Below are 56006 nucleotides of genomic sequence, written 5' to 3'. Positions count from 1 at the left end.
TTAGAAATTTGGTCTAAGCGGTTAAACTCTGTAACCATGCCCCCTGTGGCTGCGTAATAACCATTAGTCATGAAAAACTCCTAGTTGGACTTTGTGCTATTATACCCTAGAAAGATTAAGCTTAAGGACTTTGGTGGATCTAGCGCATTTTCAAGCCTTGTTCGACTCGTGGGGGTATTTCTTTCTCTTTGTGTATTCTTTGGGGAGTGGGTATGTGGGGCTTGTGTTGGCGGCGATTTTGAGCGCAACCGGGCATATGGACATTACAAAAACCATGCTCGTGGCAGGGCTGGGTAATTTTGTCGGCAGTTGTTTATTGGTGTGGCTGGGGCGGACACAGAAAAAAGAAATGCGTAGCTACCTACACAAACACCGCCGTAAGCTCGCTTTAGTGCATATATGGATCCACAAATACGGGGCTTGGCTGATTTTCTTCAACAAATACATTTATGGGGTGAAAACTCTAGTCCCCCTAGCCATAGGGCTTAGCAAGTTTTCTTTTAAGCAGTTTGTGGGGCTTAACGCGCTCTCTTGTGCGCTGTGGGCGTTGAGCCTAGGCGAGATCACTTTCCATGCCAGCGCGTGGGTGCGCCGCTCTTTAGATGAGGGCAACGCTTATCCCTATCTCTTGCCCGTGCTTTTCATCATAAGCCTAGTCGGGCTGTGGCTGTGGATTAGCAAAATCAGCCAAAAAACCAAAAAAGATTAGTGGGTGGTTGGTTTTAATGCGCTAAGTTTGGGGGGTTATTTGATAAAGGAGTTTGCGATGGAGAAAAAAACTAGGCTTTTGGCATTGGCATTAGTGTTAGTTTTTAGTGTGGGTTGCGCCCATAAAACGGCTTGTGCCACAAAGCCTAAGCCCGTTGTTAAAGGGCTTGCCCAAGAAGCCCCCAGCGAGCAATGCCCCGACAATGGCGAACCTAAGCAGATTGAATAACGCTTGTCCCAAGCTGTGGCTTCTTGCTTAAAAAATCGTGGTGAAGTTGAGAAAAAATTGGGGGTGCTTGTAGTTCTCTAGGATTTCGAGGTTTTCCCCATTGTCTAGGGGGATACTCTGGGCTTTTTGGATGATAGGGATACGCACGCCCATGCTCCACTTGTAGCGATCGACACGCATTTGTAAGCCAGCTACAGCATCCACATTAAAACCGGTGCGCATTTGGGCTTTGTCGTGTAGAAAATGCGCCCCGTAAATGTTGAAAGTCCCGAGTAAGCCCCCAAACATGCCGTATGCGCGGATTCTTGCCGATCCAAACCGCCTTTTGCTGATCTTGGTGTAAAAGTTGCTGAGTAAATTTGCCCCAAAACCCAGAGTGTAGCGGTTTAAATCGGTGAGGTCAGAGTTTCTAATGAAGCGTGCCATGTAAGCGTAGCGGTAAGCCAAGTAGCCGTAGTAGGCGATCCCCAAAAAGGGGCTGAAATACTTTTGATAGCCCCCACTCACATGCATTCCCAGTCTTAGAGAGCTAGATGATCTAAAATTAGAAGTGGAAAAGGAGATTAGGGGGATTGTGGGTTTTTTAAGTTGGGGCAGGGGGGTGGCATTGGTGCTAATCAGCGGTGCGCTAGGGGAAGTGGGGGTGGGGACTTGGGGCTGGAAAGTGGGGTTAGGGACAGAAAAGGCTTGGGGGGGCTTGTAATTTTTGTAGGCTTTGGTGGCATTGATGGCGTTTTGTATGGCGGTATTGACGGGGCCTAGGGCGGTGCTGATGGCTTGCTCAATACTTGTTGCAGTGCTTTTGCCAAAGCCAAAGTAACCCACAAGGATCGACCGAGCCCAGCTACTGTATCCGCACATTGTGTAGGGCTTGCCCGTATTGGTGTTGATTTGGGGGAAATTCGCTCCAGCAAATTGGGAGCTCCAGCAGTCTTTGACATTTTTGGAGGCATCAGGCACATCGGAAGTAGGGGACCCGTTGGGCACAATGCTCATGATCCACACGGGGTTATCTTGGAAAGTAGAAATCATGTTTTTGGCGGCTTGTTGGTAGCCCTGCACTAACTGCTTGGCATCGCTCAAGTTGCCTGTGTCCAAATACCCTTCAAGTTTGGTATAAACTTCCGAGTTGGCAAAATTGCCATTAAAGCTTACACTCCCCACATAGCCATTCATAAAATTAAAAAATTTGGTCATATCGTTTTGCATTGTTTGCAAGGAGGGGGTATTGCCACAATTATGCCATGACGCTCCGCCCACCCCATTGCCCGGGGCGCAATTTGAGTTCATGATAGCGGGAATCTTGGCTTGCATTTCTTGGACATTAAAAAGGGTGTTCCACATGTTGTAAAGGTTCAGCCCCAAAGCTTTGAATTGGGGGGGGAGTTTTGCTGCACCAATACCGACAAGGCTACAATTGCTCGCCTGAAAGCCCGTATAGGAGCTATTAGGATCAGAGTCTACAATTTGCTTTAACACGCAGTTCCAAGAATTATTGACAAAGTTATCATAAGTCGTCCCTTTGTAGGTGTAAGAGCCTTCAGAGGCGTTGTCTATCCCATAGAGTTTTCCATTGGCATAATTCACCCATGCATTGTGAAAAGCATTGCTAATAATTAGAGAAAGCCCCATCACATTGTTAAGGGCTTGGGTGATGTCTTGGGTTTTGGCTTGTAAAAGCATTTTCATTTCCTCAACCCCCTTTTGGGCGATTTCTTGGTTAGCGTTGTTAATCGCTTGGGCGTTTTCGCTCACGACCTTAATGCTTTTATCCAGCTGTGCACCTAGAGATTGGAGGGCTTGAATCGTCTGTGAGGGCGTGAAATCAGTGATTTTTGTGGGGAAATTCTTGGGGAAAGTGTAATCTAAATCCTTAGGGCTTAAGCCCGTGCAAGTGGGGCTGTTTGCCCCCATCACTTTAGCGCACTCAATACCCAATGCTTTAAAAGTTTGTTGGATTTGGGTGTTATAGGTATTGAAATTGTGGATCGCCTTTTGGAGGATGGCTTGATTTTGGGCAGTGTAGGAGCTCACTTTGGCTTCGTAGACTTTCAATTTGGCTTGGGCTTCTTGGATAATTTGTTGGTTTTGGCTCTCATAAGAGGAAATCATCCCATTTAAATAATCTTGGTAGGTCTGCAAGCTCGTATTGAGGTTAGACATCAAGTCTTTAGAGTTGGGGTTTTTAGCCAAATCATTGATTTGGGCGACCAGGTGGTTGAGCGCAGAAGAGGTCGGGTCAGTCCCCAAGAGCTGTTGGACGATGCCTTGCAGGGTGTTAATGGTCTGGTTGCGATTGCTCTTGAGCTGACTTAGGGCATTTTCAAAGGCACTTTGCTCGAGTTTGTATGTTTGCTCCTCTTTGGTGCTTGTAGCTAGGTTGCTCACGCTTTCCATCACATCTCCCCCTCCTGCGTCCATCCCAAAGGATAAAAAATTCCCATCTAAATAGGACGCAAGAGAGTGCGCCTCAAGGATAGAAAGGCACAAAATCATGCAGAAACAAAAAAGGGCACATCTTGTCAGCATCGGTTTGCATATGGCTCCAAGAATGTCAAAAGATCCGTATAAAATTCATGAAAAGCTCCGAACTTTGGTAATTATTCCCAATCTCCAAAGACCTAACGGGGGAGCTGCTTGGGACACGCACCAACCTTGTTTGGTTGGCAAGGGGGACATGGACACCAAAGGTCAATTTAAATTTATCAAAGCGCATGCTGACCCCAAAGACGGCATCGATGTTGGCGTTGTTGCGCACATAGGAAGCACTCATGCCTGAAAAACGCACACTCCAAATATTTGCTATCGCTAACAAGCCCCCAAAAACCCCGTAGTTATAAACTTTGAGTCGCCGCCCCTTTCTTTTGAATTTGCTGTAAATGTTGATTAAGAGATTAGCCCCCACGCCTAAGCTATAGCGGTTTGCACTGGCTGCATTCTCAAAGGCATGGGCAAATTGATCCATATAGAGGTAGCGGTATCCAAAGTAACCATAATAAGACACCCCCACAAAGGGGTTAAAATATTTTTGATCCCCTCCTTGCAGTTGGAAGCCAAATTGCGTAGAGTGTGAAGATAAATTACTAGAAGTGCCTGTAAAATCCCCATTTTGGAGGACATAGCCCCGACCCACCCCCATGCCAACCGCGACAAAAGGTCCATTAAAGGCTGAAAAGGGGTGGGCGCACAAAGTCCCTAGCGAAAAAGAGAGGATGAGAGCTAAATGTCTTACCACAACCAAGGATGTGCGTGCCAAAAGATATTTATTTTTTTTTTTTTTTGTAGTCGTGCTGGTTCTCAGATAAGATAAAAAAGCATTGCCTGACTTGTCAGTCTTTGTGGGGTAAAACATGTTGGGTGCGTAAAAATGTGCGGGCGGGAAGTTTTGCCGGAAGTTTTATGGGATTAGTGTTCCCGCTATGCACGCTCTCTAGTTCTTGCCCGTTTTCTAAAGCGATTTTATACAGACAAAGGTAGTGTTTGCCCTCAAAGCTATAGAGTTTACCTAGCTCATTGGCTACGGGCTCTAAATGCGCTCCATAGGGCAAGACCACTTCATAGGGTTCATTGGGGCGGGTGGTGAATTTGCATAAAAAATGCCAACCATCTTCTAGCACCTCCCCGCTCACTTGAAAATCCCCCTCGCTGATCGCGGTTTTAAAATTTTGGGTGTCTAGGCGTTGGTGGGGGCGTTTGATTAAATACCCCTCGCTAAAGCCCCGATTTTTGAGAGTGGCTAGCTCGGCTTGGTAGAGGGCGGGGCGGTGTTGGTTGCGATAGTAGTCGTCTATGGCAGTGCGGTAGGTTTTTGTGGTGATGGCAGCGTAGTAGCTAGACTTCGTGCGCCCCTCAATTTTGAAAGCATCGATCGCCTTAGTGTCTAAAATCGCGCCAATGTGGCTAGCTAGGTTTAAATCCTTGGCGTTTAAAATGTGCGTGCCGATACCCTCCTCCTCCTCAAGGCGCATTAAAACGCCCGTGTCGGGGTTTTTAATGTAATACTCGTAGTCAAAACGGCAATCGTTGGCACAACTACCTCGATTTGGCACACGCCCGTGTTGCAAAGCCGAGATCAAACACCGCCCAGAAAAGGCAAAGCACATGCTCCCATGCACAAAAATTTCAAGCTCCAAATCGGGGAGGTGTTTTTTAATCTCCACCGCGTCATTGAGGCTCATCTCCCGTGCCGCTACAATGCGCTTCACGCCCATTTCGTAGTAAGCCTCAGCGTCCAAAACATTCATCACATTGGCTTGGGTGGATAAATGGATGGGGATATGGGGGGTGAGTTTTTGCGCCAGCCTTAGCACCCCGGGGGTGGCGATGATGAGCGCATCGACCTTGCAATCGGCAAGTTTTAGCAGTTGCTCCTCTAAAAGTTTAATTTGGGCGTTAAAAGGAAAGCCATTTAAAGTGGCGTAAAATTTCTTGCCCTTTGCGTGGGTGTAGCGCACGCCCTCTTTAAAACTCTCCAAATCAAACGCCTTAGACGCGCGGTTTCTCAAAGAAAACTGCCCCAAGCCCGCATAAACCGCATCCGCCCCATAATCTAGGGCGATTTTAAGCTTTGTGAGATTGCCCGCAGGGGCGAGTAATTCGACCAAAGCTATTTTTTACCAAAGGCGGCGATCAACGCCTCAATGTCGCTCTCACTCGCCGCGCTCTCGTTGTCATCGCCGATGATGTAAGAGGCGGAGCTGACCCGTTTAGAATCGGCGATACTGCCCTCAAATAGGGCGTTCATGTACTGCGTCAAAGCGCGCATGACATTGATGACCCGCTCGATTTTTTGGCGGTGGATGTCTTGAAATTGCATGATGTCCATGGCTTGCATGGAGCTGTCTGAACAACCTTCGGCTTTTTCTTGTATAGAATTGATGCCTTGTAAAATCTCATTTGTTTCATCTAGGGAAGTTTGGAAAGTTTGGATTAGAGGAAAGTTTTCAGCTAAAGTTTCAAAGATTTCTAAATGCTTTTGTAGGGGATCTTTCATTTTCTTTAAAACTTTTAAAATCCCATCTGCGCTCATGTTGATGTAGTCGAGCTGGTCGAAAACTTGGGTGGCTTTGACCTCAGAGTCGCGGGTAACATCATCTAGCTGGTGCACGACTTTGTGCTCTTCAGTGGGGGGTGGGGGGGGCCACTCTTCAGAGTCGATCTTACCGTATTTCTCGGCGGTTTTTTTATCCACTTTCATGTAGTGGCTTCCCGCCTCCTGGTCTTTTTTGTCTTCATCGCCCTCTTCAATCTCGTCCGCCTTCTCCAATTCCTCAAGGGTGGCCACTTCCAAACCGCCCCCACTCATCAAGGCATCCAACTCTTCTTGGGTCATCTATCCTCCTTAGATAATGCGGCGATTATAATTTATTTTGCTTTGTAGAATGCTTTAAGGAATTTGCGCCTTACGCACTAGGACATCTTGCATGATTTGATCCAGATCCCCATCCAAAACCGCCTCCACTTGGCTATAGGCGATCCCACTCCTTGCATCCTTGATTTGTTGGTAGGGCGCTAAAACATAGCTTCTAATTTGGTGTCCCCAACCGATTTCGCTCTTTTCTTTTTGGTTGCTTTGTTCTTGTTGCTTGCGTAACTCGAGCTCGTAGAGTTTGGATTTCAACATTTTTAATGCCATTGCCTTGTTTTTGTGTTGACTGCGATCGTTTTGGCATTGCACTACAATTCCCGTAGCGTGGTGGGTGATGCGCACAGCCGACTCGGTTTTGTTGACATGTTGTCCGCCCGCTCCGCTCGCGCGGTAGGTGTCCATCTCAAAGTCTTTCTCCTCAATGACAATATTGATCTCATCATCCACTTCGGGGCTCACCTGAACGCTCGCAAAGCTCGTATGCCTCTTGCCATTAGCATTAAAGGGGGACATGCGCACGAGGCGGTGTATGCCATTTTCATTTTTCATATAGCCATAGACATTGACTCCTTTAATGCTAAAAGCCACCCCCTTAATGCCCGCTTCCTCGCCCTCTTGATAGTCTAAAAGCTCCACCTTAAAGCCCCGTCTCTCCGCCCAGCGTAAATACATGCGATAGAGCATGCTCGCCCAGTCTTGGCTCTCTGTCCCCCCAGCTCCCGGTTGGATGCTCACCAAAGCGTCTAGGGCATCGTTTGGATCGCTTAGCATGACTTCCACTTCCATGCTTTGGATACAACTTGCTAATTTGGGGGCTTCGTCAAACAGCTGTCCTAAAGCGTGGGTGTCCTCTTGGGTTAGCTCAAAGAGTTCATAGGTTTCATCTAGAGCTTGTTTGGTCTTGTAGTAGGCGGATAATAGGCGTTCTACACGCATTTTTTCTTTGTTTTTGTGTGTGGCGGTGGTCTTATCCTGCCAAAAGTCGGGGTGGGCTTGCTCTTGGATCAATCTTTCTAATTGTGCCTGCAACTCTTGGGGCTTGATGATTTGGGCGATGTTATGGCATTTGCCCTGCAAGTCCTTAAGTAATTCGCTGTATTCGTAAGCATCCATTATGTTTCCATAGGTTAGTTGTGAGTGGGTATTATACAATGGGTATTTGACTTTGTAAAGTTACTTTTGAAGGGAGTTCTCATGTATGCGGATCGGATTTTAAAACATGTGGAGAGTGCCTACCCCCAACAAGTGGAGTTTAGACAAGCAGTCGCCGAAATGCTGCACGCTTTAAGCCCCCTACTCAGAAAAGAACCTAAGTATGAAAAATACGCCATTTTAGAACGCCTGGTGGAGCCAGATAGGCAGGTCTTTTTCAAGGTCGTATGGGCTGATGACAAAGGCAAGGTACAAGTCAATCGGGGGTGGCGGGTTCAGTTCAACAACGCCCTAGGTCCCTACAAGGGAGGGCTAAGGTTTCACCCCAGCGCAAATGCGAGTATCATTAAGTTTTTGGGTTTCGAGCAAATCTTTAAAAATGCGCTCACCACACTAAACATTGGTGGGGCAAAGGGAGGGAGCGACTTTGATCCAAAGGGCAAGAGTGAGGCGGAGATCATGCGCTTTTGTCAGGCGTATATGGACGAATTGCACCGCTATATTGGGGCATTAAAAGATGTACCGGCCGGCGACATTGGCGTGGGGGCTAGGGAAATTGGCTATCTCTTTGGGCGGTATAAAAAGCTTGTGGATGGCTTTGAGGGTGCGCTCACGGGCAAAAATTTAGACTGGGGGGGCAGTCTAGTGCGTAAAGAGGCTACGGGTTATGGTGCCGTGTATTTTGCCCAAGAAATGTTAGGGGCGCGTAAAGAGGGGCTAGAGGGCAAGGTCTGTTCTGTTTCTGGTAGCGGCAATGTGGCGATTTACACCATTGAAAAGTTATGGCAAGTGGGGGCGATCCCCGTAACAGTCAGCGACTCTAAGGGCATGATCTACGATAAAGAGGGGATCAACTTAGAGCTATTAAAAGAAATCAAAGAGGTGCGTCAGGGGCGCATTGAGGACTACGCCAAGAATAAAAAAAGTGCCATCTACACCCCCACGAAGGACTACAAAGCAGGCACAAATGGAGTGTGGGGTGTGCCTTGTTTTGCGGCGTTTCCAAGTGCTACGCAAAACGAGCTTAGTGAGCTGGATGCTAAAACCTTGCTACAAAATGGCTGTAAGTGCGTAGTTGAGGGGGCAAACATGCCATCAACTGCTGAGGCAGTGCAAGCCTTTCTAAAGGCAAAAATTTGCTACGGACCTAGCAAGGCAGCAAATGCGGGCGGCGTGGCTGTGAGCGGCTTAGAAATGGCGCAAAACGCAAGCCTACATACTTGGAGTTTTGAGGTGGTGGACCAAAAATTACACACCATCATGCAAGACATTTTCACCAACAGCTCCCAAACTGCCGCCGAGTTTAAAGACCCCACAAACTTAGTTTTAGGCGCAAACATTGCCGGTTTTAGGAAGGTCGCCCAAGCGATGATCGATCAAGGGTATTAAGAGGGTATTAAGGGTATAAAAAGGTTCAAAGGGAGTTACAAAGTGGTGTGCTCAGAGGGATTCAAACCCCCGGCCTACAGGACCGCAACCTGTTGCTCTATTCAGCTGAGCTATGAGCACCCAAAAAGCCCCATTATAGCAAAGTTTTCGTGATTTTAGGTTAAATTTACAAAAGTTTGTTAGTATACGCGGATATTTACACAAGAAAGTAGGTGATGGCATGCCCGGGATCAAGGTGCGCGAAACAGATAGTTTTGATGAGGCTTATCGGCGTTTTAAAAAGCAGACAGATCGCAATTTGGTGGTGACTGAATGCCGTGCGAGACGCTTTTTTGAGTCCAAAACCGAGAAACGCAAGAAACAAAAAATCAACGCGAAAAAGAAAATCCTTAAACGCTTGTATATGCTAAGACGCTACGAGTCTAAGCTCTAAGGATTTGCCGTGGAATTTAGCGGACAAAATGTCTTGATCACGGGGGCGGCTCGGGGGATCGGGCGTGCCATTGCGCTGTTGCTAGCAAATTACAGCCACAAAGAGGGGGGGCGTTTAAAGGTGTGGATCAACTACCGCTCTAACCCCGAAAGTGCCGACAGCTTGAAGGCTGAGATCGAGGGCATGGGTGGCAAGGCGGCGTTGGTGAAGTTTGATGTTACAGATGAAAAGGCTTTCATTGAGGGCATCCAAACGATTGTGGATGCCGACGGGGGCTTAAGCTATCTAGTCAACAATGCCGGCATTGTGTTAGACAAACTCGCTTTACGCATGAAAACCGAAGAGTTCATGCAAGTCTTAGATACGAATTTAAAATCCGTGTTTGTCGGGTGCCGAGAAGCCCTAAAGGTGATGGCAAAACAACGCTTTGGGAGCGTGGTCAACATTTCATCGGTCATTGCCGAGCGAGGCAATATGGGGCAGGTCAATTATGCCGCCAGCAAGGGGGGGATTTTATCCATGACGAAGTCCTTTGCCTACGAGGGGGCGATGCGCAATGTCCGCTTTAATTGCATCACCCCAGGTTTCATCGACACGGACATGACGCATTTAGAGGCGAGCGTGAAAGAGGCGTATTTAAAAAACATCCCCCTAGCCAGACTAGGCGTGCCTAAAGAGGTCGCCGGGGCTGTGGCGTTCTTACTCAGCGACCTGGCTAGCTACATCACGGGTGAGGTCTTGAAGGTCAATGGCGGCTTGTATATGTAGGGGCGCAAATTTCAGTTAAAGGAAGAGAGATGCACTTTTTTGTGATTGTTTTATTGTTGTTGATTGTCTATTTTCTATACCGGATCGCCGACATTTTGGAGCGTAAATAGGCTTTTGTTTTAGGGTTCTTAAAGCGTTTTGCGGTTAGAATGCTGGGATTGTTTTGAAAATTTTAATTTAAATTTAGGTTAGGAGATTTTGATGGCTTTATTTGAAGATGTGCAGGCAGTGATCGTAGAGCAGTTAAATGTGAATGCATCGCAGGTTACAGAAGAGGCGGACTTTATCAAGGATTTAAACGCGGACTCGCTCGATGTGGTGGAGCTCATCATGGCCCTTGAAGAAAAATTTGGGATCGAAATCCCCGATGAGCAAGCTGAAAAGATCAAAACTGTGGGTGATGCGATCCGCTTCATTCAAGACAACAAACTCGCTTAATCTTTCATCCTTGTAGGCGAGGAGTTCTTTTGCGTAGGGTTGTGGTAACGGGCATGGGGATGGTCAATGCCCTAGGATTGAATAAGGAAGATGCTTTTAGTGCCATTGTCAAGGGCAAATGCGGGGTGAAAGAGATCACCAGCTTTGACACCACCGGCTTTCCCGTGCGGATCGCCGCCGAGATCACCAACTTTGACCCCGCCTCGGTGATGAATTTAAAAGATGTCAAAAAAGCCGGGCGTTTCATACAACTCGCCCTTTTGGCAGCCAAAGAGGCGGTTTTTGAGAGCCAAATTTTACAAGAGGGCAAATGCCCGCAAGAGTGGGCTGAACGCATGGGCATTAGCTCTGCCTCTGGTATCGGGGGGCTTGGTAACATTGAAGCCAACTCCATTTATTGCTTTGACAAGGGCCCACGCAAGGTGAACCCCTTCTTCATCACCTCGGCTTTGGTAAACATGATCGGGGGCTTTGTATCCATTGAGTACGGCTTTAAAGGTCCCAATCTCTCTAGCGTCACCGCTTGCGCTGCCGGCACGCACGCCATCATCGAGGCGTATAAAACGATCGTGCTCGAGGGGGCAGATCGCATGCTTGTGGTGGGGGCAGAATCTACGATTTGCCCTGTGGGCATCGGGGGCTTTGCCTCCATCCGCGCGCTCTCCAACCGCAACGATGAGCCTTTAAAAGCCTCCCGCCCCTTTGATAAAGAGCGCAATGGTTTTGTGATGGGCGAGGGTGCGGGGGCTTTGGTTTTAGAAGAGTATGAGAGTGCAAAAAGCCGAGGTGCGCCCATTTGTGCCGAGCTTGTGGGCTATGGCGAGAGTGGGGACGCCTGCCACATCACCGCCCCCGCTCCCGAGGGCGAGGGGGCTTACCGCGCCATGAAACAAGCCTTGCATATGGCAAGCAAAGTCGGGGCGAAAGTGGGCTATGTCAACGCCCATGGCACCAGCACGGGCTACAACGACCTTTACGAAACCATCGCTTTAAAAAATGTCTTTGGGGGCAAGGAAAATGTCCCCCCTGTTAGCTCCACCAAGGGGCAAATCGGGCATTGCTTGGGTGCGGCTGGAGCGATTGAAGCGGTGATCTCTATCATGGCAATGCAAGAGGGTATACTGCCCCCCACGATCAACCAAGAAACCCCCGATCCTCAATGCGATTTGGACTACATCCCCAACGAGGCAAGGCAAGCCAAGTTAGAGGCGGTGATGAGCAATTCCTTTGGGTTTGGGGGGACCAATGGCGTGGTGATCTTCAAAGCCTTGTAGTTTAGAGATTGTAGTGGCTGTCTATTTAGATTTTGAGAACCGCATTAAGGGGTTGCAAGAGGATATCGAGATGGCGACTATTCGGGGGGACTTGGACGCAAAGGAAATTTTACAAAGGCGCCTAGCTAAAGAAACCAATACCGTTTACTCCAACCTCACCGACTACCAACGCCTACAACTCGCCCGCCACCCCGACCGCCCCTATGCAATGGACTACATCGACCTGATTTTAACCGACAAATACGAGCTCTTTGGCGACCGACATTTTAAAGATGATAAAGCCATTGTGTGCTTTGTGGGCAAGATCGAGGGCGTGCCGGTGGTGGTGATCGCTGAAGAAAAGGGGCGGGGGACCAAGAATAAAATCATGCGCAACTTTGGCATGCCAAACCCAGAAGGGTACCGCAAGGCCCTAAAAAGTGCAAAGTTTGCCGAGAAATTCAACCTACCCATTTTAATGTTGGTGGACACCGCAGGGGCTTACCCTGGGCTTGGGGCAGAAGAGCGCGGGCAGAGCGAGGCAATCGCTAGGAACTTGCAAGAATTTGCCACCTTGAAAGTCCCCACCATCTCCATCATCATCGGAGAGGGGGGCAGTGGGGGGGCTTTAGCCATTGCAGTAGCAGATAGGCTTGCCATGATGGAGTACGCCGTCTTTAGCGTGATTTCGCCCGAGGGCTGTGCGGCGATTTTATGGAACGACCCAAGCAAGATCGAGGTGGCGGTCAAAGCCATGAAAATCACCCCCTTTGACCTGAAAAAAGCCAACTTGATCGACGACATCATTTTAGAGCCTGAGAGGGGTGCGCACCGCGACAAGCTACAGGCCAGCCAATCTATTAAAGACTACTTCTTGCAACAACTCCCCCTGATCCAGCAGAGCGATTTTTTAACCCTGCGCTATGAAAAACTCATGTCCTTTGGAGCGTTTGCTTAAAAAACCCTAGAAAAGACTTTATGGGTAAAGTTGTTTTAGACAATAAATTTTGGCTAATGGTCTTAGCCCCTATTGTGGGGGCATTTTTTGCACCCGAAGTGCATGGTGTGCAAGAAAGTTTATGGCATGTGCTCAAAGTTGCCTTTTATAGCTTTTTGGTCTTTTATGTTTATTATTTTCTCTTAGGCTTTCTCAAATTCCCCCGCTTTGTGCGTGGGGCACAAAATTTTATGCTAGGGTTTAGCCTCATTCTTGCCTTCATAGATTTATTCGCCTCTCATTACTGCCAAATGGCTTTCACGCCCTCTTTGGTCGGCACCATTTTAAGCACGAATCTTAAGGAGAGCACCGAGTTTTTTGAGAGCGTAGGCAAACCCCATTTAGGCTTTGTGGGGCTGTATTGGGGGGTTTGCATGGCGTTTTTATATTTTGTGCGCTTGCAAGTGGCTTTAACCCCACCCCAAAGCCTGAAAACCTTTGGGGTGCTCTTTGGGATCTTTTGGGCGCATAATATCGGGGCATTTTATGTAAAGGGGTGGCATGGGAAGTTGATTAACCCTAACATTGCAATGCATACAATCCCCGTTGTAAAGGAAATCTACGCATTTGGTGCCACTTTGACAGAATACAAGCAAACAAAGACCATTTACACAAGCCTAAAACAGCCACTTGTTAAAGACTACCTAAGCGTAGATACTGATAGTGTGCCCAATGTGGTTTTAATTGTGGGAGAAAGTGCGTCTAGGGATTTTATGGGGGTTTATGGCTACCCTGTGCAAAACACGCCCTTTTTAAGTGGGCTTATAAGAGAGAGAGAGAGAGAGAAGACAATTTCGCTTACCCTACGGCGTAGCTTAACACAGCCTAATCTCTTCGTCTTTGATGATGTCATCTCTCCCTTTGCCAACACTTACGCCGTTTTTCAAGTCCTCTTAAATTACAGCGATAGAGAAAACGCCAAAATCCCTTGGTACCAACAAAAGAATTTAGGCAGTGTCTTTAAGGCAGCAGATTATTCCACATTTTGGTTAGACGCACAAGACGATTTAGAAAATAACCCTTCGTTTTCCCTTTGGTCCTACCCCTTTAACAAGCGTTATTGGAGCAATGGTCCGACAGATGTGCCCAACGCCAGCCTAGATGAGTGGCTCATTAAAGCGTTTAACGAGCGGGCTAAAAGCCAACTGACTTCTAAAAACTTTTTACTATTCCATCTCTTTGGAAGCCATTACACTTACGCCAGCCGCTTCCCTAAAGACTTTGCTAAATTTACCCCCAAAGACATCCCTTATCAAGGCTTGCATGTTAAAAATGAAAAAGATAAACAAGTTGTGGCGGACTATGTCAATTCCCTTTACTACACCGACCATGTGCTAAATGAGATTTTTAAGTTGTTTCAGGGCAGGGATGCAATCATTTTTTACTTGTCTGATCACGCCCAAGACATTTTTCAAAGTTCTAACACCTACGGGCATAGATGTTCTAAATATGGGGTAGAAATCCCTTTTATGGTGTATGTTACGGATACCTTTAAACAAAAACACCCCGACGAAGTCAAATTAATCGCTAAGGCAGTGCACAAACCCTTTATGAGCGATGATTTGATCCACACTCTTTTACCCATTGTCGGTATACACACGAAGGATAACTTAGAAAGTAAAAACCTCTTTAGCCCCAAGTTTGACACGCATAGAAAACGGGTGTATTGCGGGAGGCAAGAATACAAAACGCCTTAAGTTATTTTGTGCGAAACTACAGCCTTTATTTAAAGGTTTTATATGCAAGTTTTTGCCTTTGTTTTAGTGCTCTTTGGTGTGTTTTGGCTTTTAAGCCCCACAAAACCTCCCATAAACTTCACACCCCCCCCCACACTCACCACGACACACCCCCACTTCAGCCCCCCCTCACTTCTGCCCTCCCCACCCACTCAAAGTATGCATTCAGCGAATCTAATCGCCCTAGATCGCCACATTTTACTCGCCGCCTATTTTGGAGGGAGTAAAGAAGGGCAAAGTGATGTTTGCATTTGGGGCAATCTTTACAACACACAAAACAAGCAATGGAGCAAGGCGTTTAAGCTTTTATCTGCTAGCGATCTTAGCCGACAAGCCCACGAGTTTGTGAAAATCCTAGGCAACCCCGTGCTTTACGTACATAAGGACAAGCTGTATTTATTTGTGGTGGGGGCGAGTTTGGGTGGGTGGGCGACTTCTAGAATCTATGTGTTGAACACACCTTTAAATAAGCCCAAAGCTTTACACTACGAGCAAACCTTGCACCTAAGCCCCTTTTTGAATATTAGCCACTTGGTGAGAAATCCCCCGACCCCGACCACAGACGGGGGCTTTATCCTCCCCATTTACCACGAATTAGCCCGAAAATCCCCCGTGCTCTTAAAGTTCGACAATAAAGCGCATTTACAATTTTTGCTAAAGCCAAACTCTTTAAAGCAACAATTACAGCCGAGCCTAGTCCCCTACAAACATTGCGCTTTTGTGGCGTTTAGAAGTTACAAGACCACACATTTTTACACCCAAACTTGTTTAGACTTTTGGCACTGGCAACCCCCACGCTTAAGCAATCTTAAAAATTTTGACAGCGCAAACGCCCTTTTTAACGCTAATGGGGAGTTGTATCTCATTTATAATCAAGCTTTGCCTAAAAACCCGAACGCACGAAGTGCCTTGCGTTTAGCCCGCTTCAATGCCACAAGTGGGACATTTATGCCTTTAAAGATTTTAGACACAAGCCAAAGGGGAGAAGTGAGTTACCCCGCTGTGTTGATCTTTAATAATCAAGTGCATGTCCTCTACACCAAAGAGCGCAAAGCCATCGCCCACTTGGTATTTAACCTTGCATATTTAAAGAGTTTATAGTGGACGCTGTATTGCTCGCCTTTTGTGTGGGGGCGTGGGTATTTGTAGGTTTTAACGCCCTTTGGGGGATTGTTGCCTTCATTCTTTTGAGCGTGCCTGTGTGTGGGCTAACCCTTAGTGGGGTGCTTGTGGGGCTGTTTGGGGGCACGAGCACACTTAGCTTGCTTTTAAGCGTGGGGGGTTTGCTGTCTAAATGCACACATACGCCCTTTTTATCTAGAAAAGCCTACGCCTTTTTAGCCCTTTTTGTTTTGTTTGTCTTTGTGGATACTTTGGGGCTGTTGCCCTTTAGTCTTGTCTATGGCGATTTAGCCATGTCTAGTCTGTGCATCTTCGCGCTTGTGGCGTTTGCTTTGGATAGAGTTTTGGGCTGGCTATTTTTAGGCGCACTTGCCATGCAGGTCCTCATTAAAGAACCTATCTTGTATGTAGGCATGGCAGATATTTATTTATTTTTAGGGGCTTGTGTGGGTTTATTTAAAGACCATTTAGCACGACGACTGCGCTCTTAAAAGGCAAGCCAAACGCCCTAGCGATCCCCTCTTGGGTAAGGTAGCCCTGATGGGCACTAAGAGCCCCTAAGGTGTTAGCGACCTCTCTAGTATTTGCCTCTAAAAAGCCCTTAAGTCCGTATTGTAGGAAGTGCCGCAAATAGGGCAAACTCGCTTGGCTGTAAGCAATGGAGCTAGTTTTAGCCACCACGCCGGGCATGTTGGGCACGCCATAGTGTAATAAGCCCTCTTGCGAATACACGGGCTGGGAGTGGCTAGTTTGGCGGATGGTTTCCACACAACCCCCCAAATCGCAAGCCACATCCACCACCACACCCCCTTTTTGCATTAGGGCTAAATGGCGTTTTAAAATGACTTTAGGCGTGCTTGTGGCAGTAACCAACACTGCCCCCACAAGCCCAACCGCCCCATTTAAAGCGTCTTTGATGTTCTCTTCATGCACAGCGAGGACTTCTAAATGATAAAGTTGTTTGTAGGGGTGCTCTTGTAATTTTAAGGGGTCTAGCTCCAAGATAACTACCCGTGCGCCTGCTAGACTTAAGGATTTTGCCGCCTCCAAACCCACCACACCCCCGCCTACAACCACGACCTTAGCCCTTGCCTGCCCTGCCAAACCGCCCAAAAGCACCCCAAGCCCAAAGACCCCGGGCAAATGCTCTAAGCCGAGTAAGTAATGCTGCACGAAATGGGCGGCGAGTTGCCCGGCAATGACACTCATAGGGGCGAGCACGGGGTAGTTGTTCTTGGGTCCGGCTAAGGTTTCTGTGCAAAGGGAGGTGATTTTTTTCTCGATAAACATTTGCGCTAGGGGTTTGTTGTAGGCCAAATCTAGGTAGCTAAAAAGAGTCGCTCCCTCTGTAAGCAAGGCGTATTCACCCTCTAAAGGTTCTTTGCACTTGACCACCACTTGTTGCGCCCATGCCTTTTTAGTCCCCACAATTTTAGCCCCCACCTGAGCGTAAGCTTCATCGTTGTAGCCACTCATCACCCCCGCCCCCTCTTCTACCATGACCTTAAAATGTGGGGTGAGCTGTGCCACATCGTGGGGGACGAGTCCCACCCTAAACTCACAATCCATGCTTTCTTTGACTAACCCTAACATTTTCCACCCACCACACACACAGCATCTTCTAGCAAGCCCCAAATAATTTCTTCATCGGGGTTCTTGCCCTCCCAAAGCTCTGGGTTATACTCGGTGATCTCTACCCCGGCTAAACGCTCTTTAAACGCCCTTAAAAGCCCATTAAACAACTCTTTTAACTCCTCTGGGCTTAGCCCATTGTTCTCCCTCACCCCCGTAGAGCTAAAAATCTTGCCGTCTAAGACATCGATGTCTAAACTCAAATACACCAAATCCACGCTCTCTAAATGCTTTAGACTTTGTGCCACCACGCTAGGCGTGTTTTCCTTAATTTCAGCCACACTAAAAAGTGGGATTTGGTAATCTTTTATTGCTTTGCGCTCGCTCGCCTCCGTGCTCCGCACCCCAAAATACACTAAATGCTTGGGATTAAACTCTAACGCGCCCTTGGGTAAGTCTAAAACACATAGCCTCTCCCAATACTCGATTTCTTGGGAGTTTAGAGCATTTTGCCCTGTGTGGGTTTTATTTAAGATCATGCCAAGGGGCATGCCGTGCAAATTGCCCGAGCTGCTGTCATAAGCTGTGTGCATGTCAGCATGCGCATCTATGTATAAAATGCCTATTTTTTTGTTTGAATGCACGGCGCGCAAAGCTTGTACGATGCCAAACGCCCCTGAGTGTTCGGCACTCAAAATAATGGGAAACTCCCCCTTTTTAAAAACTGCACGCATGCTAGGTATGAGGTTATCCTTGCAAAAAAAGTAATAATCCTCAAAGTTCTTAGCAAATCTAAAAAAATCCTCCAAGAAACATTGCTTTTGGCGGATCAAGACCATATGCTCGCTAATTTCAGAGTGCTTTTCAAGCAGCCTCTCTTTAAGCCTAAGCACGCCCACACTACTGCCGTGTTTGCTCGCCCCAATTTCAGCGGTTAAAGACACTAAAATCATGAAAACCCCTTAATTTTCGCCCATGTTAGCCAGATTAGACAACAACGCGCCACAACTTAAAGCCTATGGGAAATGTGAGCTAGGGTTTGGGGGGTTTGGTAACGCTTGGGTGTGATTTTTGGGGCTTGGTTTTTAAGTGTTGTTGTTTCTGTGCCATACTTGGGTTTTTTAAAGGAGTGACATGAAGACAGAAGTTGATTTAAACAGCGACATGGGCGAGTGTTTTGGGCCTTGGGTGATCGGCGATGGCGTGGACGACAAGATCATGGAGCTTATCAGCAGTTGCAACATCGCGGCGGGCTTTCACGCCAGCGACCCGAATATCATGCGCCACTCTGTGGAGAACGCCCTAAAGCAAGGTGTGGCAATCGGGGTGCATCCAAGTTTTAGGGATTTGGTGGGCTTTGGGCGCAGGCATATTGTGGCAAACCCAACAGAGCTTACCAACGATTGCCTTTACCAAATGGGGGCGTTGCAAGCCTTTTTACACCTACTAGGCGGGCATTTGCACCACTTCAAGCCCCATGGGAGCTTATACATACACGCTAGCAAGGATAGGGATTTTTCTTACGCACTCATCAGCACCTTGCATAAATATGACCCTAACTTACCAGTTTATTGCATGGAAAACACACAAACCCACGCCGTAGCACAAGAGTTAAAACACCCCTTTGTTAGGGAGTTCTACGGAGATAGGGATTACGGCGATGATGGGCAACTGGTGATGGTGCGCCGTGCCCGTGCCTACACCCCTGAAGAGGTCTCCCAAAAAGTCTTGCAAGCTTGCGAGCAGGGCAGTGTTAAAAGCGTGAGTGGCAAAACCATCGCCGTGGATTTTGACTCGGTGTGTATCCACAGCGACACCCCGGGGGCTTTGGCTCTCATCCACGCCACAAGAAAACTCTTAGAAGAGAAGGGCATTAAAATCCAAAAACCTAAAATCCATAAATCTTAAGGGAGAAACCATGCACGAAGTCATTAGCCCCATACCCGGGACCTTTTATCGAAAGCCCAACCCCGATGCCGCCCCCTTTGTAGAAGTGGGTTCACAAGTAGAGCCCGACACCACGCTATGCCTTGTAGAGGTGATGAAAACCTTTAACGAGATCAAGGCCGGCGTGGCGGGCAAGATTATAGAAATTAAGGCTGAAAACGAGCAGTTTGTAAATCCGGGCGATGTGCTCTTTGTGGTGGGCTAAATGGCTTACACACCACGCAAGATATTTAAGGTGCTCGTGGCTAATCGGGGGGAGATTGCCGTAAGGATTATCCAAGCCGCCCACGAATTAGACATGCAGGCGGTGGCGATTTACACGGATGCGGATGCGGGCAATTTGGCATGCCAGCTTGCCGATGAGAGTTATAGAGTGGGGGAGAATTTAGCCTATAAGAGCTATTTAAACATTGAAAATGTCTTAAAAATTGCCAAAGAGGCAAAGGTCGATGCAATCCACCCGGGCTATGGGTTTTTGAGCGAAAATGCTGAATTTGCCAAGAGAGTTGAAGAAGCGGGCATTATTTTTGTGGGTCCCAGTAGTGAAACCATCGCCACAATGGGCGATAAAGCCAAAGCCCTAGAACAGGCGAAAAAAAGCCAAGTGCCGACCATGCCAAGCACCCCCGTTTTGCAAGATTTAAAACAAGCCCTAGAGCAAGCGCAACACATCGGCTACCCCCTACTCATTAAAGCTGTTGCGGGGGGTGGGGGCAAGGGGATTAGATTTGTAGAAAATGAAAAGGGTTTAAAAGAACAATTTAGCGTGGCGGTGGCAGAAGCCACAAGTGCCTTTGGCAACGGGGGGGTGTATTTGGAAAAGTATTTAGAAAATGCCAAACACATAGAGGTGCAGGTGCTAGGCGATGGCAATAAAGTCATACACCTTTATGATCGTGAATGCTCCATGCAAAGGCGCAGGCAGAAAGTGTTAGAAGAAGCCCCAAGCCCAAGTTTAGACAGCCAAACGAGGGAGGCTCTGTGTGCGTGCGCCTTGCGTATGGCTAAGGAGGTGGGTTACAAGGGGGCGGGGACTTTGGAGTTTTTATACGACTCTCAAAGTAAGGGCTTTTACTTCCTAGAGATGAATACAAGGATACAAGTGGAGCACGCCATTACAGAGCTAGTGACGGGCGTAGATTTAGTGCGCCAAATGCTAAGAATTGCTGATGGCGAACCTTTGGCTTACAAGCAAAGCGACATCTCTTTAAGGGGGCATTCCATAGAGGTGCGCATCAACGCCGAAGACCCCCAAAATAAATTTTTCCCAAGCCCCGGGCAGATCACTAAATTACAATGCCCCACCGGCTCGGGCATTCGGCTAGATAGCATGCTCTTTAGCGGGCGCACCATCCCCCCTTTTTACGACTCGCTTGTGGCTAAACTCATCGTCTATGACCAAACCCGCCCCCTTGCTTTGAGTAAGCTCAAAAGGGCGTTGGATGAATTTAAGATTGAGGGGGTGAAGACCACGATTGGGCTATTTAAAGAACTCATCAAACACGAGCGGGTGCAGGCGGGCGATTACAGCATACACTTTTTAGAGGACTACATAGGAGGCAAGCATGGCATTTAGATACAGCTTTGGGGGGGATACCTTTTTGTTTGTGGAGGTGAGCGAGGATGGCATGTCCTTAGAGGCGTTTTTCTTAGCCATGGCAATTTGCAAGAAACTAAGAGAAATGCAAGTTAAAGGCATTACAGAGATTTGCCCGGCAAATGCGTCCTATATGATCGCCTTTGACCCGGATATTCTCCCACACGACAAAGCCCTAGAGATTCTAAAATCTTTGGAGCAAGAAGTCGTGGGGGCGCAAACCACGATCCAAACAAGGCTCATAGAAATACCTGTGCTTTACAACGACCCCTACACCCATACGTGTTTAATGGGCTTTCGCAATAATCACCAATGCAGAGAACCCGGCTCGACCCTAGACCCGAACATGACAGACATAGAATACGCCCGCCAAATGAACGGCTATGCCAGTGTAGAAGAGTTTATAGAGGCACATGCCAAAAGCCCTTGGTTTGTGAGCATGATCGGCTTTGTGGCGGGACTGCCTTGGCTTTATCAGCTCGTGGAACGGGCGAAACAAATACAAGTGCCTAAATACCCCATTGCGCGCATAGACACGCCGGCTTTAACGATCGGGCATGGGGGGTGCTTTGGGTGCATTTACGCCGTGCGTGGAGGGGGCGGGTATCAAATGATGGGCATCACCCCCGCCCCCGTTTGGGACCCAGCACAACGCTTGCCCTACTTTAAAGAAAGCATGGTGTTTTTAAATCCGGGGGACATCATCAAATTTACCCCCTGCAGCGAAAGCGAATACAACGCCTATGTCAAGCAAGTAGAAGAAGGGACTTTTACCCTTAAAATCCGCCAAACCCCCTTTTCTTTGCAGGAGTGGCAGGCTGACCCAGTGAGCTATAATCAAGAAATCTTAAAGGCTTTGGCATGAACACTTTTAAAGTCATCAGTCCGGGGATTGCAACTTTTGTAGAGGATTTGGGGCGGTATGGTTATTATCATTTAGGTATCCCCCCGGGGGGCGCACTCGATCAAGCCTCTTTTATGGTGGCTAACGCTTTAGTGGGGAATGATAAAAACGCCGCTGGGCTAGAAATGGCGTTAATGCCGGCAAAACTAGAGTTTGAAAAAGAGGCGGTTGTTGCTGTGTGTGGGGCGCACACCACGCCTAAAATCAATGGAGAGGAAATGCCAAGCCACACCGCCTTAAAAGTCCCGGCAGGGGGCGTGCTGGAGTTTAGCTATTTTAAAAAAGGGGCTAGGGCGTATTTGGCGATTGCTGGGGGCGTGGATGTCCCCCTTGTGATGGGCTCTCGTTCCACCTATCCTTTAGGGGGCATTGGAGGCTTTAAGGGGCGCAAATTAGAAGCGGGCGATATTTTATCCATAGGCACGCCCACGGGTAAGCCCAGCGCCAAGAGTCTAGATAAAAGCTATCATTTGGAGTTAAAAGAGATTGAAGAGCTTAGGGTGGTGTTGGGCTTGCAAGATTACAAGCTCACAGAAGAGAGCCTTAAAAATCTTTTCAACGATATTTTTGTAGTTTCTACGCAGGCAGATAGGCTGGGCTATCGCTTTAAAAACGGGCAGAAATTCACTTATAAAGACTTGCCCCAACCCTTTGGAGCGGGGGCTAATCCTAGCAATATCACGGACGCGTGTTATCCCGTAGGCTCAATGCAAGCCCCCGGGGGCAATGAACCCATCGTTTTACAAAGGGACGCGCCTAGTGGTGGGGGCTTTGCGATGTATTGCACCTTAATTAGTTGCGATTTGGATCGGCTCGGGCAATTTGCACCCAATCAAAAAGTGCGTTTTAAGGCGGTGGGTATGCAAGAAGCCTTGCAAGCTAGAAAGGCTTACCAAGAGCGCATTAAAGCAATGGTGGTAAGCTTAGTCTAACTCTTGCTTGCTTTGCACTTCTTTGAGGGCTTGGCTTAAGAAAATGTCGTTGGTCTTTAAAAAGGCTTGCACGATAGTGGTGGAGATTGTGGAGCGCAAGGGGAGGGTGTTGTAGGCATTTGTCAAGTAGGACACATACAAGCGCATCCCTTCTTTCTCGCTCATAAAAAAGACTTTAGGGGCGGTGTCTATGCTACGCAAAGCGTATTTAGAGCGCATTTTAGCTAGCTGTGTGGCGGTGGTTTGGCTTTGTTCTTTGGAAAACTCGGTGGCAATCTGGATAGCAATTTGTAGGGCTTTTTCGTGGTTGGAGTCAAAGGTTAAAAAGAACTCCACGCTATCCCAAAAGCTCTTAAGCCCCAAGTGGCTGTAATTGGTGAGCAGTCCGTTAAAAATGCAATGATTAGGGATGAAGACAATACGCCCAGCTTGCCCATTGTTTTTAAGGTAGGTGATAAGCGTTACATCTTCAAATAGTGTGATGTAAAGCATGGAAATGTCCAAGACATCGCCCACATAGGTGTTGCCATCTTTAGACACCCGGATGCGATCGCCCACATGCACACTCCCCTTTAAAATCATGGTGAGCCAACCGAGCACGCTCATAAATAAGTCGCGCATGGCAATGGCAAAGCCCGCTCCCACAAAGCCTAGCATCGTTACAAGGTAGGACACATTTTCTAAATAAGCAAAGAGAAAGATCAGCACAATCACATTGGCGTTGATGAAATTCACCGCCTTGTTGATCGTGTAGGCGCGCTCGTCGTTGTAAAGGTATTTATGGCTGAGGTGCTTTAACATCCATGCCAGCATCACGCTGGCGCACACAATCAGCAAGACATAAAAAAGCTTAAAGAGCTGGTCTTTAATTTGGGCTTTTATGCCCTGTGTGGTCTCCTCCATGTCCTTAATATAGGCATCTAGGCTCGCCTTTAAGAGATTTTGTGCGCTCTCAAATTCGATTTTTTTCACTTTTTCTTGGTAAAGGGGGGTTTCCCACTTTTTAGGCTTTAGGGCTTGCAACTCTTGCAAAAGCTTTAAGCGTGCGTTTATGGTGCTTGTAATCTGTTGTAAGGCTTTTTGGTGGGCTTGCAAGATCGCTAATTTGGCGTGTAGGGCTTTAATGTAAGAGAGCCCCGTCACAATGGCTAGAGGGTTGTTGATATTGGGGATATTGTTGATGGTGGGCTTTTCTATGAGCCCTTTAAAAGGGTTACTCTTGTAGGATTCAAGCAACTTTTCTTGGTGTTGCAAGGCTTGCAGGCTATGCTTTAGAGTGTTTGCCTCTAGGCTGTTGCTGTCTAGTTCTTTGAGGCTGCTTTGGATTTTGGCAATTTCTAAAGAAATTTTGCCATAGTCCTCAAAGTTTTTATACTTTTGTAGCCATATGCTATCCGTCTTTTCTAGCTTTTTATTGAGTGCGTTTAATTGGCTCTCTAACTCTTGGGAGCTAGTGGCAAAGAGCACACTAAAGAGCAAAAGCCATAGACTAAAGCCACGCATGTAAAGCCTCTTTTAAAGTGGATTTGTCTATGTCCTCACGCGCCACAAATGCGCCCAAACCCTTTGGCAAAATAAAGCAAATACATTGATTGTTCTTTTTATCCATTTGTAAATCCTTGTAAAAGCCCTCAAAATCCGTAATTTTATAGGGCAGATTTAAGCCGTAAGTTTTCAGCAAGGCTTTAATGCGCTCTTGTGTGGGGTTATCTAGTAGCCCTAAATAGCAAGCGAGGGCGTTTGCCATTTGTATACCGATTGCCACCGCCTCTCCGTGTAAATGCGTGCTGTAACGCCCCACTTTTTCAATGGCGTGCGCAAAGGTGTGCCCGTAATTTAGCCCCATGCGTAAGCCCTCCTCTCTCTCGTCTTTGGCGACAACTTCAGCCTTAATCGCCACGCTTTTATAAATCCCCTCGCTTAAATGTTTCTCTAAAGGGTGCTTTTCTAGCCACTCAAAGTAATCTTTATTAAAGCACACCGCCTTTTTAATCATCTCAGCAATGCCTGCTTTAAACTCTCTTTGGGGTAAGGTCTTTAAAAATTGTGGGTCGATGTGTACCGCCCTTGGGGGGTGAAACGCCCCGATTAGGTTTTTGCCATAAGCGTTGTTGATCCCCGTTTTGCCCCCAACGCTCGCATCCACTTGGGCTAAAAGCGTGGTTGGCACAATCTCAAACGCAATGCCCCTTTTATAAATCGCGCTGGCAAAGCCCACCATATCGCTCACTACACCCCCCCCTAGAGCCAGCATTAAATCCTTGCGGCTCAAATTTGCCTCAAAGGCACTTTCTAAAATGCTTTCTATGCCCTCCCATGTTTTATGCTCTTCTCCGCTAGGCATTTCGTGGGTAAAAATTTTAGAGGCTTGGAGCTTACTTAACAAGGTGTCTAAATGCAAGGGGGCGACTATGGAGTCGCTCACCACTAAAACCTTGCTAGCATGCGTGATGGGCTCTAACACCCCGATACGCACGGGGTAGCTAAAATTCTTAGTCTGTATCTCTAGGCGCATTTTCTACTCCACCACCGGGATCAACATTTGGGGGTGCATGTCGTTTAAAAATGCCATACGCTCAGGGCTTGTAGAAAACAGCCCCCAAAATGGGTTTTTAATGATGCAAGACTCAAAAGGCAGGAATTGCAAAATTGGGCTTTCTAGGCTGTTTAAAAACAAAATGGGGTTTTTGCTTTGGGTGCGGATCACTTGGATTTTCCTATTGTAGATATGGGAGAGATAGCTGTAATTTTCAATGACTGCCATTTTGTGGCGTTTGTCGGGGTCGAAGTCATAAAGCAACATTTTTAAATCCATTTGGGCGCACACATCAAACATCACGGAGGAAATGTCCTCATTGCGTTCCATGCTATTGTTGAGCACGACCATGCTTTTTTTAATGCCCTTAAGTCCTTTGGCGTTCGTTTTAAAAATGGGGCTCACGCTCTCAAAAAGAGCTTTGCGGTTCACTTGGCGTTTAAAGATCTCTTTACCGATGATCACAAGTCCGATTTTCTTTCGGCTGTCTTGGCGCAGCTTCGTAGCAAAGTTTAAACCCCTAAAATCCACCACAACTTGGATATTTTTAGCTTCTTTGGTGCGGATTTGCTCGATGGCTGTGTGGTTTGTGGGGTTTAGCACATGGATATAGAGCATGGCACTTTTGAGCTGGCTATGCAAGGCTAGAGCTTGATCTATATCTCTTTGTAGGGCTTCTTTAGACTGCAGACACATATCCACATACAAGTAGAAATCCCGCCCAAAAGGCACGGGAAATTGCCCCACATTGCTTTTGACTTGCAAATAAACATTATTCAAGGTTTCGGGGTTACCCACGACCAAGAGTTGATCTCTGGGCTGTATCACCATAGAGGGGTGGCTTAAATGAAAGCTATTTTTGCGATAAACCCCTACAATGCGGTAATCCTTCTGGCGCAAAGAACCGATGTGGCGGTAGGCAAAGACACTCCCAAAAGGCACGCCGATCTCCATCACCTCGCCCTGTTCGAGCCCAAAGCCTTGCGGGACACTGGGCACATTAGGGATTTTGGCGATGCACTTGTTGGCGATGATTTGGGTCGGGTCCAACAAAATAAGTTGCTCGTCTTTCATCCCCTCCCATTTTTGCCCCAAACTCACCAACCGCACCTCTTTATTTTTTTGGCGGATGATCTCACACACCGCCTGTTGCTCTTTGACATTCTCCAGCAAGACAAAGGCATCGCTCACATGCGCATCGATGAGTGGGCTTAGGCGGTAGCTAGAAGTGGGATCGAAAATATGCACTTCAAAGGTGCTTGGCAAACTGGGGGGTAGACACTCGGGAGCTTTGGTGATGACTAAGTAAAAATTATTGCTAAAAAATTTAGACACAACCAACTCCATGAATTTTTGAGCGACCACGCCCTCCACAATCAAGGCAACTTTTTTCAACCCGCGTCCCTAGCATTTTTGGCTATTATAATCTAAAAATGTTAAGGTCAAAAATGGATTTTACCCTAAATGGCGTGGATAAAAAAGCACGGGCAGGGACTTTAAAATTAGCGCATGGCATAGTGCAAACCCCCATTTTCATGCCCGTAGGCACACAAGCCAGCGTAAAAAGCCTAGACGCCATAGACTTACAAACGCATTTAAACGCCCCCATTATTTTAGCTAACACCTACCACCTCTACCTAAGACCGGGGGCGGACTTGATCCACAATCTGGGCGGATTGCACGGCTTTAGCCAATTTCAGGGCAATTTTTTAACCGACAGTGGGGGCTTTCAAGCCTTTTCTCTGCAGCACAACGCCAAAGAGCACGCCGAAGGCATTGTGTTTAAATCCCATATTGATGGGAGTTTACACCTTTTTACCCCTGCTAAAGTCCTTGACGTCCAATACGCCCTAAACAGCGACATTTGCATGGTGCTTGATGATTTGGTGGGTTTGCCCGCCTCTTTTGATCGCCTAAAACACGCCGTAGAAAAAACCACAGAGTGGGCTAGGGTGAGCCTAGAACACCACCAAACCCACGCTAGTCCCACAAACCACATTTTTGCCATTGTGCAAGGCGGGACTGACCCACATTTACGCCGCCAAAGTGCGCTAGAGCTGGGGGAGCTGGACTTTGATGGCTATGCGATCGGGGGGCTGGCGGTGGGCGAGAGTGCAGATGAGATGTATAGGACCATTGCCCACACCACAGAGTTTCTATCTCCACACAAGCCCCGCTATTTAATGGGGGTGGGCACACCCCAAGACATACTAAACGCCATCGAGTTAGGCGTGGATATGTTTGACTGCGTGATGCCCACAAGGAACGCGCGCAATGGCACGCTTTTTACCAACCTTGGCAAACTTTCTATCAAAGCGCAAGCGCAAAAATCAAGCGACACCCCCCTAGACCCTAAATGTGGGTGTTACACCTGTAAACACTATTCTAAAGCCTACTTACACCACTTGTTTAAGGCTAGGGAGTTGCTCTATTTTCGCCTTGCAAGCCTGCATAATTTGCACTTTTACCTAGAGTTGGTTAGGGGAGCTAGGGAGGCGATTTTAAGGGGAGAGTATGCGGACTATAAAACCTGCATGTTAGCGTGTTATTAGTCTTTTTGGTGGCGCAGATAGGCGGGGATGTCTAGGTCTACATTTTGGTAGTCATCTCCGCTTGCTAGGCGCAAACCCCCTAGCGTGCTTTTAGACAGGTTGGGCGTGTTGCCCTCGGGTTTGGACTCGGGTTTGTGCTCCTCTTGCTTTTCAAAGCCCGTGGCGACAATCGTAACTTTAATTTGATCGGTGGGCATGTTGGGCGAAGTGCAAGTGCCAAAAATCACTTCAGCGTCATCGTCTGCCATGTCGTTCACGGTTCCCATCGCGGCGTGGACCTCAGCTAGGGGATAGTCTGGGTGGCACTCAAAATTCACCAAAACCCCCATCGCCCCATTGATGGAGATGTTGTCAAAGAGGGGTGAGGTGATCGCGTTTTCCACCGCCACCGTGGCGGCATTCACCCCCGTAGCCTCGCCAATGCCCATTAAAGCCAAACCCTTATGTCCCATCACGGTTTTTAAGTCGGCAAAATCCACATTGATGTCATTTTCGCCAAAGTTGATGATCATCCCCGAAATCCCATTGACCGCCTTAGCAAGGACATTATCCACTTCTTTAAAGCTGTTGCGCATGCCCATGCTCTTTTCAATGTAACCCATGAGCCGCTCGTTGGGGATCACCACAATCGAGTCGCTGACTGCCTTTAACTCTTTTAAACCCTCTTCAGCGACTTTGGCGCGCTTTTTGCCCTCAAAGCTAAAGGGTTTGGTAACCACAGACACAGTTAAAGCCCCCGCATCCTTAGCCACTTGGGCGATCACGGGGGCTGCTCCCGTACCTGTGCCCCCGCCAAGCCCTGCAGAGATGAAGACCAAATCCACGCCGCTGACCGCCTCCTTGATCGCCTCGATGCACTCTTGGGCGGCTTGTTTGCCAATCTCAGGGCGCATGCCAGCCCCCCTGCCCCCCGTGAGCTTCTCGCCTAAGCGGATCTTATTCTTGGCATTGGAGGATTTCAACGCCTGCCCGTCTGTGTTGGCGACGATCAAAGTGATGTCCTTAAAAGTGCCCGTGGCGATCAAGTGGGCGATCATATTCGATCCCCCACCCCCCACGCCGATCACGACAATCTTTGCCCCATTGGTTTCAAAAACCTCTTCTACACCTATGCCTTCTTCATGCACCATTGCCACAACTCATCCTTCAAAAGTACTGAGATAACCACCCAAAGAAACCGCCCTTTTTTTTGGGGGGATCAGGAGTTGGTATTATATCCTTTTTTCTCTCTTTTACGCCCCCACTCTCGCCCGTGTGCTTGAGATTGGTTAAATCGGTTTCAATGTAATTGCGCTCTTGGGTGTAGGTGAAACCGGCGGGCAGAGCCTGCTTATTTTCCTTGTAACGGATCGTTTTTTCTGAGTCTTTTTCGTAATTCGTGTGCTTGCCCGATCCATATAAAATCAGCCCAATCGCCACCGAGCTTGTCGGGTCTTTAAGTTCCTCAGACAAACCGCTAAGCTCCACCGGCTTGGCGATGCGCACGGGGATATTGCCAAAGATCACGGAGGCGACATTTCTAATCCCCTCTACATGCGTCATCCCACCGGTGAGCACAACGCCACGGCGGATACTGTCTTTTAAATTGCTCTTAATCAAACGGCGGTTGAGCACATCAAAGGTTTCCACCACCCGCGCGCGGATGATGTTGTGCACGAGCTGTAAAGAGAGGCGGTTTTTCTTGTTCTCTGCCCCGATGTCGGGCACTTCGATCTCTTGATCGCTCTCCTCTGCCATGAGATTGCCATATTGCCTTTTAATATACTCGGCTGTGCCTAGGGGCACTTCTAACACGCTGGCCAAGTCGTCCCGAATGTGCTCTGAGCCTACATTTAGGTAGTTGTTAAAGCACATAGACCCGCCTTCATAGACCATCATATTACAAGTGCCCCCACCCAAATCAATGCACGCCACGCCCAAAGCTTTATCATCTTCGTTTAAAACAGCGATCGAGGCGGCATAGGCACTTAAAACTACATTTTCAATTTTCACGCCCGCAATTTGGATCGTGCGCCTTAAATTCTCTAAACTGCTGCGCTGCACCGTTACAATGTGCGTAGACACTTCTAGCCTAGAGCCGCTCATGCCCATCGGATCTTCGATGTTGTCTTGGCTGTCTAGCTTGAATTGGTAGGGCAGAATGTGGATCACTTCATAGCCCGTAGGGATGTGTGCGCTGTGCAGGGCGGTGTCTAGCACGCGGTTGATTTCTTTGAGCGTGATTTCGTTGTTGGGGACATTGATGAGCCCCGCACTATTCACGCTCTGCGTGCACGCCCCCGAGATGGACACGATCGCCTTTTCCACAAAGGCAAGCCCCGCCATGCGCTTGGCGTCCTCGATCGCTTGCTTGACGATCTCGCCGGCTTGGCTGATGTTGCTGATATTGCCCTTTTTCACGCCCTCGGATTTATGCACACTCACACCGATCACCTGTGGCGTGCCCTCCTTGATCTCGGCGATGATGGCGCAAATCTTGCTAGAGCCAATGTCTACGCCCAAAACGATGGGATTCAAGGGCGGCTCCTGGCGTATAAAGTGATTTTATAGCGTTGCTTCAACATGGCAATTAAAGCCCCATCCAAAGCCTGGGCCTTGAGGTTTTGCGCCATTTGTTTTAAATAGGTGGTGTTTTTCACTGGGTGTTTAAAGTCTTGGGCATAGACTTTATAGAGCACTGCCCTAGGGCCCTCTAAGAGCGCAAAGCCCTCTTTGTAAGGGTGTTTGAAGATGTAATCCACAAGGGCTTTGGAGGGCTTTTCGCCCAGGTCGTGGATGTTGCCTTTAAAGTCTAAATTCAACAATCCGATGTCGCTACCCTTGAAGGTGGGCAGTTTTTGCAAGGCTTCTTTTTTAAGCTCCCTAATTTGTGCCTCTGTTTGCAGAATTTGGGCGATCTTCGCCCTAGCCTCAACAAAGCTTTCAAGCGCACTTGCGTTTTTCTCCACAAGTTTTAAGACCACCCACCCCTCTTTGTAGGGCAGGGGTTTTAACACCTCACCCACCCGCATGGACTCGATTTTTTTATTGATGTCCTCGCCGTAAGGCAGGGTGGTGAAGGTTTCGCTTTCGGCTTTAAGCTGCCCCTTTTTTAAGGCTAGGTAGTCTTTGAGGGCTTGCTCTTTGGCCTTGTCGCTGTTGTAGTCTTGGCGCACTTGTTTTTCCACCTTGCTAAACTCTTGGGGCTTGCCCTGCAAAGTATATTGCTCTTTGTGCTTATTGAAGTAGCTTTTTAAATCGCTCTCTTTGGGGTTGTCTTTGGCGGACACTTGCAGGCTGGCTAAAGTGTAGCTTGTGGGTTTTTTGTAGTCTTGTTTGTGGGCGTTGTAGTAGGTTTTGAGGCTCTCTTCTTTAAGCGGGATTTCTTTAGGCTCAAGCACCTCAATACGCACCCGATCTTGCAAACTTAAAGGGAGCATGAACGCCTCTTGCTCTAGGGGGGTTAAGGCTTGGGGGAATAGAGAGGCGATTTTTTTAAGTAGGAGGGTGTTTTTCACATTGTCTTCAAAGGTGCTGGGGCGGAAGTTGTTTTCTTGTAGGAGTTTTTTATACAGCCCTTCGTCAAAATGCCCGTCTCTTTGGAAGAGTTCACTTTTTTGAATCTCGGCGACAATCTCGCTATCGCTCACCCCCAGCCCCAAATCTAGGGCAAAGTTTTTTAGTAGGGCTTGGTTGATGAGCACATTCAAAGCGTTTTGCTCTAACCCTAGGGCTTTGATCTCTTTTTCGCTCAAGTCCTTGAAATTGGGGATGGATTGGCTGTAAATGTCTAAGAGTTGTTTATGTTCTCTAGCCAGCTCCTCTTGGCTAATGGAAATCCGCCCCACCTTTGCCACGCTCCCACCCGCCAAGGAGAAGTTATACTGCCCCCAGCCGATCATGCCCGCAGCCACAAAAGCGATGGTGCTGATCCAAATGGTCACCACCAAGTACTTTTTGTGCTTTTGCATCCACGAAATCATAGACCCTTACCCTTGTTACGCAATTTCACCATAAGCGGTAATTTTATAAGAATTTCACTAAAATATTTCTAAATTTTTTATCTTTTAGGCTAAAAATGCCGATTTAAAGGGTTTTGTATGCCAAGTAATGCTGAATGGCACGCTTTAGACTTTAAACACATTTGGCACCCGTGCAGCCAAATGCACGATCATGCCAGCTTGCCCCTACTGCCCATCAAGTCCGCTAAGGGGGTGTATCTTTACGACTTTGAGGGCAAGGGCTACATCGATGGGATCAGCTCTTGGTGGGTGAATTTGTTTGGGCATAACCACCCCTACATTAATGCCAAGCTCAAAGAGCAAGTCGAACAATTAGAACATGTGCTATTAGCGGGTTTAACCCACCCCCAGGCCATTAATTTGGCCGCTAGATTGTGCGCTTTAAGCGGATTTGACAAGTGCTTTTTTGCCGACAACGGCTCGGCGGGCGTGGAGGTGGCGCTGAAGATGAGTTATCATAGCCGCCTACTTGAAGGCAAACAAAAGCCCAAATTCCTATCCCTAGAAAATGGCTACCACGGCGAAACTTTGGGGGCGTTAAGCGTGGGGGGGGTGGGGCTGTATAAGGACACCTACAAGGGCATTTTTTGCGATCAACTGCAAACCCCCGTGCCCAAAGACGAGGCGGACATTCCAAGAGCCTTACACGCCCTAGAGCAGATTTTAGACAGGGAGTCTAACAATCTCAGCGCCTTCATTTTAGAGCCCTTGATCCAGTGCGCAGGCTGCATGCATTTTTACAGCGCAGACTTTGTAAGGCAGGCTACGCAAATGTGCCAAGAGCGGGGGGTGTTAGTGATCTTTGATGAAATCGCGGTGGGCTTTGGGCGTACGGGTTCGCTCTTTGCCTATCAGCAATGCGGCGTCAAGCCCGATTTTTTATGCCTATCTAAGGGGATCACGGGGGGGTATTTGCCCCTAGCGGTGGTGCTCACAAGCGATCAAATTTATAATAAATTCTATGCCCCCTATGAGCAGGATAAAAGCTTTTTACACTCGCACAGCTACACGGGCAACGCCTTGGCTTGCGCCTGCGCTAACGCCACTTTAGACTTGTTTGAACAAGGCGTGGTGGAGCAAAACAAGGCACTTAGCAATTTTATCTACACTTGCATGCAAGAGCAATTAGTAGGGCTAAAGGGCGTTAAAAACTTGCGCAAGTGTGGCATGGTCTTTGCCTTTGAACTAGAGGGCTATCAGGGCAGCCAACGCCTAAGCCTTGCGGTGTTTGAAAAGGGCTTAGAGTTGGGGCTACTTTTACGCCCTTTAAGCAACACCATTTACTTCATGCCCGCTTACACCATTAACCAACAAGAAGTCCTTGAAAGCGTGGGGGCGATGGCGGGCGTGGTGCGTGCCTTGACTTAAGGCTATTTGTTGTAAAATGCGGCCTTTTGGCATTTATAGAATTGAAGGGAGTTTATGCAAAGCAGGGAAGACTCTAAAAAGCGTGTGCTGGTGAAGTTTTCGGGGGAAGCGTTGGCGGGGGATACCAATTTTGGGATCGACATCCAAATTCTAAGCTACATCGCTAAAGAGATCAAAATGCTCGCCGACAACGACATCGAAGTTGGCATTGTGATCGGGGGGGGCAACATCATCCGGGGGGTGAGTGCGGCTAAGGGGGGCATTATTCGGCGCACAAGCGGAGATTACATGGGCATGCTTGCCACAGTCATCAACGCAGTTGCCATGCAAGAAGCCCTAGAGCATATGGGGCTGGATGTGCGGGTGCAAAGTGCGGTGGAAATCAAAGAAGTGTGTGAAACCTACATCCACCGCAAGGCCATTCGGCATTTAGAAAAAGGGCGGATTGTGATCTTTGCTGCGGGCACGGGCAACCCCTTTTTCACCACAGACACCGCCGCCACGCTTAGGGCGATTGAGATCGGGGCGGATTTGATCGTCAAAGCCACGAAGGTGGATGGGATTTACGACAAAGACCCGCATAAGTTTGAAGATGCCCAAAAAATCGATGTCATGGGCTATAATGAAGCCTTGATCGGCAATATTGAAGTGATGGACGACACCGCCATTTCTCTAGCCAAAGACAATAAGCTGCCCATTGTGGTCTGCAACATGTTTAAAAAAGACAATTTATTGCATGTGATTAAGGACCAGCAAGGCGTGTTTTCTATGGTGAAGTAACAAAAAAGGAGTACAGATGCGAACAGAAGAAATTGTGGCTAAGGCTTTGGATAAGGTTAATGGGGATCGCTACATTCTCTCTAATTTGATCTTTTCACGCGTCAAGCAGTTAGGCGCTGGGGTGCAACCCCTTGTGGCGATGGACACCAAAACCCATAAGCCCACCGATATTGCCATTTGCGAAATTGCTGAGGGGAAAATCGGTCTTGACTACATTGATGAGAGATTCTAAAGCGCCCCATTATGGCAGTTTAACCCAAATTTTAGAACTCGTTAAGGACATTGACAACCCTAAAGGGGCGGTCAGTGTTTTGCGAAACACCACCACCATCACCCCCAAAATCCAAGAAGCCCTAGATTTAGCCACCCATTACCACACAGGCCAAAAGCGTAAAGGGGGTGCGCCCTACATCACCCACCCCATTTGTGTGGCGAGCATTGTCGCCTTTTGCGGGGGGGATGAGGCGATGATCTGCGCCTCTCTCTTGCACGATGTCGTGGAGGACACGCCCTGCGAGCTAGCAGAAGTGCGGGAGAAATTTGGCGAAGATGTGGCGAATTTAGTGGATGCGCTCACCAAAATCACCGAAATCCGCAAGGAAGAACTCGCCTTTGACCCTGAGAACCCCCACTTGCTCTTAACAGCACTCACCTTTAGAAAAATTTTAGTCAGTGCCATTAAAGACCCCAGGGCTTTGGTGGTGAAAGTCAGCGATCGTTTACACAATATGCTGACCCTAGACGCTTTGCCCAGAAACAAGCAAATCCGCATTTCTAAAGAGACCATGGCCGTCTACGCCCCCATCGCTAGTCGTCTTGGCATGTCGTCCATTAAAAACGAGCTTGAGGATAAATGTTTCTACTATGTTTATCCCCACGAATACCAAAGCATCCAAGCCTACCTAGAGCAGAGCAAACAAGCCCTATCGCTTAAATTAAACCAATTTGCCAGCAAGTTAGAGAAAATGTTTTATGAGGCGGGCTTTAGCGAGGGGGATTTTCAAATCGCCACCCGTATTAAACGCCCCTACTCCATCTATCTAAAAATGCAAAGAAAGGGGGCGGTGAATAAGGATGAAATTTTAGACCTCATGGCAGTGCGTGTCCTTGTGAAAAAACCCCTTGAGTGTTATAAAATCTTAGGCATTGTGCATTTGCATTTCAAGCCCATTGTGTCGCGTTTTAAAGACCACATCGCCTTACCTAAGGAAAATGGCTACCAAACGATCCACACAACCATTTTTGACGAGTCAAACATTTATGAAGTGCAAATCCGCACCTTTGACATGCACCTTGGGGCGGAGTATGGCAACTCGGCGCACTGGAAGTATAAAGCCGGGGGCGTGGAGAGCGAACATTTGAAATGGCTACACAATCTCAAATACCAAAACGAGGAGCCTAAAGAAAACCCTAAGGAGTTTTACGAACTGGTGCAAAGCGATGTGTTGTATCGTGAGGACATCACAGTGTTTTCACCCAATGGAGACAGCTACACCTTGCCCGCTGAGTCTATCGTGCTGGACTTTGCCTACATGATCCATAGCGAACTGGGCGACAAAGCAGAGGAAGCCTTTGTCAACAATAAAAAGGCTAACTTAAACGAAAAACTAAAAAGTGGGGATGTGGTGAAGATCATTAAGGGCGATAAAAACATCCCCCGCTTTACATGGCTTAATCAACTCCGCACCACGAGGGCAAAAAACCATTTAAAACTCCAACGCAAAAACCAGCTTAAAGAGATTGACGCAAAAAGCATGGTAAATATCTTAAACACCATTTTTGAAACCCCTATTTTTGGGCTAGACATCGGGGCGAAACAATACCTCACCTTTGAGAAAAAGCTCGCCGAGCATGGTGTGGAAGGGAGTTTGAGTGAATCCATTAAGAGCATCGAGGGGATAAAAAAGCTGGTTGAGCAAATCCAAGAGAAAGTCCGGGAACACCCTCGCCCACACCACAAACAAGAGCAAAAACAATTTGGCTTTTTAATGAAAAACCTCATGCAATTCAAATTTGGGCGTATATTGGGTCTACCTGCTCCGTATATTGGGCTGAAAAAATGCGATTTGGACCATTTTATCGTCTACACCAACCCCCACACCCAAATCAAGCAAGTGATTTTCAACGATTGTTGCCACCCTAAGAAAGGCGATGAGATCGTGGCAGTCATGCCCAGTATTAAAGACCATAAGGTTGTGGTACACACGAAACTTTGTAAAAATGGTTGCGAGGACATCGATATAGGTTTACCGATGGTCTTCATTGCTTGGAGCAAGAAAGACAGAGAGATTTTTAAGATCATTATCTATATAGGCAGCACGAAAGACAGCCTTTTGCAAATCTTAAATTTTTTGATAAAAAACGATTGTAGCATTGTAAGGGTGCAGTATGCTAGCCATGGGCAATACTCCACAAATTGCGAAATTCTCTTTGAATACACGGGTAAAAAAGAAATCGGGGAGTTTAAGGACATACTCACCCACAAGTATAAAGACCGTTTAACAGAGTTTAGCAGCATTAAAGATGCCTATCAGGATTAAAGGATAGATATGAGTGTTCAAGAGGCGATGGCAGACATCACAAGAGGCATGGGCGAGTGCATCGGCTTGGAGTATTTGCAAAGCCTAGTGGCAAAATTCTACACCACAGGGGAGCGTTTCAGCGCGAAGGCGGGCTTTGACCCAACAGCTCCCGATTTGCACCTAGGGCATGCCGTGCTTTTAAATAAGCTCGCCACTTTACAAAAACACGGGGCAAAGGTGCAGTTTGTGATCGGAGATTTCACCGCCACGATTGGCGATCCCAGTGGCAAGAGCGAAACGAGAAAGACTCTAAGTTTTGAAGAAGTTTTAACCAACGCTAAGACCTACGAGCAACAGGTGTTTAAAATCTTAGACCCCGCCTTGACTGAGGTTTGTTTCAACTCCAAGTGGCTAAGCCCGCTGGGGGCGGAGGGCTTGTTGGTATTGACTTCTAAATTCTCAGTGGCTAGAATGCTTGAAAGAGATGACTTTGAAAAACGCCACAAGGAAAATAAGCCCATCAGTATGGTTGAGTTCATGTATCCGCTTTTGCAAGGTTACGACTCCGTGGCACTACAAAGTGATATTGAACTTGGGGGCAACGATCAAAAGTTTAATCTGCTCGTGGGGCGGTTTTTGCAAAGAGCTTATGGCTTGTCTAAGGAGCAGAGCGTGCTGACCATGCCCCTTTTGGAGGGCTTGGATGGTGTGGCTAAAATGAGTAAGAGTTTAGGCAATTACATCGGGGTGAGCGAAGAGGCTAAGAGCATGTATGCTAAACTTTTGAGCATCAGTGATGCCTTGATGTGGCGTTACTACGAACTTTTAAGCAGCAAAACGAGCGCAGAAATTGCAGAGCTTAAAATGGGGGTAGAAAAGGGGGCTTTGCACCCCAAGGCAGCGAAAGAGAACCTAGCCCTAGAGATCACCGCCCGCTTGCACTCTAAAGAGCAGGCACAAGGGGCTAAAGCCGCCTTTGATCTCATCTTTAGCCAAAAGCAAATCCCCGATGATTTGGCGCAAATGGAGTTTAGCGCAGGGGTTTGGATCGCCCAAGTGCTTAAAGAGGCGCGCTTGTGCCCTTCCACTTCGCAAGCTAGACGCGATATCAGGGCAGGAGGCGTAAAGATCGATCAAGAAGTGCTTTTAGACGAACAATTTCACTTTTCTGCCGGCACCTATGTCGTGCAAGTGGGTAAACGAAAATTTTTAAAAGCCATTATTCGCTAAAGTAGACCGCATGATTTCTACATTAAAACCGCTCAAAATCGGCAAACACACGATCCAATATCCCATTTTTCAAGGGGGCATGGGCGTGGGGATCAGTTGGGATGAATTGGCTGGTAACGCCGCCAAAGAGGGCGTTTTAGGCGTGATCTCGGCGGTGGGCACGGGCTATTACAAGAACATGCGCTATGTGGAGAAGATCGTGGCAAAAAAGCCCTTTGAAGCCTTGAACTTCTACTCCAAACAAGCCCTAAATGAAATCTTTAAAAATGCCCGTAAAATTTGTGGGGCTAAACCCTTGGGGGCAAATATCCTACACGCCATCAACGAGTATGGGCGGGTCGTAAGGGACGCTTGCGAGGCGGGGGCAAATGTCATCATCACAGGGGCAGGCTTGCCCACAAACATGCCCGAGTTTACCAAGGACTTTCCTAGTGTGGCTTTAGTCCCCATCATCTCTTCAATCAAGGCTTTACAAATCATTTGCAAGCGCTGGAGTGCGCGTTATAAGAAAATCCCCGATGCCGTGGTTGTAGAGGGGCCTTTGAGCGGTGGGCATCAGGGTTTCAAATACGAGGATTGTTTCAAGGAAGAGTTCCAGCTAGAACATTTGGTCCCAGGCATTGTGGAGGCGGCCAAGGAGTGGGGGGACATCCCCATCATCGCCGCTGGGGGCATTTGGGATAGGAAGGACATAGACACCATGCTAAGTCTAGGGGCAAGCGGGGTGCAAATGGCGACCCGCTTTTTAGGCACGAAGGAGTGCGATGCCAAGGTCTACGCTGAGATTTTGCCCGCCTTGAAAAAAGAGGATATTTTGCTTATTAAATCCCCCGTGGGCTACCCCGCCCGCGCGATCAACACGGGAGTTTTAGAGCGCATCAAAGAGGGCAATGCCCCTAAGATCGCCTGCGTGAGCAATTGTGTGAGCCCTTGCAATAGAGGTGAAGAAGCCCGCAATGTAGGCTATTGTATCGCCGATGGACTCGGGCGGGCACATCAGGGCAACCGCGCGGAGGGGCTGTATTTCACAGGGGCCAATGGATACCGCATTGAAAAGATCATCAGCGTACACGAACTCGTGCAAGAGCTGACCCAAGGCTAAAGGTGCGCTTCCTTTTTCTCTGCCTTTTTGTCTGTACCCTAGGCGCACACACGCTTAAAATCATCAATGTCGTCCCCTTTGGGGTGAGTTCTTTTAGAATCACCTTTAACCAGCCCATCAACCGCCATGTGTTGCAAGAAACCCGCTTTGCGCATTTTAAGGCCCTATTGCGGGTGCAAGCCCAGCTTCAACCCCCACCTAGACGCTACCACTTCGCCAACAAGAGTGCTATTAAAATCGCCCACCACCACAAAACCACGCAAATTTGGATCACTTGGAACAAGAACACCGCCTACAGCTACAAAATCACCCACAACCACCTGTATATTTTTATCCAAACCCACCCTTTGGTGCGCCAAAAGGTGCGGATTTTAGAATCCAACCCCAAAGAGTTGAAGCAGTTTAAGGTAGTGATCGACCCCGGGCATGGCGGGCATGACTGCGGGGCGTTGGGGGTCAACCATGTTTGCGAAAAGCGCATTGTGCTCGCCGTGGCTAAGGACTTACAACAAGAATTAGCCAAAAGGGGCTATAAAGTCTATATGACGCGTAAAAAGGATGTTTATATCAGCCTGAAAGCCCGCACCGAATTTGCCAACAACAATAACGCCGACTTGTTTATCTCCATACACGCCAATTCTATCCCCAAAAACGCCCCCACCAACCCCGAGGGCATTGAAACCTATTTTCTCTCCACCGCTAGAAGCGAGCGGGCGCGCAAGGTCGCCGAGCAGGAAAACCAAGATGATGTCAAAATCATGGACTATTTCTCCAAACTCTCTTTCTTAAACTCTCTTAACTCCCAAAGGCTCATCATCTCAAATAAACTTGCCATTGATGTGCAGTTTGGGATGTTAAACAAATTGCGCAAACATTATAAAGGCGTGGTGGATGGGGGCGTGCGCGAGGGGCCCTTTTGGGTGCTTGCGGGGGCTTTAATGCCCTCGATCTTGATTGAGATTGGCTACAACTCCAACCCCAAAGAGTCCAAACGCATCCAAGACAAACGCTATGAGCAATGGCTCGCCCAAGGGATTGCCGATGGCGTGCAAAGTTTCATTAGTAAAAACTACTGATGCATAAGCCCACTCTCTGCCAAATGGTGCTCTCCTCGCTCTTTTTTGTGCTCTTTGTGATCACGGCCTTAACCCTGTTGTGCACAAGTTTTAACCACTCGTTTGCGCAATTCTTTAGCATTTTAAACAAGGGTTTTTACAAACCCCTGATTTGGGGGTTTTATTTAGGCGGGGCTGTGCTCTCTTTGGTGTATCTCTTGCACTCCTTGTGGCGCAAAGAACGCCATATCCCCCCCAAACTTGTTGCCCTAGCCAGCGGTGCGCTCTTTATTTACCTATACCTACACCCCCCAAGTTTAAGCCAGCTTGAAGGCTTTTTACTCTCTTTGTTCTTTTTCATCGCCTTTGGCATCTTGGGGCTGGGGCGCTTTTTGCTCAAGTGGCAGGACAGCCCCCTAACACAAACCCTGCTCTTTTTCGCCCCGTCTATCAACACTTGTTTATTTTTTATCTTTGCTTTGGGTTTACAAAGTTATCTTTTAGACTCTAGTTGGCTAGCCTATGGGGATTTTACGCTCTTTTGTGTGGGGCTGGTGTGGCTCTTGTGTTTGCTTGCCAAATGCCCTAATCACTTTGGGCTTTACGAATACACGAATCTATGGGTTTTGGCAGTGGGGATTTTAATCTTTCTGTTGAGTGCGTCCACGCTCTTTCAAGTGGAGCGTTTCAACGAAGCTCGCCTAAGCTTTTATGTGCTGGGGTTTTTAAGCTGGCTTGCTGAATCGCTCTTTGCCCCTAAAAGCGTCTAGGTCTAGGGACTCTTTTCAAACGCACTTGGCGGTAAAAGCAGTGCAAAGAAAACTCTTCTTTGGGGCGTACTCTGTATAAAATGTGCTTTAAGTAGTGCAGAATTTGCCCCCGATTTAGCCCGCTTTGCTTGGCTCTTTGCTCTAGGATATAATGGGGGATTTTAATGGGTCTTTGATAAAAGGCTTTTGCCATTTTTGTATAAAACTTGCCATGGGCTTGGTAGCAAAAACGCCCAAAGACAAAGGGTAAGCCCGTTTTTTGGTGCCACAGCGTGGCTAAATCCACAAAATCGCTCTTGGGCTGGGGCTGGTGGTAAAAACGCAGGGCTTTATCCCCGATGAGCACTTGCCCCTTAAGCCCCAAGACTTGGCACAGGGCGTTAGAAGTCGCCGATTGCGCGTCTAAACCTTCTTTTTCTTGCAACAGCACTAGTACGCTTAAAACCTTTTTATTGCCAATGATGGCACAGGAGGTAACCTGCTTTTTACGCCAAGAATCATACCCTGCCAAAGACGAGATAAAGCCTGCATCGATACGCCTAAAAAAGAAGTCGTGGTTGAGCTTGGCAGGGTAGGATTTTCTGTGGTTTAAGCATTGCTTGAAACTTGAGGGCGTGGGGTAGCCCTTGATGAAAATGTCAAAGGGGAGCAAATTCAAATAATCAATTTTTCCAAAACGCATGCCAAACCTTTTTACACAATCTTAAGCCCCCACAACCACAAATGGACATAGTGGAGTCAAAAATTCATAGAAGTTAGTTATTATATACTCAAGAACACTATCCAAAGGAGTTTCATGGACTTTTTACAAGAATACCAGGCCGCCCTGCAAGAGAGGGCAAAAGAGCATATCCCCCCCTTGCCTTTAAGTGCCAAGCAAGTGCAAAGCGTGGTGGAGATTTTAATGCACTCCACAAACAGCGATGCATGTGCTTTTGCGAAGGATTTATTGATCCACAGGGTGAGCCCCGGGGTCGATGAAGGCGCACAGGTCAAAGCCGAGTTTCTAGGGCAAGTGGCGTTGAAAAAATGTGCGTGTTCGTATTTTAGCCCCCTAGAGGCGGTGCGTTATTTAGGCACAATGCTAGGCGGTTACAATGTCGCCCCCCTGATTTTAGCCCTGCAAAGCACAGATACAGAAGTGGCTAAAGAAGCCTGCCAAGCCTTAAAATCTACGCTTCTTGTCTATAACTCTTTTGAAACCATCGCCAATTTAAGCAAGAGCAATACCCTAGCTAAAGAAGTGCTAGAGTCGTGGGCGAATGCTGAATGGTTTTTAAACAAGCCTGCTTTGCCTGAGAAATTAGAGCTATGCGTTCTTAAAATCGATGGCGAAACCAACACGGACGATTTAAGCCCAGCTAGCGATGCTTTCACCCGTAGCGACATACCCCTACACGCCAATGCGATGCTTAAAAACCGCATTGAAAACACCGCCCAAAGGCTAGAAAAAGCCAAATCTAAGGGCGTGCCGGTGGTGTATGTGGGCGATGTGGTCGGCACGGGCAGCTCGCGTAAGAGTGCGACCAACTCTTTGATGTGGCACTTTGGGCAGGACATTCCCTTTGTGCCGAATAAACGCACGGGGGGCGTGGTGATCGGGGGGGTCATTGCCCCGATTTTCTTTGCCACTTGTGAGGACAGCGGTGCATTGCCCTTAGTGGCTGATGTCAAGGATTTACACGAGGGCGACATTATCCAAGTCTATCCTTACAAGGGCGAAATCCATAAACAAGGGCAGGTGGTGAGCCGCTTTAATTTAGAGCCCGCCACCCTAGCCGATGAGTTTCGCGCTGAGGGGCGTATCGCCTTAATTATTGGGCGAGGCTTAACCAATAAAGCCCGTAAATTCTTAGGCTTAGGCACTTCGAGCGTCTTTGCCAGCCCAAAGCAACCCGCTGAGAGCAATAAAGGCTACACCCTAGCGCAAAAAATGGTCGGCAGGGCGTGCGGCGTGGCAGGGGTGCGCCCCGGGGCTTACTGCGAGCCTGTTACCACCACCGTAGGCAGCCAAGACACCACAGGAGCGATGACTAGAGATGAGGTTAAAGAGCTAGCCAGCCTTAGCTTTGAGGCGGATTTTGTGCTGCAATCCTTTTGCCACACTGCCGCTTACCCCAAGCCTGCCGATGTGAGCTTGCAAGCCACCTTGCCCCAGTTTTTCACCAGCCGGGGGGGTGTGGCTTTAAAACCCAAAGATGGCATTATCCATTCATGGCTAAATCGCATGGGACTACCCGACACTTTAGGCACGGGCGGAGACAGCCACACGCGTTTTCCTATCGGCATTAGTTTTCCCGCCGGCAGTGGCTTAGTCGCCTTTGCGGCGGTAACCGGCACGATGCCCTTAAACATGCCCGAGTCGGTGTTGGTGCGTTTTAAGGGGCAAATGCAGCCGGGGATCACTCTAAGGGATTTGGTGAATGCCATTCCTTACTACGCCATTAAGCAGGGCTTGCTCACCGTGGAGAAAAAGGGCAAGAAAAATATTTTCAATGGGCGGATTTTAGAGATCGAGGGCTTGGGCGACATTAAAATCGAGCAAGCCTTTGAGTTCAGCGATGCGAGTGCTGAAAGAAGTGCCGCCGCTTGCACCGTGCGTTTAAATAAAGAGCCCATCATTGAGTATCTAAGCTCAAATATCCAGCTCATAGAGCAAATGATAGAGAGCGGCTACGCCCATAAAGAAACCCTACAAAGACGGGCGGCTAAAATGCAAGAGTGGATTAACAACCCCGTTTTGCTTGAGCCAGACGCGGACGCGGAATACGCCGCCGTGATTGAGATTGACTTAAACGAGATTAAAGAGCCCATTGTGGCGTGCCCCAATGACCCAGACGATGTGGCGACCTTAAGCGAGGTGCTAAACAACCCCAAACGCCCCCAAAAGATTGATGAGGTGTTTATCGGCAGTTGTATGACGAATATCGGGCATTTTAGAGCCTTTGGCGAGATTGTCAAGGGGGCGGGGGCAACCCCCATCCGCCTTTGGGTGGTGCCCCCCACGAAAATGGACGAGCAACAGCTCATAAAAGAGGGCTATTTTGCCATTTTTGGGGCAGCGGGGGCGCGCACCGAAGTGCCCGGCTGCAGCTTGTGTATGGGTAATCAGGCAAGGGTGCGAGATAACGCCGTGGTGTTCTCCACTTCCACACGCAATTTTGACAATCGCATGGGCAAGGGCGCACAGGTGTATTTAGGCAGTGCCGAGCTTGGGGCGGTGTGTGCTCTGCTTGGTAAAATCCCCACGCCCAAAGAGTATTTAGACCTAGTGGCAGACAAGCTCAGTGCCCGCAAGGAGGAGATTTACCGCTACATGAACTTCCACCTAATGGAGAAAATGGCGCTGTAGCCTTTAAGCCTAGCCTTAGCTTATTTCTCTAAGATAGGGGCTTTTAGCAGACTTTAAGTTTGCGAAAGGTTAGGCTTTGGATTTAGATTGGCAGTTTGTCCGCCACGCTCTGCCCCTGTTTGGGCGTGGTCTTGCTCTCACTTTAGAGATTTCCTTTTTTGGCGTTTTGGGGGCAACTCTTTTAGGCTTTTTGGTGGCTTTATGCTTGTTTTTTAAGCCCAAAGTCTTAAAAAGCCTTGCTAGGGGCTATAGCGAATTAGCTAGAAACACCCCCCTACTCATCCAGCTTTTCTTTTTGTATTACGGCTTGCACGAGGTGGGGCTGTCTTTAAGTGCCCTGTCTTGTGCGGTGCTTGGCGTGGTGTTTTTAGGGGGGGCGTATATGGCTGAGAGTTTTTTGCTGGGCTTGAAAGCTTTAAGCAAGGTGCAGTTTGAAAGTGCTTTAAGTTTGGGGCTCTCTAGGTGGCAGAGTTTGTATTATGTCTTATTGCCCCAAAGTTTGGCGATTTCTCTGCCTTCTTTGGGGGCGAATGTGATTTTCTTACTCAAAGAAACTTCTGTGGTAAGCGCGATTGCCCTAGCGGATTTAATGTTTGTGGCAAAGGACTTGATTGGCATTTACTACAAGACGAATGAGGCGTTGGTTTTATTGGTGCTTGCTTACTTGGTCGTGCTCTTGCCCTTAAGCCTACTTTTCACCCGTCTAGAAAAACACTACAAGGGCAGGGCATGCTAGAAGTCTTACAACTTTTTAACGCCGACAATCTAGGGCGTTTGGCGGAGGGGCTAGGCACGACTTTAGCCCTAGCCTTGATTTCTATTTTCTTTTCACTCGTGGGGGGGCTCTCTTTGGGCGTATTGATGGCATTTGGGGGGCGGTGGGTTAAATTAGCGTGTCGGGTGTATTTGGAGGCGGTGCGGATTGTCCCTTTATTGGTGTGGCTGTTTATCGTGTATTTTGGGCTCGCTTCGCTCTTTAATTTGCACTTTGGGGCGTTTATGGCGGGGGTGGTCGTCTTTAGTCTGTGGGGGGTGGCGGAGATGATGGACTTAACAAGGGGGGCTTTAACTTCCATTGCCAAACACCAAAGCCAAAGTGCCACTGCTTTAGGGCTAAAACCCTTGCAAATCACTTTATATATTTTATTCCCCCAAGCCTTTTTAGCCTTGTTGCCTTCAAGCGTAAATCTCTTCACCCGCATGGTTAAAACCACAGCTTTAATCTCTCTCATCGGGGCGATCGATTTGCTCAAAGTCGGGCAACAAATCATAGAGGTCAATTTAATCCACATGCCCCATGCGAGCTTTTATGTCTATGGGCTGATTTTTATCCTTTACTTTGCACTGTGCTACCCCCTATCCTACCTCAGCCAACACTTAGAGAAAAAATACCAACACAATAGAGGCTAAATGGCAATCTTGCAAACCATCGGTTTAAAAAAACGCTACGGCGATCACGAAGTTTTAAAGGGCATTGATTTTAGCCTAGAGAAAGGGGAGGCGGTGGTGATTTTGGGCCCTAGTGGCTGTGGCAAAAGCTCGTTTTTAAGGTGCTTGAATGGGCTAGAGGAAATACAAGGCGGGCAAATCCTCTTTAATGGGGAACAAATCGCCCACAGCAAGGATTGGGGCAAGGTGCGTCAAAAAATCGGCATGGTCTTTCAAAATTACGAGCTCTTCCCCCATTTAAGCGTCTTGCAAAATATCCTACTAGCCCCCATGAAAGTGCAAAAACGCCCTAAAGAGGAGGTTACACAGCAAGCCCACACCCTGTTAAAACGCGTGGGGCTGGAGCATAAAATGCAGGCGTATTCAAGAGAGCTAAGCGGAGGGCAAAAGCAAAGGGTTGCCATTGTAAGGGCTCTTTGCATGCAACCTGAAGTGATGCTATTTGATGAAGTTACCGCTAGCCTTGACCCTGAAATGGTAAAAGAGGTGTTAGAAGTGATTTTAGAGCTAGCAGAGGAGGGCATGAGCATGGTGATTGTAACACATGAGATGAAGTTTGCTAGAAAAGTGGCGCATAGAGTGGTGTTTTTTGACGAGGGTTTGGTAGTAGAGCAAGCCCCGCCCACAGAGTTTTTTGAAAACCCTAAGTCTAATCGGGCGCGTAAATTCTTAGACATTTTTCACTTTTTGGGGGGCTGTTAATTTTTTGGTGCTATGCTGTGGGCTTTTAGGGGGATTTTATTTTAAGGAGATTTTGTGCGTTTATTGAAAGTTTTTAGCCTAGCCTTTGTGGCGATGCTTGCCTTTGTGGGGTGCTCGAACCACAAGGCAAAGGCAGAGGAGGGCACGCTTGCGAGCATTAAAGAAAAGGGCATTTTACGGGTGGGCGTGTTTAGCGACAAACCCCCCTTTGGGTATATGGATAGCAAGGGGCAGTTTCAAGGCTTTGATGTCTATATCGCAAGACGCATGGCTAAGGATTTATTAGGCGATGCTAAGAAAATCCAATTTATCCCCGTAGAGGCGGCGGCTAGGGTGGAGTTTTTAAAGGCAAATAAAGTGGATGTCATCATGGCAAACTTCACCAAGACCAAAGAAAGGGCTGAGGTGGTGGATTTTGCCAAGCCTTATATGAAAGTCGCTTTGGGCGTGGTGTCTAAGGACGGGGTGATTAAAAGCATTGAGGATTTAAAGGGTAAGCCCTTGATTGTTAATAAAGGCACAACGGCGGACTTTTTCTTTTCTAAGCATTACCCTAGCATATCCTTACTCAAATACGACCAAAACACCGAAACCTTTTTGGCTCTAAAGGACAACCGCGGACCAGCCCTAGCCCACGACAACACCCTTTTGTTTGCGTGGGTGAAAAAGAACCCCGAATTTAAGGTGGGTATCCCCAGTCTAGGCGACCAAGATGTGATCGCCCCAGCGGTGAAAAAGGGGCATAAAGAACTCTTAGAATGGCTGAATAACGAGATCGACAAACTCACAAAGGAGGGCTTTATGAAAGAAGCCTACGATGCGACTTTAAAACCCATTTATGGCAATGACATTAACCCCAGCATGGTGATTTTTGAATGAAACCGCTAGCTGTGGTGTTAGAAGCCCTGTCTTTAGGGCGTAAGAATAAGTTAGACGCTTTGGCTGAATTTGTAGAAATGGTGTCCTACCCGGGCACACCGCAGGATTTGGTGCTTGAAAGGTGCAAGGATGCCGAGATTGTGGTTTTAAACAAGGTGCAGATGAGCGGGGACATTTTAAAGCAACTGCCCAAGCTCAAATGTATTTGTATCACGGCTACGGGCATGAACATGATCGATTTAGAGGTGGCTAAAGAGCTAGGCATTGTGGTAAAAAATGTGGTGGGCTACTCTACGCACAGCGTTACCATGCACACCTTCGCCCTAGCCTTTAGCCTGCTCTCGAACATGGCTTATTACGACAGATATTGCAAAAGCGGGGAGTATTGCAAGAGCGAGATTTTCACCCACTTTAACAAGGACTTAATGTCTTTAGAGAACAAAGAATGGGGGATTGTGGGGCTAGGCACAATCGGCAAGAATGTCGCCCGCATTGCCACAGGCTTTGGGGCAAAGGTGAGCTACACTTCTACCAGCGGGCGCAACAACGATCCCACCTATCCGCAAAAATCCCTAGAGGACTTGCTTAAAACAAGCGATGTGATCTCTATCCACGCCCCCCTAAACGCCCAAACGCACAATCTCATAGACAGCAAAGAGTTAAAGCTACTTAAAGACAAGGCTATTTTAATCAATGTCGGGCGGGGGGGGATCGTCAATGAAGAGGCAGTGGCAAAAGAGCTAGAAACACGTGATTTTTACTTTGCTACCGATGTGCTAGAGCAAGAGCCTATGCGTCCTCATCACCCCTTTTTAAACCCCGCTATACAAGGTAAGCTACTACTCACCCCCCACATTGCGTGGGGCTATGGCGACACGATTAAAAAGCTCATTGTGGCGACAATCGAAAATGTCAAGGACTATTTAAAGACTAGGGGTTGAGGCGAATCCCCACGCCTAAGCGGTTAGAGAAGACATCGTATTCATAAAGCCCATCTCCATAGCCATTAAAGTATTGGATGTAAAGCCCCACAAAGGAGTTGATGCGGTAGGTGTAACTTAGGCGGATCGCCCCATGCCAGCGTTTAAACTCCCAATAGCGTGTGAAAAGGTCGTAAATGCGCATTTCAAAATGGTGGCGGCCCCGGCGGTAATCCAGCCAAGCGTTGCCATAGCCCATGTAGTCTATGAGATTGGGGTTAGATTGGTTGTAGGGTATGTAGGGCCAATAGGCGACGTTGAGCTTGAGCCCGCCCTTTTGCCACACCAAGTGGAACACGGGGCGTTGCCCGGCGCTCACCGAGCGGCACCCTCCATCAAGCCCCCCCGCCTGCATAATCACTTGCTTATCCTCTTCTGTAATGTGAATGGGTGTTCCAGGAAAGGGTCCAAGGGCATTGCCGTCGCGATAGGGTTGGAAGCACTGCCTACCCCCGATGCCGTTAGAAATGTGTTGCCAGCCGATCCAAAACTCTGTAAAATTCCCTAATTTTTCTGTAAATAGGGGGATTTTGAGCGGATAAATGTAAATCAATTCGGGCATGTAATTGACCATACGCATGGGCGCACTTTGGGGGTTGTTGTAGATTTGAAACCAATTCGTTTGGGTGTAAGCGAGGTATAAAATGCCCCTAGTGTAGAGGAAGTTGCGGATCACGGGCATTTTAAAGCTGACTTGGAATTTAAACTCTATGGGCTGGTAGCGGTTGATGTCAGGGTGGTACCACTGGTAAATGGGCGTGAAGCTGTAATAAGCGGGCATGAAGTAGGTCCCGCGGTAATCGATGATTTGTAGATATTTTTTCGCCAAGTCTAAAAAGAGATTGTGTTTCTTAGGCTTTCTAGGGGCGATCTCCCAGCTGTTTTTGAGGCTGTAATACCAAGGCTTGTAAAAGTCTTGATAGGTGGTGGTGGTGATGCCCTTGTTTTTGATCTGTGTGGGGCTTAGGCGGTTATCGGCTTTGAGCGCACCAAAGAGGCTTAGTAGTAAGAGAGCCCTACGCATTTTTCTTAAATTGTAAAATTAAAATTAAGAGCACCGCCACAGGCGCCACAAAGCGCACCCCAAAGAACCAAAATGAAAAGCCCAAACGGCTCAAAAAGCGTTTACTAGACTTGTAAATGCGCTTTTTATCCATGAAATAGCCTAAAAAGATCAGAGAGAACAACCCCCCAAGGGGCATTAACACCGCTGAAGTGCTAAAATCCGCCCAATCAAAGACATTTCTACCCCAAAAGGTGAGGGCATGGCTGTAGTCCTTATGTGTAGATAAAATCACCAACAAGCCTAAAAGATAGGTAAGACCCCCTACAAGGACACAAGCCTTAGTCCGGCTGTATTTAAAATGGCTTGTGAGGTAAAGCACGGTGGGCTCTAGAAGCGAAACTGTGGAGGTGATACCCGCAAAGATCAAGGCGAGAAAGAAAAACACCGCCACAACAGAGCCAGCCAAACCCATTTGGTGAAAAACTAGGGGTAAAGAGATAAAGACGAGCCCCACACCTTGAGAGGGCGTGCCATTAAATTTAAAAATAAAAGTGAAGATCATCAGTCCGGCGATTAAAGAAATGGCAATCCCGGGCAAAACCACCCATAAAGAACTGCCCAAAAGATTTTCATTAGACTTTGTAAAAGCGGCGTAAGTGGTGATGGTGCCCACCCCCAAACTCAAAGAAAAGAACATCTGCCCTAGAGCATCCATCAAGACCTTAAGGGTGATCTTGGAAGTTTTAAAGTCAAACATGTAGTGCCACCCTTGAGAAAAACTAGACATATTCATGGCGTAAAAAAGTAAACCAATGAAGACAAGAAACAACAAGGGCATGAGCCACAGGCTAAGTTTTTCGATCCCCTCTTTAATCCCCCTAGACACAATCCACACGGTAAGCCACAGCCACACGCTAAAGCCCATGATTTGCCAAAATAAATCTACAGAACTTAAATGGCTAAATAGGACCTTAGAGGCTTCAAGCGTGGAGGGCAGCGCAAAGCTTACTTTCACCAAATAGAACAATACCCAACCCAAAACCACGGTGTAGAAAGACAAGATAATAGGACCACCTAGCAAAAAAAAGGCACTAAACCCCCAAAGCTTTTTATGCTTTGTGTTTAGGTGTTGGTAGCAAGAAACCACATCTTTGCGCCCTAAATTGCCAATGAGCATGTCCGCCAAGAGCATCGCCACGCCCAGTGTTAAAGTTAAAACCAAGTAAAGCAAAACAAACGCCCCTCCGCCATGCTCGCCCGCCATGTAGGGGAAACGCCAAATGTGCCCTAAGCCTATCGAGCTGCCTAGAGTGGCTAGGATAAAACCGAGTTTAGAAAAGCCCATCCTTACCCCTGCACGATTTTCACCACCCAAATCGCCAAAATGACTAGGGGGGCAATGAATTTTAATAAAAATAGCCAAAGGGTAAAGAGACCATCGCTCAAAAAGTGGGTGGTGATTTGGCGCAATTTATCCTTACCAATGATCCAACCCACAAAAAGCACAGACGCCAACCCACCTAGAGGCATTAAAACCGATGTGGTGAAAAAATCTGCTAAATCAAATAAGTCCCTATGGAAGATGCTTAAATAGGTCTTGTAGATTTTATTGAGAGAAAAGACAAGAATCACACCTAAAATGTAAGTGGCTAAAGTTACGAGCCAAGTCGCTTTAGGGCGGGAGTAGTTGTGATCGATGAGATACTGCACGGGGGGCTCTAAGAGGGCAATGGTGGAGGTGATCCCCGCAAAAGCCAGGGCGCATAAAAATAAAATAAAAACCACACTCCCTATCCAGCCCATTTTGTAAAAGACCACGGGCAAGGATACAAAGATGAGGCCTGCCCCTTCAGTAGGGCTATCGCCATACTCAAACACAAAAGTAAAAATCATCAAGCCCGCCACTAAGGAAATTACAATCCCGGGCACGACCACCCAAAACGCACTTTGCAAGAGGTTTTGCTTAGGATCAGTGGAAGAGGCGTAAGAGATGTTGATGCCAATGCCGATGCTCAAGGCAAAGAAAACTTGTCCTAAAGCGTTCATAAAAACCTTGTGGTTGATGTCGGCGAGGCGCACCCCAAACATGAAATTCACCGCTTGTTTGAAAGAGGGTTGCGTGCTCGCATAAATCAATAAGCCAAAAAAAATGATGAATAATAGGGGCATGAGCACAAAGTTTAACTTTTCAATCCCGTCCTTGACTCCTCTTGAAACAATCCAAGCGGTTAAAAAAAGCGTTGCACTAAGCCCCCCAATTTGCTTACCCAAAGAGTTTTCTAAGCCCAATAAAATGTGCTTAGAAGCCTGTATATCAGCAGGCAGATTAAAACTCACGCCTACAAGGTAGTAAAACACCCAGCCCAAGACAATCGCATAAAAAGACAAGATGAGCGGACCGGTAAAAAGCATCAGCCCCGCATATTTCCACTTCTTAGAGCCTGTGGGGTTTAGTTGCTCGAAAGCTGAAGCCACATCGGTTTGCGTGCTCTGTCCTATCACCATTTCGGCTACAAGCATGGTAAGCCCCACGCTGAGAGCAAGCACTAAAAATAAGAGTACAAAGCCACCCCCCCCACTTGTACCCGTCATGTAGGGGAAACGCCAAATGTGCCCTAAGCCGATTGAGCTGCCCAAAGCTGCTAGGATAAAGCCTAATTTTGAAAAGTTATTCATCGCTTCTCCAGTAGCTAATTTTTGAAAATAAAATTCAGTATGGTAGCATAACAAGGATTAAGGTTTACTATAGCTTTACAAATGCATGGCTCTATGCAGGCTTTGAAAGGGGAGTTTATGCAATTTCGGGTTTACTATGAGGACACAGACAGCACGGGGTTAGTTTACCACGCCAATTATTTAAAATTTTGCGAGCGGGCGAGGAGTGAAGTGTTTTTTAAAGTGGGAGTAGTTCCGCAAAGCACACAAGGTGGCTTCGTGATTAAAAGCCTACAAGCCGAGTTCATCACCCCAGCTCTTTTGGGTGATTGTTTGCAAGTGAGCACCCAAATTTTAGAGCTCAAAAGAGTGAGTTTAAGCTTGCAACAAGAAATTTTACGGCAAGAGCAGAGACTCTTTCGCATGCGCATTAAACTTGCCTTCATTGACCTAGCCACAAAAAAACCCACCTCCATCCCCCAAAAATTTTTGGAGATTTTACATGGATTCTAAAACCGCCATCACCTACCCCTGTTTATGGGAATACCGCCTCATCACCGACAAACCCCAAGGGCTCTTGGACGAATTGCCCGGCTTGCTCGCCCCCCTAAAATACCAAGTATGCACTAAAAACAAAAGTGCACAAGGCAAATACACGAGCCTGCAACTCTCTTTGGTTGTGAGTAGCAAACAAGAGCAACACGCCCTCTTTGAGAAACTCAGCAACCATGCGCTTGTAAAATGGGTGCTTTAAGAGTGGGTTTTTCAGCGGGGGGCAAGTCTAGCGATAAGTTAGAAATGCCTAAGGTATAAAAAATGTCATGTCTATTGCTATAACCGCTGACGATCAAGGCGTTGTTGACAAAAGTCAGCGCAGTCGGGTTTTTCACACTAGGGGGCAAGCCGTAAGCGTCTATGATTGTGGCGTTGTAGGGGTTGATGACTAAAAGGGCGTTGTAGGCTTTACTTAGGGCAAAGAGCCGTCCTTGATAAAAGGCCAACCCTGTGATGTAAAACTCTCCGAGTGTGCGCCCTTTTTTGAGGGGGTTGTTTTTCAACGGACGCACCACAGTTTCCGAACTTAAGCCCAAATCTTGATCGAGCATGCCCACTAAGATTAATTGCTTGTAGCGTTTGTTTGGCACGGTCAGCATGTAGGTATGGGTGCCATCGCTTCTAGCACTTAGGATATAGTAGGTGGAAGCGCGACTTGTGCGTAAGCGGTTGCGCCCAATCTCGTTGAAATGGTGTGCCCCTTCTAAGAAGTTGGCAAAGTTATTCTTGGCTCCGGGATTGTAGGCGACATCTACACTGCTTTTATTCGCCCCCATTAAACGGATGAGATTGCCCACCATATTCGCCCCCACGAAATGCTCCACTGTTACGGAGTAATGCTTATCTAGCACTAGGTGGGCCAAGATTCTTTGCAACTTTTTATCGACTACATATAACCCTTCTTTTTGCGTGGCAATTAGGAAGGCGTTCTTTAAAAGGGCGTTGTTGCCAGCAAAGGTTTCTGGCGAAAAAGTGTAGGGTTGGGGCTTTAAGGCGGGAGCACACCCATCGCTGTGTTTGCCAAAAATATCCGTTTCGATCGTCTGGAGTAAACTAGGCTTGGTGGGAGCTTTGGCGGTTTGGGGGGTTTCCTTGGCGGCTAAAAAGTTTAAATCGCTGATGGGGGCGTTTAATTTTAAGGGGCTGATTTGAGTTTGCAGGAGTGTTAGGTTTTTGTGGATCTCAAGGGGAGCTTTGCGGTAATCGCTCTCCCATTGATGAGAGCTGTCGGCTAAAATAGGTCCATCAACTACGCGCTTGCCTAGCCTTCGAGGAAAGCCCATATGCCCCCAATTGCTTGTGCTCCAAATATTTTCCGCCATGCGCCATGAAAAGCGGACCGGGTCGCCATGCCCTAGGTAAGGAAAAGGCCCTGTGGAGATAAGGGCTTGCAAAATGTTTGAAGCCACCAAAAAGCTAAAAATCCCAAAAGCCCAAAGGTTAGAGCGGGTGAGTTGGCGAGGACCTTGCTCTTGGAAATTGGGGGCTTTTAGCAATAGCAAGCCTAGCACCAGCAAAGCTATCCAAAACACAAGCTCCGCCCAAAACTGCGTGTGTAGTCCAAAAATCTCTAAAGCAAAGCCCTGCCCCACATCTTCTAGGGCGTGGTTGCCTAAATGGTAAAAACTTTGATAAAGCCCGCCTGCTACGATTAACACCAAAATAGCAATGTATTTAGGCTTTAAGCCATAGCGCAAGATAAACAACCCACCTAAAGCGATATAGACCATGCTTTGGCGCTCGCCCCAACATTGGATGCAAGGCGAGTCGTGATAAACGAAGCCTAAAATGAGATTAGCGATTCCCACCGGCAACGCTATAATGGCGATGATGGCAAGGGAGAAGAGGAAATAAAAGCGTTGCGCCTGCATGCAAACCCTTAAGAAGATTGAAATGCGCATTCTAGCACATGAAAACTAATCGAGTTTTAAAGTTCCACTCTCTAGTCCTTTACCCAAATTATGTTAGAATAAGTCTTAACTAAATAAAACAATTAAGAATAGGGCAAGAGATGAGATTAAAGCCTAACCATGTCCGCTATATTGTGAGTAAAATTGCCCAAGACTTAGTTCAATCTCCGCTTTTGGAGCTCAAGGGCTCTTTAGAAGTGCTCACCAAAATCACACAAGCCGTGTTGCAAGAGCATGTCAGCCAAGAAGCTGCCATCGATGATAGAGTGCGTGATTTACTTGAGGAAAACTTAGACCAGATAGAATTCATGCGCATGGATGAAAGACGACTCTTTTGGGACATTAAGAAGCAAGTTGCCCTTGAAAACGGGTTTGCTTTGGGTTGGGAGGATCGCTGTAATTTGCTCTCCCATGAGATTTTAGAAAAAATCTTAGATGAAGACCTGCTTATGTTTTCTGTATCTGAAAACAGAATCCGTAATGTGATTTTTAAGTCCATTGATACCTACGCCAAGCTCTATGAAAGCGTGGAAACAGAGGTGAGCGAAAAGATCAAGCACTATAAACGCAAACTTCCCGTTGGCAGCGATGAATACGAATTGGTCTTTGAACGCATGTATGAGGAAGAATTAAGGCGCAAAGGGTTTCTATGAGAGCCACGCTTTATTTTGAAAATGGGTTGTTCTTAGAGGCCATGAGCTTTGGGGCTAGTGGAGCTGTGGCCGGCGAGGCGGTTTTTAACACCGCCATGAGCGGGTATGAAGAAGTCATCACCGATCCAAGTTACCTTGGACAATTTATTGTTTTTAGCACCCCTGAAGTGGGCGTGGTGGGGGCAAACGAGCAAGATCGCGAGTCGCCAAGTAGCTTTTGTGCGGGCATTTTAGTGCGCCACACCCCAAGTATTCACTCCAACTTTAGGGCGGGGCAGTCCTTAAGTGTGTTCTTGCAACAGCACGGGGTGTTGGGCGTGAGTGGCTTAGACACGAGGGCGTTGGTGGGCATGCTAAGAGATGAGGGGGCGATGGGCGTGGTGGTTTCCACCAATGGGCTAGATAAGCAAGAATTGCAAGAGATCTTGCGCTCTTCTACTAGCATTGCCGAGCAACATTTGATCCCCCCATTTAGCCGTAAAGAAGCCCACACGCAAGGCACTTTTGACTTTGCAAGCTTGAACTACCAAAGCCCCACACTCTCAAGTGCCGTTGGGGTTTTGGATTTGGGCGTGAAGAGCAATATTTTAAACAACCTCGCCCAAGTGGGGCTAAAGCCTGTATGTTTCGCCCCCGACACAAAGGCACAAACCTTGATTGAAGCCTATAAAAAGGGTGAAATTAAGGGCGTGTTGCTCTCTAATGGTCCGGGCGATCCTTTGCGTTTAAAAAGCGTGATCCACGAAATTAGCCAGCTCATTGAAGAACAAATCCCCATGCTGGGCATTTGTCTAGGGCATCAGCTCTTAAGCATCGCACATGGCTACCCCACTTATAAGCTCAAATTCGGGCATCACGGCAGCAACCACCCCGTGCTAAACCTACAAACCGGGCGCATTGAAGTGAGCGCACAAAACCACAACTACTGCGTGCCAGAGAGTATTGCCAAAGTCGCTACAATCACACATAAAAATCTTTTCGACCACACCATTGAGGGTGTGCGCTACAAAAACGCCCCCATTATTTCCGTCCAACACCATCCTGAGGCAAGTCCCGGTCCTCACGATGGGTTGTATATCTTTAAAGAATTTGAAAGGATGGTGCACTATGGATAATTGTAACAATGTCGGAGAACTCATTGACGAAGTAGAAAACGGGTTGTCTAAAGTTGAGGCGCAATTGGATGAAATTGCCCAAGAGTTGCAGCAACTCGGTAGCCACATAGATCGACTGGGTGATTTGCTAAGGGGCAAAAGTTCCTAAATTTTCTGCAAGTCTAACCGCTATAATTTAAGCCCCCCTTAAGCTTAAAACCGCTATTATCACGTTTTGCTTCTAAGAAAGCTTGCATGGAAAAGGTGAAAGCTTTTTTCTCAAAAAAGCGGACTTAAAGCGTGTTATTTG

55 protein-coding genes and 1 tRNA gene (1 of these 56 running past the window's edge) are annotated in these 56006 nt (G+C 47.7%); 36 read left to right on the top strand and 20 right to left on the bottom strand.

The features are described 5' to 3' along the window. On the bottom strand, window positions 1-71 hold the 5' end (the start) of the coding sequence (locus QSJ47_RS05690; protein WP_285602711.1) for a flagellar hook-basal body protein. It extends 745 nt beyond the left edge of the window; the window shows 71 of its 816 coding nt (coding positions 1-71); its start codon is at window positions 69-71; its stop codon lies off the left edge, out of view. Window positions 72-133: 62 nt separating this feature from the next. On the opposite strand from QSJ47_RS05690, the gene QSJ47_RS05685 reads away from it, so the two are divergent. Both QSJ47_RS05685 and QSJ47_RS05680 read left to right on the top strand, forming a co-directional pair. Further along, window positions 134-709: a DedA family protein gene (locus QSJ47_RS05685; RefSeq protein WP_285602710.1), complete on the top strand. Its 576-nt coding sequence runs from the start codon at window positions 134-136 to the stop codon at window positions 707-709. Window positions 710-766: 57 nt separating this feature from the next. Further along, window positions 767-937 carry a hypothetical protein gene (locus QSJ47_RS05680; protein WP_285602709.1) on the top strand — a complete coding sequence of 57 codons (171 nt, stop codon included), beginning with the start codon at window positions 767-769 and terminating at the stop codon, window positions 935-937. Between the two features lie 27 nt (window positions 938-964). Here the strand turns inward: QSJ47_RS05680 and QSJ47_RS05675 are convergent, their stop codons facing one another. The 5 genes from QSJ47_RS05675 to prfB all read right to left on the bottom strand — a co-directional run bounded on the left by QSJ47_RS05675 (window position 965) and on the right by prfB (window position 7418). After that, window positions 965-3433 carry a porin family protein gene (locus QSJ47_RS05675; protein WP_285602708.1) on the bottom strand — a complete coding sequence of 823 codons (2469 nt, stop codon included), beginning with the start codon at window positions 3431-3433 and terminating at the stop codon, window positions 965-967. Window positions 3434-3491: 58 nt separating this feature from the next. Beyond that, a complete protein-coding gene (locus QSJ47_RS05670) occupies window positions 3492-4172 on the bottom strand; it encodes a hypothetical protein (protein WP_285602744.1) in 681 nt (226 codons plus the stop codon). Window positions 4173-4266: 94 nt separating this feature from the next. After that, window positions 4267-5547, bottom strand: a complete 1281-nt coding sequence (locus QSJ47_RS05665) for a peptidase U32 family protein (RefSeq protein ID WP_285602743.1) — start codon at window positions 5545-5547, stop codon at window positions 4267-4269. After that, complete coding sequence (gene cheZ, locus QSJ47_RS05660; protein ID WP_285602707.1) at window positions 5544-6269, bottom strand: protein phosphatase CheZ; 726 nt, start codon at window positions 6267-6269, stop codon at window positions 5544-5546. Before cheZ ends, QSJ47_RS05665 begins: the two co-directional genes overlap by 4 nt. 54 nt (window positions 6270-6323) lie before the next feature. Beyond that, a complete protein-coding gene (gene prfB, locus QSJ47_RS05655) occupies window positions 6324-7418 on the bottom strand; it encodes a peptide chain release factor 2 (protein ID WP_285602706.1) in 1095 nt (364 codons plus the stop codon). Window positions 7419-7499: 81 nt separating this feature from the next. On the opposite strand from prfB, the gene gdhA reads away from it, so the two are divergent. After that, window positions 7500-8846, top strand: a complete 1347-nt coding sequence (gdhA, locus tag QSJ47_RS05650) for an NADP-specific glutamate dehydrogenase (protein ID WP_285602705.1) — start codon at window positions 7500-7502, stop codon at window positions 8844-8846. A gap of 43 nt (window positions 8847-8889) precedes the next feature. On the opposite strand, the gene QSJ47_RS05645 is transcribed toward gdhA, so the two are convergent. Beyond that, window positions 8890-8966: transfer RNA gene (locus QSJ47_RS05645), tRNA-Arg, on the bottom strand. Window positions 8967-9066: 100 nt separating this feature from the next. Here QSJ47_RS05645 and rpsU point away from each other — a divergent pair. The 8 genes from rpsU to QSJ47_RS05605 all read left to right on the top strand — a co-directional run bounded on the left by rpsU (window position 9067) and on the right by QSJ47_RS05605 (window position 16084). After that, window positions 9067-9279, top strand: a complete 213-nt coding sequence (rpsU, locus tag QSJ47_RS05640; RefSeq protein ID WP_053825483.1) for a 30S ribosomal protein S21 — start codon at window positions 9067-9069, stop codon at window positions 9277-9279. A 9-nt stretch (window positions 9280-9288) separates the two neighbouring features. Further along, window positions 9289-10047 (top strand): 3-oxoacyl-ACP reductase FabG, encoded by a 759-nt coding sequence (gene fabG, locus QSJ47_RS05635; protein ID WP_285602704.1) that lies wholly within the window; start codon window positions 9289-9291, stop codon window positions 10045-10047. 201 nt (window positions 10048-10248) lie between these two features. Further along, window positions 10249-10485, top strand: coding sequence for an acyl carrier protein (acpP, locus tag QSJ47_RS05630; protein ID WP_221271458.1), 237 nt, complete (start codon window positions 10249-10251; stop codon window positions 10483-10485). A gap of 29 nt (window positions 10486-10514) precedes the next feature. Then, entirely contained in the window at window positions 10515-11759 is a 1245-nt protein-coding gene (locus tag QSJ47_RS05625) for a beta-ketoacyl-ACP synthase II (RefSeq protein ID WP_285602703.1), read from the top strand. 13 nt (window positions 11760-11772) lie between these two features. Then, complete coding sequence (gene accA / locus QSJ47_RS05620) at window positions 11773-12696, top strand: acetyl-CoA carboxylase carboxyl transferase subunit alpha (RefSeq protein WP_285602702.1); 924 nt, start codon at window positions 11773-11775, stop codon at window positions 12694-12696. Window positions 12697-12716: 20 nt separating this feature from the next. Then, the gene (locus QSJ47_RS05615; protein WP_285602701.1) at window positions 12717-14432 is read left to right on the top strand and encodes a phosphoethanolamine transferase; all 1716 of its coding nucleotides are present in this window, start codon (window positions 12717-12719) and stop codon (window positions 14430-14432) included. Window positions 14433-14474: 42 nt separating this feature from the next. Beyond that, window positions 14475-15572 (top strand): exo-alpha-sialidase, encoded by a 1098-nt coding sequence (locus QSJ47_RS05610; protein WP_285602700.1) that lies wholly within the window; start codon window positions 14475-14477, stop codon window positions 15570-15572. Then, window positions 15572-16084 carry a hypothetical protein gene (locus tag QSJ47_RS05605; RefSeq protein WP_285602699.1) on the top strand — a complete coding sequence of 171 codons (513 nt, stop codon included), beginning with the start codon at window positions 15572-15574 and terminating at the stop codon, window positions 16082-16084. Before QSJ47_RS05610 ends, QSJ47_RS05605 begins: the two co-directional genes overlap by 1 nt. Here QSJ47_RS05605 and QSJ47_RS05600 read toward each other — a convergent pair. Next, the gene (locus QSJ47_RS05600) at window positions 16050-17186 is read right to left on the bottom strand and encodes an NAD(P)-dependent oxidoreductase (RefSeq protein ID WP_285602698.1); all 1137 of its coding nucleotides are present in this window, start codon (window positions 17184-17186) and stop codon (window positions 16050-16052) included. The genes QSJ47_RS05605 and QSJ47_RS05600 overlap by 35 nt on opposite strands. Beyond that, window positions 17180-18118, bottom strand: coding sequence for an arginase (gene rocF / locus QSJ47_RS05595; RefSeq protein ID WP_285602697.1), 939 nt, complete (start codon window positions 18116-18118; stop codon window positions 17180-17182). Before rocF ends, QSJ47_RS05600 begins: the two co-directional genes overlap by 7 nt. 181 nt (window positions 18119-18299) lie before the next feature. Between rocF and pxpA the strand changes: the two genes are divergently transcribed. Genes pxpA through QSJ47_RS05570 form a run of 5 tightly spaced genes read left to right on the top strand, consistent with a single transcriptional unit; the run spans window position 18300 to window position 22545 of the window. After that, window positions 18300-19073, top strand: a complete 774-nt coding sequence (gene pxpA / locus QSJ47_RS05590; protein WP_285602696.1) for a 5-oxoprolinase subunit PxpA — start codon at window positions 18300-18302, stop codon at window positions 19071-19073. A gap of 10 nt (window positions 19074-19083) precedes the next feature. Further along, on the top strand, window positions 19084-19317 hold the full coding sequence (locus QSJ47_RS05585; RefSeq protein ID WP_221271439.1) for an acetyl-CoA carboxylase: 234 nt from the start codon (window positions 19084-19086) through the stop codon (window positions 19315-19317). Next, the gene (locus tag QSJ47_RS05580) at window positions 19318-20688 is read left to right on the top strand and encodes an acetyl-CoA carboxylase biotin carboxylase subunit (RefSeq protein ID WP_221271437.1); all 1371 of its coding nucleotides are present in this window, start codon (window positions 19318-19320) and stop codon (window positions 20686-20688) included. Further along, a complete protein-coding gene (locus tag QSJ47_RS05575) occupies window positions 20678-21574 on the top strand; it encodes a 5-oxoprolinase subunit B family protein (protein ID WP_221271434.1) in 897 nt (298 codons plus the stop codon). The genes QSJ47_RS05580 and QSJ47_RS05575 overlap by 11 nt, the downstream gene beginning before the upstream one ends. Continuing rightward, on the top strand, window positions 21571-22545 hold the full coding sequence (locus tag QSJ47_RS05570) for a 5-oxoprolinase subunit C family protein (RefSeq protein WP_285602695.1): 975 nt from the start codon (window positions 21571-21573) through the stop codon (window positions 22543-22545). Before QSJ47_RS05575 ends, QSJ47_RS05570 begins: the two co-directional genes overlap by 4 nt. Here the strand turns inward: QSJ47_RS05570 and QSJ47_RS05565 are convergent. The 3 genes from QSJ47_RS05565 to QSJ47_RS05555 are packed head-to-tail and all read right to left on the bottom strand — an operon-like array spanning window position 22537 to window position 26476. Further along, a complete protein-coding gene (locus tag QSJ47_RS05565; protein ID WP_221271429.1) occupies window positions 22537-24048 on the bottom strand; it encodes a mechanosensitive ion channel domain-containing protein in 1512 nt (503 codons plus the stop codon). The genes QSJ47_RS05570 and QSJ47_RS05565 overlap by 9 nt on opposite strands. After that, on the bottom strand, window positions 24035-25060 hold the full coding sequence (aroB, locus tag QSJ47_RS05560; RefSeq protein ID WP_221271427.1) for a 3-dehydroquinate synthase: 1026 nt from the start codon (window positions 25058-25060) through the stop codon (window positions 24035-24037). Before aroB ends, QSJ47_RS05565 begins: the two co-directional genes overlap by 14 nt. Before the next feature lie 3 nt (window positions 25061-25063). Then, window positions 25064-26476 (bottom strand): COG3400 family protein, encoded by a 1413-nt coding sequence (locus QSJ47_RS05555; protein ID WP_221271425.1) that lies wholly within the window; start codon window positions 26474-26476, stop codon window positions 25064-25066. Between the two features lie 53 nt (window positions 26477-26529). Between QSJ47_RS05555 and tgt the strand changes: the two genes are divergently transcribed. After that, on the top strand, window positions 26530-27633 hold the full coding sequence (gene tgt, locus QSJ47_RS05550) for a tRNA guanosine(34) transglycosylase Tgt (protein WP_221271423.1): 1104 nt from the start codon (window positions 26530-26532) through the stop codon (window positions 27631-27633). On the opposite strand, the gene ftsZ is transcribed toward tgt, so the two are convergent. The 3 genes from ftsZ to QSJ47_RS05535 are packed head-to-tail and all read right to left on the bottom strand — an operon-like array spanning window position 27630 to window position 31583. Then, on the bottom strand, window positions 27630-28763 hold the full coding sequence (gene ftsZ, locus QSJ47_RS05545; RefSeq protein WP_221272609.1) for a cell division protein FtsZ: 1134 nt from the start codon (window positions 28761-28763) through the stop codon (window positions 27630-27632). The genes tgt and ftsZ overlap by 4 nt on opposite strands. 16 nt (window positions 28764-28779) lie before the next feature. Continuing rightward, complete coding sequence (gene ftsA / locus QSJ47_RS05540) at window positions 28780-30150, bottom strand: cell division protein FtsA (RefSeq protein WP_221271421.1); 1371 nt, start codon at window positions 30148-30150, stop codon at window positions 28780-28782. Beyond that, complete coding sequence (locus tag QSJ47_RS05535; protein ID WP_260321555.1) at window positions 30147-31583, bottom strand: peptidylprolyl isomerase; 1437 nt, start codon at window positions 31581-31583, stop codon at window positions 30147-30149. The genes ftsA and QSJ47_RS05535 overlap by 4 nt, the downstream gene beginning before the upstream one ends. 129 nt (window positions 31584-31712) lie before the next feature. Here QSJ47_RS05535 and QSJ47_RS05530 point away from each other — a divergent pair, with 129 nt between their 5' ends. The 8 genes from QSJ47_RS05530 to QSJ47_RS05495 are packed head-to-tail and all read left to right on the top strand — an operon-like array spanning window position 31713 to window position 40461. After that, window positions 31713-33002 carry an adenosylmethionine--8-amino-7-oxononanoate transaminase gene (locus QSJ47_RS05530; RefSeq protein WP_285602694.1) on the top strand — a complete coding sequence of 430 codons (1290 nt, stop codon included), beginning with the start codon at window positions 31713-31715 and terminating at the stop codon, window positions 33000-33002. Between the two features lie 54 nt (window positions 33003-33056). Continuing rightward, complete coding sequence (gene pyrH, locus QSJ47_RS05525; RefSeq protein ID WP_285602693.1) at window positions 33057-33782, top strand: UMP kinase; 726 nt, start codon at window positions 33057-33059, stop codon at window positions 33780-33782. Window positions 33783-33798: 16 nt separating this feature from the next. Continuing rightward, the gene (locus tag QSJ47_RS05520) at window positions 33799-34014 is read left to right on the top strand and encodes a DNA-directed RNA polymerase subunit omega (RefSeq protein ID WP_221271414.1); all 216 of its coding nucleotides are present in this window, start codon (window positions 33799-33801) and stop codon (window positions 34012-34014) included. After that, the gene (locus QSJ47_RS05515; protein ID WP_285602692.1) at window positions 34001-36322 is read left to right on the top strand and encodes a RelA/SpoT family protein; all 2322 of its coding nucleotides are present in this window, start codon (window positions 34001-34003) and stop codon (window positions 36320-36322) included. The genes QSJ47_RS05520 and QSJ47_RS05515 overlap by 14 nt, the downstream gene beginning before the upstream one ends. A gap of 9 nt (window positions 36323-36331) precedes the next feature. Then, window positions 36332-37534 carry a tyrosine--tRNA ligase gene (gene tyrS / locus QSJ47_RS05510; RefSeq protein ID WP_221271411.1) on the top strand — a complete coding sequence of 401 codons (1203 nt, stop codon included), beginning with the start codon at window positions 36332-36334 and terminating at the stop codon, window positions 37532-37534. A gap of 10 nt (window positions 37535-37544) precedes the next feature. Beyond that, on the top strand, window positions 37545-38636 hold the full coding sequence (locus tag QSJ47_RS05505; RefSeq protein WP_221271409.1) for a nitronate monooxygenase: 1092 nt from the start codon (window positions 37545-37547) through the stop codon (window positions 38634-38636). A 2-nt stretch (window positions 38637-38638) separates the two neighbouring features. Continuing rightward, window positions 38639-39712: an N-acetylmuramoyl-L-alanine amidase family protein gene (locus QSJ47_RS05500; protein WP_285602691.1), complete on the top strand. Its 1074-nt coding sequence runs from the start codon at window positions 38639-38641 to the stop codon at window positions 39710-39712. Then, complete coding sequence (locus tag QSJ47_RS05495) at window positions 39712-40461, top strand: hypothetical protein (protein ID WP_285602690.1); 750 nt, start codon at window positions 39712-39714, stop codon at window positions 40459-40461. The genes QSJ47_RS05500 and QSJ47_RS05495 overlap by 1 nt, the downstream gene beginning before the upstream one ends. On the opposite strand, the gene QSJ47_RS05490 is transcribed toward QSJ47_RS05495, so the two are convergent. Further along, window positions 40448-41143: an MqnA/MqnD/SBP family protein gene (locus tag QSJ47_RS05490; RefSeq protein WP_285602689.1), complete on the bottom strand. Its 696-nt coding sequence runs from the start codon at window positions 41141-41143 to the stop codon at window positions 40448-40450. The two genes, QSJ47_RS05495 and QSJ47_RS05490, sit on opposite strands and share 14 nt — an antisense overlap. A 114-nt stretch (window positions 41144-41257) precedes the next feature. On the opposite strand from QSJ47_RS05490, the gene acnB reads away from it, so the two are divergent. From acnB to QSJ47_RS05460, 6 genes are all read left to right on the top strand, one after another. Next, entirely contained in the window at window positions 41258-43813 is a 2556-nt protein-coding gene (gene acnB / locus QSJ47_RS05485; RefSeq protein ID WP_285602688.1) for a bifunctional aconitate hydratase 2/2-methylisocitrate dehydratase, read from the top strand. A gap of 76 nt (window positions 43814-43889) precedes the next feature. Then, window positions 43890-44549 carry an amino acid ABC transporter permease gene (locus QSJ47_RS05480; RefSeq protein ID WP_221271399.1) on the top strand — a complete coding sequence of 220 codons (660 nt, stop codon included), beginning with the start codon at window positions 43890-43892 and terminating at the stop codon, window positions 44547-44549. After that, complete coding sequence (locus QSJ47_RS05475; RefSeq protein WP_285602687.1) at window positions 44543-45223, top strand: amino acid ABC transporter permease; 681 nt, start codon at window positions 44543-44545, stop codon at window positions 45221-45223. Before QSJ47_RS05480 ends, QSJ47_RS05475 begins: the two co-directional genes overlap by 7 nt. After that, window positions 45224-45964, top strand: coding sequence for an amino acid ABC transporter ATP-binding protein (locus QSJ47_RS05470; RefSeq protein WP_221271398.1), 741 nt, complete (start codon window positions 45224-45226; stop codon window positions 45962-45964). A gap of 93 nt (window positions 45965-46057) precedes the next feature. After that, window positions 46058-46843: a cysteine ABC transporter substrate-binding protein gene (locus QSJ47_RS05465; RefSeq protein WP_221272608.1), complete on the top strand. Its 786-nt coding sequence runs from the start codon at window positions 46058-46060 to the stop codon at window positions 46841-46843. After that, a complete protein-coding gene (locus QSJ47_RS05460) occupies window positions 46840-47784 on the top strand; it encodes a D-2-hydroxyacid dehydrogenase (protein ID WP_221271395.1) in 945 nt (314 codons plus the stop codon). Before QSJ47_RS05465 ends, QSJ47_RS05460 begins: the two co-directional genes overlap by 4 nt. Here the strand turns inward: QSJ47_RS05460 and QSJ47_RS05455 are convergent. Genes QSJ47_RS05455 through QSJ47_RS05445 form a run of 3 tightly spaced genes read right to left on the bottom strand, consistent with a single transcriptional unit; the run spans window position 47774 to window position 51505 of the window. Then, the gene (locus QSJ47_RS05455) at window positions 47774-48847 is read right to left on the bottom strand and encodes a phospholipase A (RefSeq protein ID WP_285602686.1); all 1074 of its coding nucleotides are present in this window, start codon (window positions 48845-48847) and stop codon (window positions 47774-47776) included. The genes QSJ47_RS05460 and QSJ47_RS05455 overlap by 11 nt on opposite strands. Continuing rightward, window positions 48840-50174, bottom strand: coding sequence for a sodium-dependent transporter (locus QSJ47_RS05450; protein WP_285602685.1), 1335 nt, complete (start codon window positions 50172-50174; stop codon window positions 48840-48842). The genes QSJ47_RS05455 and QSJ47_RS05450 overlap by 8 nt, the downstream gene beginning before the upstream one ends. A 2-nt stretch (window positions 50175-50176) precedes the next feature. Further along, on the bottom strand, window positions 50177-51505 hold the full coding sequence (locus QSJ47_RS05445) for a sodium-dependent transporter (protein ID WP_285602684.1): 1329 nt from the start codon (window positions 51503-51505) through the stop codon (window positions 50177-50179). A gap of 117 nt (window positions 51506-51622) precedes the next feature. On the opposite strand from QSJ47_RS05445, the gene QSJ47_RS05440 reads away from it, so the two are divergent. After that, window positions 51623-51997 carry a YbgC/FadM family acyl-CoA thioesterase gene (locus tag QSJ47_RS05440; RefSeq protein WP_285602683.1) on the top strand — a complete coding sequence of 125 codons (375 nt, stop codon included), beginning with the start codon at window positions 51623-51625 and terminating at the stop codon, window positions 51995-51997. After that, window positions 51987-52238, top strand: coding sequence for an HP0495 family protein (locus tag QSJ47_RS05435; protein ID WP_285602682.1), 252 nt, complete (start codon window positions 51987-51989; stop codon window positions 52236-52238). The genes QSJ47_RS05440 and QSJ47_RS05435 overlap by 11 nt, the downstream gene beginning before the upstream one ends. Here QSJ47_RS05435 and QSJ47_RS05430 read toward each other — a convergent pair. Continuing rightward, window positions 52204-53910 (bottom strand): disulfide bond formation protein B, encoded by a 1707-nt coding sequence (locus tag QSJ47_RS05430; RefSeq protein WP_285602681.1) that lies wholly within the window; start codon window positions 53908-53910, stop codon window positions 52204-52206. The two genes, QSJ47_RS05435 and QSJ47_RS05430, sit on opposite strands and share 35 nt — an antisense overlap. 140 nt (window positions 53911-54050) lie before the next feature. On the opposite strand from QSJ47_RS05430, the gene QSJ47_RS05425 reads away from it, so the two are divergent. From QSJ47_RS05425 to QSJ47_RS05415, 3 genes are read left to right on the top strand one after another with little or no spacing between them, the layout of a single operon-like run. Beyond that, window positions 54051-54602 (top strand): DUF507 family protein, encoded by a 552-nt coding sequence (locus QSJ47_RS05425; RefSeq protein WP_221271382.1) that lies wholly within the window; start codon window positions 54051-54053, stop codon window positions 54600-54602. Beyond that, on the top strand, window positions 54599-55717 hold the full coding sequence (gene carA, locus QSJ47_RS05420; protein ID WP_285602680.1) for a glutamine-hydrolyzing carbamoyl-phosphate synthase small subunit: 1119 nt from the start codon (window positions 54599-54601) through the stop codon (window positions 55715-55717). Before QSJ47_RS05425 ends, carA begins: the two co-directional genes overlap by 4 nt. After that, window positions 55710-55865: a hypothetical protein gene (locus QSJ47_RS05415; protein ID WP_221271377.1), complete on the top strand. Its 156-nt coding sequence runs from the start codon at window positions 55710-55712 to the stop codon at window positions 55863-55865. The genes carA and QSJ47_RS05415 overlap by 8 nt, the downstream gene beginning before the upstream one ends. Window positions 55866-56006 lie beyond the last annotated feature (141 nt).

The organism is Helicobacter sp. NHP22-001, assembly GCF_030270165.1.
Taxonomy (GTDB): Bacteria; Campylobacterota; Campylobacteria; order Campylobacterales; family Helicobacteraceae; genus Helicobacter; species Helicobacter gastrofelis.
This window is presented reverse-complemented; position numbering and strand designations above follow the sequence as displayed.

Excerpts from the sequence above, each read along its gene's own strand:
- QSJ47_RS05600 (WP_285602698.1), bottom strand. The coding sequence starts at position 17,186 with ATGTTAGGGTTAGTCAAAGAAAGCATGGATTGTGAGTTTAGGGTGGGA.
- QSJ47_RS05460 (WP_221271395.1), top strand. The coding sequence starts at position 46,840 with ATGAAACCGCTAGCTGTGGTGTTAGAAGCCCTGTCTTTAGGGCGTAAG.
- QSJ47_RS05465 (WP_221272608.1), top strand. The coding sequence starts at position 46,058 with ATGCTTGCCTTTGTGGGGTGCTCGAACCACAAGGCAAAGGCAGAGGAG.
- QSJ47_RS05535 (WP_260321555.1), bottom strand. The coding sequence starts at position 31,583 with ATGCAAAAGCACAAAAAGTACTTGGTGGTGACCATTTGGATCAGCACC.
- QSJ47_RS05565 (WP_221271429.1), bottom strand. The coding sequence starts at position 24,048 with ATGCGTGGCTTTAGTCTATGGCTTTTGCTCTTTAGTGTGCTCTTTGCC.
- carA (WP_285602680.1), top strand. The coding sequence starts at position 54,599 with ATGAGAGCCACGCTTTATTTTGAAAATGGGTTGTTCTTAGAGGCCATG.
- rpsU (WP_053825483.1), top strand. The coding sequence starts at position 9,067 with ATGCCCGGGATCAAGGTGCGCGAAACAGATAGTTTTGATGAGGCTTAT.
- QSJ47_RS05430 (WP_285602681.1), bottom strand. The coding sequence starts at position 53,910 with ATGCAGGCGCAACGCTTTTATTTCCTCTTCTCCCTTGCCATCATCGCC.
- QSJ47_RS05445 (WP_285602684.1), bottom strand. The coding sequence starts at position 51,505 with ATGAATAACTTTTCAAAATTAGGCTTTATCCTAGCAGCTTTGGGCAGC.
- rocF (WP_285602697.1), bottom strand. The coding sequence starts at position 18,118 with ATGATTTTAGTGTCTTTAACCGCTGAAATTGGGGCGAGCAAACACGGC.
- gdhA (WP_285602705.1), top strand. The coding sequence starts at position 7,500 with ATGTATGCGGATCGGATTTTAAAACATGTGGAGAGTGCCTACCCCCAA.
- QSJ47_RS05425 (WP_221271382.1), top strand. The coding sequence starts at position 54,051 with ATGAGATTAAAGCCTAACCATGTCCGCTATATTGTGAGTAAAATTGCC.
- ftsZ (WP_221272609.1), bottom strand. The coding sequence starts at position 28,763 with ATGGTGCATGAAGAAGGCATAGGTGTAGAAGAGGTTTTTGAAACCAAT.
- QSJ47_RS05475 (WP_285602687.1), top strand. The coding sequence starts at position 44,543 with ATGCTAGAAGTCTTACAACTTTTTAACGCCGACAATCTAGGGCGTTTG.
- QSJ47_RS05520 (WP_221271414.1), top strand. The coding sequence starts at position 33,799 with ATGCGAACAGAAGAAATTGTGGCTAAGGCTTTGGATAAGGTTAATGGG.
- QSJ47_RS05490 (WP_285602689.1), bottom strand. The coding sequence starts at position 41,143 with ATGCGTTTTGGAAAAATTGATTATTTGAATTTGCTCCCCTTTGACATT.
- QSJ47_RS05575 (WP_221271434.1), top strand. The coding sequence starts at position 20,678 with ATGGCATTTAGATACAGCTTTGGGGGGGATACCTTTTTGTTTGTGGAG.
- QSJ47_RS05570 (WP_285602695.1), top strand. The coding sequence starts at position 21,571 with ATGAACACTTTTAAAGTCATCAGTCCGGGGATTGCAACTTTTGTAGAG.
- QSJ47_RS05675 (WP_285602708.1), bottom strand. The coding sequence starts at position 3,433 with ATGATTTTGTGCCTTTCTATCCTTGAGGCGCACTCTCTTGCGTCCTAT.
- acpP (WP_221271458.1), top strand. The coding sequence starts at position 10,249 with ATGGCTTTATTTGAAGATGTGCAGGCAGTGATCGTAGAGCAGTTAAAT.
- aroB (WP_221271427.1), bottom strand. The coding sequence starts at position 25,060 with ATGCGCCTAGAGATACAGACTAAGAATTTTAGCTACCCCGTGCGTATC.
- QSJ47_RS05680 (WP_285602709.1), top strand. The coding sequence starts at position 767 with ATGGAGAAAAAAACTAGGCTTTTGGCATTGGCATTAGTGTTAGTTTTT.
- tyrS (WP_221271411.1), top strand. The coding sequence starts at position 36,332 with ATGAGTGTTCAAGAGGCGATGGCAGACATCACAAGAGGCATGGGCGAG.
- tgt (WP_221271423.1), top strand. The coding sequence starts at position 26,530 with ATGGATTTTACCCTAAATGGCGTGGATAAAAAAGCACGGGCAGGGACT.
- QSJ47_RS05495 (WP_285602690.1), top strand. The coding sequence starts at position 39,712 with ATGCATAAGCCCACTCTCTGCCAAATGGTGCTCTCCTCGCTCTTTTTT.
- QSJ47_RS05530 (WP_285602694.1), top strand. The coding sequence starts at position 31,713 with ATGCCAAGTAATGCTGAATGGCACGCTTTAGACTTTAAACACATTTGG.
- QSJ47_RS05435 (WP_285602682.1), top strand. The coding sequence starts at position 51,987 with ATGGATTCTAAAACCGCCATCACCTACCCCTGTTTATGGGAATACCGC.
- cheZ (WP_285602707.1), bottom strand. The coding sequence starts at position 6,269 with ATGACCCAAGAAGAGTTGGATGCCTTGATGAGTGGGGGCGGTTTGGAA.
- QSJ47_RS05470 (WP_221271398.1), top strand. The coding sequence starts at position 45,224 with ATGGCAATCTTGCAAACCATCGGTTTAAAAAAACGCTACGGCGATCAC.
- acnB (WP_285602688.1), top strand. The coding sequence starts at position 41,258 with ATGGACTTTTTACAAGAATACCAGGCCGCCCTGCAAGAGAGGGCAAAA.
- QSJ47_RS05615 (WP_285602701.1), top strand. The coding sequence starts at position 12,717 with ATGGGTAAAGTTGTTTTAGACAATAAATTTTGGCTAATGGTCTTAGCC.
- QSJ47_RS05505 (WP_221271409.1), top strand. The coding sequence starts at position 37,545 with ATGATTTCTACATTAAAACCGCTCAAAATCGGCAAACACACGATCCAA.
- QSJ47_RS05415 (WP_221271377.1), top strand. The coding sequence starts at position 55,710 with ATGGATAATTGTAACAATGTCGGAGAACTCATTGACGAAGTAGAAAAC.
- QSJ47_RS05440 (WP_285602683.1), top strand. The coding sequence starts at position 51,623 with ATGCAATTTCGGGTTTACTATGAGGACACAGACAGCACGGGGTTAGTT.
- QSJ47_RS05610 (WP_285602700.1), top strand. The coding sequence starts at position 14,475 with ATGCAAGTTTTTGCCTTTGTTTTAGTGCTCTTTGGTGTGTTTTGGCTT.
- QSJ47_RS05515 (WP_285602692.1), top strand. The coding sequence starts at position 34,001 with ATGAGAGATTCTAAAGCGCCCCATTATGGCAGTTTAACCCAAATTTTA.
- prfB (WP_285602706.1), bottom strand. The coding sequence starts at position 7,418 with ATGGATGCTTACGAATACAGCGAATTACTTAAGGACTTGCAGGGCAAA.
- QSJ47_RS05450 (WP_285602685.1), bottom strand. The coding sequence starts at position 50,174 with ATGGGCTTTTCTAAACTCGGTTTTATCCTAGCCACTCTAGGCAGCTCG.
- pyrH (WP_285602693.1), top strand. The coding sequence starts at position 33,057 with ATGCAAAGCAGGGAAGACTCTAAAAAGCGTGTGCTGGTGAAGTTTTCG.
- pxpA (WP_285602696.1), top strand. The coding sequence starts at position 18,300 with ATGAAGACAGAAGTTGATTTAAACAGCGACATGGGCGAGTGTTTTGGG.
- QSJ47_RS05455 (WP_285602686.1), bottom strand. The coding sequence starts at position 48,847 with ATGCGTAGGGCTCTCTTACTACTAAGCCTCTTTGGTGCGCTCAAAGCC.
- QSJ47_RS05585 (WP_221271439.1), top strand. The coding sequence starts at position 19,084 with ATGCACGAAGTCATTAGCCCCATACCCGGGACCTTTTATCGAAAGCCC.
- QSJ47_RS05580 (WP_221271437.1), top strand. The coding sequence starts at position 19,318 with ATGGCTTACACACCACGCAAGATATTTAAGGTGCTCGTGGCTAATCGG.